Source organism: Mesorhizobium sp. M2A.F.Ca.ET.042.01.1.1, assembly GCF_003997405.1.
Lineage (GTDB): Bacteria > Pseudomonadota > Alphaproteobacteria > Rhizobiales > Rhizobiaceae > Mesorhizobium.
Genome location: NZ_RZRX01000005.1, coordinates 1 through 56,676, shown reverse-complemented (window position 1 = coordinate 56,676; position 56,676 = coordinate 1). Strand labels below are relative to the sequence as shown.

Sequence of the window (56,676 nt, the reverse complement as noted above, 5' to 3'; positions counted from 1 at the left end):
GCATCGACCGCACCGCCCGCGCGATGCGCGCGGATAATGTCGGCGGCGTCGCGGTAGAAATTGGCGAAGGCCTCGATATAGCCTTCCGGATGCGCGGCCGGCATGCGCGACACGCGCCTCGCTTCCGCCGTCGCGCCATGGCCGCCGCGCACCAGCGTGCGCGTCTCCTCGCCATAGGGCGAGAAGCGCAGTTCCTCGGGCCGCGATCCAGACCATTCGAGCCCGGCCTTCTCGCCATAGATGCGCACAGAGAGGTCGTTGTAATGGCCGGGCGAGGTCTGGCTGGCGAGGATCGTGCCGCGCGCCCCACCTGTCCAGCGCATCAGCACATGCGCGTTGTCGTCCAGCCGCCGTCCGGGCACGGCGGTGAAGAGGTCGGCCGAAACCGCCTCAGCCTCGAAACCGGAAATGAAGCTTGCCAGGTTGAAGGCATGCACGCCGATATCGGCAAGCACGGCCGATTGGCCGGCGCGCGCCGGATCGGTGCGCCATTCCGCCTGCTTCTGGCCCTCGGCGTCGATCGGCTTGGTCAGCCAGTCCTGGATATAGGCGCCGTGCACCGACACGATGCGGCCGAGCTCGCCCGCCGCCACCATTTCGCGCGCCTGGCGGACCATGGCGTAGCCGGTGTTGTTAAGCGTGACGACGAAACGGCGCTGCTTCGCTCGCGTCAGCACCACCAGCGCCTCGGCCTCGCCAAGCGTCGTCGACAGCGGCTTGTCGCAGATGATGTCTATGCCGGCTTCGAGGAAGGCGGTGGCGATCGGCGCATGCAGATGGTTGGGCGTGACGATGACCACCGCCTCGATGCCGTCCGGCCGTGCCGCTTCGGCCTTGGCCATGGCATGGTAGTCGGCATAGCTGCGCTGCGGCGCGATGCCGATCTCGGCGGCGGAGACCGCGGCGTTTTCCGGGTCGGAAGACAACGCGCCGGCGACCAGCGCGATCTGGTCGTCGAGCCGCATGGCGAGGCGATGCACGGCGCCGATGAAGGCGTTGCGGCCGCCTCCGACCATGCCGACCCGCAGGCGTTGACGCGACGTACCATCGGCGGTTGCATAGACCATGATTGCGATTATCCTCCCCAAGTTTCGATATGCCGGTCGGTGCGGATGTTGTGACCGGCGACGGCTGTTTTCGAATGATATTTCTATTTTTTGTTTTGTAAAACGATTGTGCCGCGTTAGCTTTTTACCCTCGGTCCAGGTGGCGGACCACATCCGCTGAGCAGGGATCGGATAATGCATCCGATGGTTGGGGTCACGATGAGGCATGTCCTATGAGCGGTCGCGGCAAGGCCGCCGAGGAGCGGCATAGCCTGGAGACGGCAGCGAGGAAGAGGAGCCGATCACTGGCAGCACTTGGCTACACCAAGCCGCAAACCTACGAGGAACTGCGTGCAGTGCTTTCGTCAGGCACCGTGCATTTCCCGAAACGGCTTCGCCAGGTGGCGATCTTCCTCTGGCAGCATCCGAGCGAGGTTGCGTTGGGTACGATCGCGCAGGTGGCGGACCAGGCCGGCGTGCAGCCCTCGACCCTGGTGCGCTTCGCCCAGATCTTCGGCTATTCCGGCTTTTCCGATTTCCAGCTCCTGTTCAAGGATCGCATGAAGGGCTCCTGGCCGGATGCGCAAGGCAGCCCGGATAGGGCCGAGGAGCCGAATGCCGACCTGCATTTCCTCAACGGCATGGTCGGCGCCTGCCAGGCCTCGCTCGGCCGCATCGGCAACAATTTCGATCTCGCCGCTTTCGAGACGATGGCCGATCATTTGGCGGCGGCCGAGCTGATCTATGTCATCGGCAGCAAGCGCGCCTTTCCCGTCACCACCTATCTGTCGCTGACGCTGTCGCAGCAGGGCGTGCGCAATGTGCTGGTCGACAATGTCGGCTCGACCGCGCTGGACCAGGTCGGCTGCATCACGCCGCGCGACGCGGTGCTCGCCGTCTCCTTCAGTCCCTACAATTCGATCACGCCCGATCTCGTCGCTGTCGCGCATGAGCGCAAGGCCCGCATCCTCGCCATCACCGACAGCACGTTTTCGCCGCTGGCAAAACTCTCCGACACCTGGCTGGAAGTGGTCGAGCAGGATTTTGGCGGGTTCCGTTCACTAGCCGCTTCGCTCGCGGTCGGCATAGCCTTGGTCCATGGCGTCGTCGCGCGCCGGACAAATTGACAAGAGCAATTCCAGGAAAATTGTCTGCGGTTTTCCGTCCGGAATTGCGAAAGACAAGGAGATAGAGCGGTTCACCGCTTCCACGGAACGGTGAACCGTTCTAGCACGATTGACTAACGGGAATTATCGTTCCATATTTGAAAAAATGGAAACTTTGTTCCGGGAGGAGGAATGGAGGTTCGTCTCGACGGCAAGGTGGTGCTGGTCACCGGCGCGACGCAAGGCATCGGCCGAGCGATCGCCGAGACGCTTGCGCGCTCGGGCGCTGCCGGCCTGCTGATCACCGGAAGGGATCGAGAGCGCGGCGATGCTGTCGCCGCCGAGCTCACGGCCATGGGCGCCGCCACCGTCTTCGCTGCGGCCGATCTCGGCGATCCCGAAGCCCCGGCGCGGTTGGCCGGGGCCTGCATTGAACGCTTCGGCCGCATCGACGGTCTCGTCAACGCCGCCGGCCTCACCGATCGCGCTTCCTTCACCGACGCCACGCTCGACGATTGGGCGTCGCTGTTTGCCGTCAACGCCCGCGCGCCCTTCTTCCTCATGCAGTCGGCGATCGCCGACATGAAGAAACGCGGCCAGGGCGGTGCGATCGTCAACATCCTGTCGATCAACGCGCATTGCGGCACGCCGGAGCTTGCCGTCTATTCCGCCACCAAGGGCGCACTGGCGACGCTGACCAAGAACGCCGCCAACGCCCACCGCTTCGACCGCGTCCGCGTCAACGGCATCAATGTCGGCTGGACCGACACCCCGGCCGAACGGATCATGCAGGCCGACACGCTCGGCCAGGGTCCGGGCTGGCTCGACGCCGCCAACGCAACGCAACCCTTCGGCCGGCTGTTCTCCGTCACCGACATAGCCAATCTTGCCGTCTTCCTGCTCTCCGACGCGGCCGGTCCGATGACCGGCACGCTGGTCGACCAGGAGCAATGGGTGATCGGAGCCAACCGGTGAGCGCCGAGAACCTCAGCCCCGCGCTGCTCGACCGCTTGCCATCCCAAGTCCGCAAGCCGGCTTACGATCGCGCAGCACTCAAGCCTGGCATCGCCCATCTCGGCGTCGGCGCCTTCCACCGCTGCCACCAGGCCGAATACACCGACGACCTCCTGGCCAAGGATTTCGGCCGCTGGGGATTGGTCGGCATCAACATCCGCCCTCCCCAGCTGACCGATACCCTCGGCCGGCAAGGCGGCCTTTACACGCGGCTGATCCGTCAGAACGACGAGGTCGAGGCGCGCGTCATCGGCAGCATCATGCGCGTCGTCGACAGCCAGGACAATGCCGCGCCGGCGCTGGACGTGCTCGCCTCGCCCGAGATCGAGATAGTCACCATGACGGTGACGGAGAAAGGCTATTGCCACATCCCGTCGAGCGGCGCGCTCGACCTCGACCACCCCGATATCGTCCACGATCTCGCCAGTCCGGAAACGCCGGTCAGCGTGCCCGGCATCCTGGCAAGGGCGCTGGAACTGCGCATGGCCTCGCATGGCCGGCCGGTGACGCTGCTGTCCTGTGACAACATCCCCACCAACGGCACCATTCTTGGCAATGTCGTGCGTGCGTTCGCTAAGCGGCGCGGCGGGAAGCTGGCGGACTGGATCGAAGCCAATGTCGCCTTCCCCTCGGCCATGGTCGACCGCATCGCGCCGGCGACGACCGCGGCCGATATCGATACGGTCGAGCAGCGCTATGGCTACCATGACAGCGCCTTGGTGGTCGGCGAGCGTTTCCGCCAATGGGTGATCGAGAACCGCTTCGCCGGACGCGTGCCGCGTTGGGACCTTGTCGGCGCGAGCTTCGTCGACGACGTCACGCCCTTCGAGCACCTCAAGATGCGCGTGTTGAACGGCGCCCAGACGACGCTCAGCTATCTCGGTGTTTTGGGCGGCTTCGAGCACACGTTCGAGGCGATAGCCGATCCGCTTCTGGCAGGCTTCGTCCGCCGCATGCTGACCGAGGAAACACTGCCGACGCTGATGCCGGTCCCCGGCATCGCGCCGGCGGCCTATGCCGAGCAGAGCCTGTCGCGCCTCACCAACACCGCAATCCGCCACCGCAATCACCAGATCGCCACCGACGGCTCGCAGAAGATCGTGCAGCGCCTGCTCAACCCGATCCGCGACCGCCTGGTGAAGGGCGGGAGCATCGCGCTTCTTTCGGTTCCAGTGGCCGGCTGGATGGCCTATCTGATCAAGGCATCGGCGCGCTTCGGCCGCGCCTGGCAGGTGTCCGACCCCTTCGCCGAGAGAATTGCGACAATCGCCGACCGCGTTGGTTTGGACAGCAAGGCGCTGGCCGATGCGATCCTTGCCATCGACGCCATCTTCGACCCGTCCTTGGCCGCCAACGCGACTTTCCGCGCGCATGTCGTCGCCGGCCTCGACGGCCTGCTCTCGAACGATCCGATGGGCTTTGTCAAACAAGTCTGTTCTGGGCCAACAGATGCGCGGTTGAAGCAGCCGGCTCGATCTGCATAGTTTGTATTGGGAGGCATCATGAAACTTGGACTGCTCACGGCACCATTTCCGGATACTGCTCTCGGCGAGGTCGCCGACTGGGCGCGCTCGGTCGGTTTCGAGGCGCTGGAGATCGCCTGCTGGCCGAAGACTTCCGGGGCCAGCCGCCGCTATGCCGGCACCAGCCATATCGACGTGGACATCTCGGCCGCCGAAGCCGAGGACATTGCCGCCGGGCTTGCCGGCAAGGGCCTGGCCATCTCGGGCCTCGGCTTCTATCCCAACCCGCTCCATCCCGACCGGGCGCATCGCGAGGCGGTGATCGATCACCTGAAGAAGGTGATCGTGCTGGCGAGCCGCATGGGGGTCTCGCTCGTCAACACCTTCTGCGGCGGTGACGCCTCGAAGACTGTCGACGCCAACTGGGAGGACGCGCAAAAGGTCTGGCCGGCGATCATCGCCCACGCCCGCGCGCACGGTGTGAAACTCGCCTTCGAGAACTGCCCGATGATCTTCAGCTATGACGAATGGCCGGGCGGGCACAACATCGCCTACTCGCCTTACGTCTGGCGCCGCATCCTCGAAGCCTGGGGCGGCGATGTCGGCATGAATTTCGACCCGTCGCATCTCGTCTGGCAGATGATCGACAAGGAGCGTTTCATCCGCGAGTTCGGCAAGAACATGCTGCATGTGCATGCCAAGGACCTGATGATTGATCATGATGGTTTGTACGAGCGCGGAATCCTTTCGGCTGGCATAGGCTGGCAGGTGCCGCGCATGCCGGGGCTTGGGGACATCGATTGGAGCAGGATTTTTTCGGGCCTCTACCGGGCCGGTTATGACGGGCCGGTCATCATCGAGCATGAGGACCGGCGCTTCGAGGGGACGGATGAGAAGGTCAAGCGCGGCTTCCTGCTTGCCCGCGACGTGCTGCGCCCCTTCATCAAATGACGAAAGCTCGGCGCCGGTCGCATCGACGCCCAGGAACTGAAAAATCGAACTGAACTGAAAAGATCAATGTGGAGGAGTACTGACATGAAAAGACATCTGACCGTGGCCTCGCTACTTGCCGGCGTCGCCTTGCTCGCCTCTGTGGGCGTCTCGGCCGCCGCCGGCAAATACACGATCGGCATTTCCAACACCGTGCAGGGCAATGGCTGGCGCGAGGAAATGATCTGCGCCATGAAGGCGCAGGCGCTCGCTTCCGGCGAGGTGGCGAAGCTCAACATCGCCCACCGCAACACCGACGCCGCCGGCCAGCTCGAGGACATCCGCAACCTGATCAGCGCCAAGGTCGACGCCATCGTCGTCAACCCGGCCGATCCGGCCGGCATCAAGGCGGGCCTCGAGGAAGCCACCAAGGCCGGCATCGTCGTCGTCGCCGTCGACCAGGCGGTGACCGAACCGTCCGCCTACATCATCTCCAACAACCAGGAACAGTATGCCTACTTGGGCGCCAAGTGGCTGTTCCAGCAGATGGGCGGCAAGGGCGAGGTGTTCTACATGCGCGGCGCCGCCGGCGCTTCGGCCGACTCTGATCGCGACAAAGGCTTCAAGAAGGCGCTCGCCGAATTCCCCGATGTGAAGGTCGCGCAGGAAGTCTTCACCGGCTGGCAGCAGGATCAGGCCAAGCAGCAGATCCTGTCCTTCCTCGCCACCGGCACGCCGATCAACGGCATCTGGACCTCCGGCATCGACAACGTCATCGTCGACGCGCTGGTCGAGCAGCAGGCGTCGATGGTGCCTGTGGTCGGCGCCGACAATGCCGGCTTCGTCGGCCAGTTGAGCTCGGTCAAGGGCCTGGTCGGTGCTGCGGTCACCAATCCCGGCTCGATCGGCGGCGCCGGCGTGACGCTGGCGCTGCAGATCCTCGACGGCAAGAAGCCGGCGCAGCAGACCGTGCTGGTCGAGCCGCAGCTTTGGGAAAACGCCACCGACGAAGGCAAGGCCAAGCTGAAGAGCGTCGTCGATCCCTCGCTCAGCCCCGAATGGCCGGTCTCGATCTCGATCCCGGACTGGACGACCTACACCAAGGACCAGATCGTCGCCTGCAAGGGCCCGGGCGAATAAGGGCCTTATCCGAACGCAAGCGTAAGGACGCCGGACCAAGGTCTGGCGTCCTTGCCATTTGATTTGGCACGCATAATTTGAGCCTTTAAATCGAGAACGCCTTGACCGCCAACCCTCTCCTCGACGCCATCGGCGTGGCCAAGAACTACGGCGCCGTTGCTGCGCTGCGCAACGCCTCGCTCTCGGTGCTGCCGGGCGAAGTCCATGCGCTGATGGGCGCCAACGGCGCCGGCAAGTCGACATTGGTGAAGATCCTGACTGGCGCGATCAAGGCCGATGCCGGGCGCATCCTGATCCGCGGCCAGCAGCTCGATGTCCGCTCCCCCGCCGCCGCCCGCAGCGCCGGCCTGCTGCCGGTCTATCAGGAACCGTCGCTGATTCCGGATCTCGACGTGCTCTCCAATCTCAGGCTGACCGGCACGCCGGTCGAGCCCTTCCGCGCCTGGGTGCGCGAGCTCGGCATTCCCGACCTCGACATCCGCGAGACCGCCCGCCATATCCCTCTGGCCATCCTGCGCGTGCTCGACCTGGCGCGCGCGCTGGCCGTCGACCCCGACGTGCTGCTGCTCGACGAGATGACCGCGGCGCTGCCGGCGAACCTTGCCGAGAAGGTGCTCGAGGTCGTGCGCCGCCAGGGGGACGCCGGCCGCTCTGTCATCTTCATCTCGCACCGTTTCGTCGAGATCTCCGCGCTCTGCGACCGCGCCACCGTGCTGCGCGACGGCTCCACGGTCGGCGTCGTCGACATCGAGCCGGGCGTCGAGGAAAGAATAGTCGAGATGATGCTCGGAACCCGCATCGAGAAGACGCGCGTCGCCGCGCGAGCGGCGAATGATGTGGCGGTTGCGGCCGGCGGCCGGCCGCGCTTGTCGGTGCGCAACCTGCAGCTCGGCACCAAGCTCAACGACGTCTCCTTCGATCTCGCCAATGGCGAGGTCGTCGGCGTCTTCGCGCTCGAGGGCCAGGGTCAGGACGAGCTCTTCGCAGCGCTTGCCGGCTCGATCCGCCCGACCGGCGGCACGATCGACGTCGACGGCGCGCCGGTGAAATTCTCGCATCCCAGCGACGCCATCCAGGCCGGCATCGCCTATGTGCCGGGCGACCGCACCGAGGCCTTGGCCATGCAGCGTTCGGTGCGCGAGAACATCGCGCTGCCCTTCAGCGCCGGGCTGCGCAAATGGGGGCCGATCCGCATGCGGCGCGAGGAGTTTGTGGTTTCCGGCGCCATCGGCAGGCTGCAGATCGACACCCGCGCCCAGGGCGAGGTGCAGCGCCTTTCCGGCGGCAACCAGCAGAAGGTGACCATCGCCCGCTGGATCGCGGCCAACGCCCGCACCATCCTTTGCTTCGACCCGACGCGCGGCATCGATGTCGGCACCAAGCAGGAAATCTACAAGCTGCTGCGCGAGCTTGCCGGCCAGGGCAAGTCGGTATTGTTCTACACCTCCGAAATGGAGGAGGTGCAGCGCGTCTGCGACCGCGTCATCGTCATCTTCGGCGGCCGCGTCGTCGACACTTTCCCGGTGGAAGAGGCCGACGAGCCGGCGCTGATGCGCGCCGCCTACGGCCTGCCGCGCGGCGCCAGGGCCGATGTCGGTATCCTTGCCGAGGTCAAACCCGCTTCCGATGCGGAGGCCGCATCATGAGCCGCTTCTTCCGCAACCAGGGCTGGGTCGCCGGCCTCTTTGCCCTGCTGATCTTCCTCTTCGTCGTCACCAAGCTGATCCAGCCCGGCTATGGCAGCGGCGACTTCGGTTCGCTCGCCCGGGCCGTCCTGCCTTACGCCTTCGCGGTTGCAGCCCAGACCGTCGTCGTCATCGCCGGCGGCATCGACCTTTCGGTCGCCGCCATGATGGCGCTGACCAGCGTCACCGCCGCTTCGATGATGAACGGCGCCAGCGATGAATATGCGCTCTTCGTCGTGCCCTTCGTGCTGGCCATGGGGCTGGTGCTCGGCGCGCTGAACGGTATCCTCATCGTCGTCACCCGGGTGCCCGACATCGTCGTCACCCTTGCCATGCTGTTCGTGCTGCAGGGCGCGGCGCTCCTCGTGCTCGGCGCTCCCGGAGGCGCGGCCGCCGAATGGCTGAAGGCCAGCGTCATCGGCACGGTGCCGGTACCCGGTCTGCCTGATTGGGCCGATGCTTGGGTGCCGAAGGCGCTGGTGCTGCTCGTCGTCTCTCTCTGCATCGTGTGGATTCCGCTCAGGCGCTCGCGCCTCGGCCTCTCCATCTACGCCATCGGCAGCAACGAGCTCGCCGCCTTCCGCAGTGGCGTACCGGTGGCGCGCACCAGGATCATCGCCTATGCGCTCTCCGGCCTGTTCGCCGCGCTCGGCGGCCTGTCGCTGACCATCAGCACCGGCATCGGCGCGCCCATCCCCGGGCCTTAGCTGCTCGCCAGCGTCGCCGCGGTGGTGCTGGGCGGCGTCGCGCTCGGCGGCGGCAAGGGCGGCCTGCTCGGCCCGATCATCGCCGTCTTCGTGCTGCGGCTGGTGCGCACCGACCTGACGCTTCTGGCCATCGATCCGAATGTCACCGCCATCATCGAAGGCTTGATCATGGTCGCGGTCGTGATGTTCGGCGCCTTCATCACAATGCGGAGCCGTCCGGCAGGAGCAACGCCATGACCGACATCGCGACCATGCCCCGGCCCGTTTCGTTCGGCCGCCGCCTGAAGCGCTTCATGGCGGACCGGCCGCTGATCCCTTTGATCGTCCTCTTGATCATCCTCGTGGTGATCCTGCAGATCCTGCGCCCCGGCATCGTCAACGAGCGCTGGCTCGCCAACACGGCGAAGTTCGCCATTCCGCTGGCGATCCTCGCCGGCTGCCAAACCATGACCATGCTGACCGGCGGCATCGACCTTTCCGTCGGCACGGTGGCGACGATGAGCGCCTTCATCATGGCCACCCAGATCGTCAACCAGGATCCGGCCGTGGCTTTCCTGCTGGCCATGCTGCCCGCCGTGCTGATCGGCCTCGTCAACGGCATCGGCGTCGGCGTGTTCCGGGTGCATCCGCTGATCATGACGCTCGGCACCAGCCTGATCGGCACCGGCTTCCTGCAGGTCTACCAGCGCACGGTGATCGCGTCCGGCGCGAAGATCCCGGATTTCCTCAACTGGCTGGGCACCGGCGTCACCTACGGTTTTCCCAATGCGCTTCTCCTGTTCGTGCCGGTGGCGGTGCTGATCGTCTTCATGCTGAACCGCACCGGCTTCGGCCGCCTGCTCTATGCCGTCGGCGACAATGAGCGAGCCGCGCGCCTGTCCGGCGTCCGCTACTGGCAGGCGATCACGGCGCTCTACGTCCTCTCCAGCCTGCTCGCCGGCATCACCGGGCTGCTCTATATCGGCCTGATCAAGGCGCCTTCGCTGTCGCTCGCCGAGCCGCTGGTGCTGCCTTCGGTGGCCGCCGCCGTCATCGGCGGCACCTCTATCTTCGGCGGTCGCGGCGGCTACACCGGCACCATCATCGGCGCGCTGATCCTGACCGTGCTGACGACGCTGCTCACCATCCTGCAGATGCCCGAAGGCGGTCGCCGCATCCTGTTCGGCTTCATCGTGCTGTTCGTGACGGCGGCCTATCTGCGCATCGTCGAGGACCGCTAGAGCAATCCCAGGAAAAGTGTGAGCGGTTTTCCGTCCGGAGTTGCGTAAAAACAAGAAGATAAACCATTTCACCGTTTCGGTGAGACGGTGAAATGGTTTAGCCGGCGCACGGCTCACTCCGCCGCCTGCACCTGGCGGGCGCCGATGATCGCACGTATCTCGGAGCGGCACGAGCCGCAATTGGTGCCGGCGCGCAGCGTCGAGCCGATCGCTTCGAGGCTGTCACATCCCGAAGCGACCGCCGATGCGATTTGGTTGGCGCCGACATGGAAGCACGCACACACGACGCGTCCAATAGCCGGCATGGGCACGGGCGAGCGGCCGGATAGAAGCGCATGGCGATCGGCCGTCGACAGCTTCTGGCGCGTGGCGAGCAACGACACCAGCCAATCGCGCGCCGGCAGTTGGTCCGGAGCGGCGACCAGCAAGGCCTCGGCCATGGCGCCGCCATCGTCGATGGCCGCCGCGCGATAGGCGAGCCCGCGGCGATCGGTGTATTCGAGCAACTGGTCCCGCCGTTTGACGCCCAGCAGCTTGCGCGCCAGGAGAATGCCCTGATCCGGCGGCTCGGTTCCGGTCAGTTCGTAGACCCAGCCGCCATCGACTGCATGCCGGCTCCAGTGGACGAAGCCCGTCGGCCGCAGATCGCGGCGTGTGATGAGCACGCCGGCCCAGCCGGTCTCTTCCCGCACGATCCAGACCGGAACATGCTTGAGCTCCGGCTGGCCGGAATGCGGATCGGTTACCGACGAGGACAGCAGGCCGGCGGAAGCCTTGGCCGCAAACTGTCCGCTCCAATGCATGGGCAGGAAGGCGTGACCGCGCCGCTGCGCGTTCGACACCCGCACTCTCGCCCGAACGAAGCCGAAGCGGGTTGAAAGATGGGCGAGATCACCGTCCTTGAGACGATGCGCGGCCGCATCCGCCGGATGAAGATCGACCGCCGGCTCCGGGGCGTTCGCCATCAAACGCGGCACGTTGCCGGTGCGCGTCATCGTATGCCACTGGTCGCGCAGCCGACCGGTGTTCAGGGCAAGCGGATAGTCGGCATCGACGGCGAAGGCCGTCGCCTCCTGCCGCACCGGCACGAAGCGCGCGCGGCCGTCGGGCGTCGGAAAACGACCGTCGCCGAACAATCTTGTCTTCTGCTCATGCCGGTTCGAAGCGGGCCAGTGGCGTGGCGGGAAGGTATCGTAATCCGTGTCGCTAAGGCCGGTCAGCCCGCCAAGGTCGAACAGCCGCGCGCCGCTATTCTCGAAAGCAGACAGCTCGGCGTGCTCGCGGAATATCTCTGCCGGGGTCTTGTAGGCGAAGGCATCGCCAAAGCCCATGCGGGCGGCGACCTTGCAGATGATGCGCCAGTCGGCCTTCGCCTCGCCCGGCGGCGGCACGAACGGCCGCTGGCGCGAGATACGCCGTTCCGAATTGGTGACCGTGCCGTCCTTCTCGCCCCAGGCCGCGGCCGGCAGCAGCACGTCGGCATAGCGCGTGGTGTCGGTGTGGGTCACATCCGAGACCACGACGAAATCGCATTTGGCGAGCGCTGCGCGCACGCGCGTAGCGTCCGGCATGGAGACCGCGGGATTGGTGCCCATCACCCACAGCGCCCTGATGCGGCCGTCGGCAACTGCCTGGAACATGTCGACGGCTTTCAGGCCGCCGCGCCGCGCGATGTCGGGCGCTTTCCAGAAGTGGGAGACACGATCGATGTTTGCCTCATCCGCGAAGTCCATATGCGCGGCGAGCTGGTTGGCCAGGCCACCCACCTCGCGGCCGCCCATGGCGTTGGGCTGCCCGGTGACGGAGAACGGTCCCATGCCGGGCTTGCCGATGCGGCCGGTGGCGAGGTGGCAGTTGATGATGGCGTTGACCTTGTCTGTTCCATGCGCCGACTGATTGACGCCCTGGCTGTAGACGGTGACGGTCCGCTCTGTCTCTGCGAAGAGATCGTAGAAGGCCTCGACGTCGGCGGCCGCCAATCCGCAGCCTTTCGCGACACGCACGATCGACGGCGCATCGGCGCCGGCAAGCGCGGCCGTGGCGTCGAAGCCCGACGTATGGTCACGAATGAAATCGGTATCGATCTTTCCGCTCTGGACGAGATGCGCGAGCAGCCCATTGAACAACAGCACGTCCGTGCCAGGGTCCAGCGCCAGATGCAGGTCGCACTCGTCGGCGGTCGCGGTGCGGCGAGGATCGATGACGACGATTTTCGTTCCACGCTCCCGGCGCGCTGCGAGCATGCGCTGGTAGAGCACCGGATGGCACCAGGCGGTGTTGGAGCCGGTGAGCACGACGAGATCGGCGCACTCGAAGTCCTCATAGACGCCCGGGACAATGTCCTCGCCGAAGGCGCGGCGGTGGCCGGCGACGGACGAGGCCATGCAGAGCCGCGAATTGGTGTCGATATTGGCCGAGCCGATGAAGCCTTTCATCAGCTTGTTGGCGACGTAATAGTCCTCGGTGAGCAACTGGCCGGAAACGTAGAAGGCGACCGAGCCCGGCCCATGCTCGGCAATCGCGCGTGAGAATTTTTCGGCCACGAGATCGAGCGCTTCGTCCCAACCGGCCTGCCTGCCGCCGATTTCCGGCTGGAGCAGACGGCCTTCCAGACCGAGCGTCTCGCCGAGCGCCGTCCCCTTCGAACAGAGCTTACCGAAATTGGCCGGGTGCTCGGGATCGCCGCGGACGGTCGTCGTGCCGTCCGCGGCGACCTTGGCCAGCACGCCGCAACCCACCCCGCAATAGGGGCAGGTGGTCCTCACCTCGCGCGCTTCCTCCATGCTTCAGGCCGCTTTCGACGCCAGCGTTTCGAGCGCGATGAACAGCCGCTCGTCCTCGACCCTGACGGGGATCGTTCGCACCGAGCCTTCGTCGGCGCCGAGCGCCCTGCCCGTCTCCAGCGAGATCACCCAATTGTGCAGCGGGCAGGTCACCGCGGCGCCGTGGACGATGCCTTGGCTGAGCGGCCCGCCCTTGTGCGGGCAGTGGTCGTCGATGGCGAAGACCTGGTCGTCCGCCGTGCGGAAGACAGCGATCTTGCCTTGCGGGGTTGCCACGCAGCGCGCGCCGCGCGGCGGAATGTCGGCGATGGAGCCGATTGCGATCCAGTTCATGCGGTCTTTTTCCCGTCGACTCATTCCGCCGCCTCCGCGAATCCGACCGAGGCCATCGGGCGGAACTCATGCTTGTCCTTGCCGGAGACGCGCTCCGACCATGGATCGACCTGAGCGAATTTCTGGCTGAAGACGAAGCGCTCGTAATAGGCTTTGCGCTTCTCGCCATCATCCAGGATCTGTTTTTTGATCTCGGCTGTGCCGATCCGCTTGGCCCATTTGTAGATGCGCTCGAGATAGCGGGCCTGCTCGCGATACATCTGGACAAGCGCCACGATCACCTCCAGCGCCTCGTCCTCGGTCTTCACGAGACCCAGCACTTCCGTGCCCTTGATGTCGAGGCCGGCCGCACCCGCGAAGTGGATCTCATAGCCGGAGTCGACACAGACCACGCCGACATCCTTGCAGGTCGCCTCCGCGCAGTTGCGCGGGCATCCCGATACCGCCATCTTCACCTTGGCCGGCGTCCACGAGCCCCACATGAATTTCTCGATGCGGATGCCGAGCCCGGTCGAATCCTGCGTGCCGAAGCGGCACCAGTCGGTGCCGACGCAGGTCTTCACCGTGCGCAGACCTTTGGCATAGGCATGGCCGGAGACGAAACCGGCCTTGCCGAGGTCGGCCCATACCGCCGGCAGGTCCTCCTTGCGAATGCCCAGCATGTCGATGCGCTGGCCGCCGGTCACCTTGACGGTTGGAATACGGAACTTGTCGACGACATCGGCAATGGCGCGCAATTCGTTTGCGCTGGTCACCCCGCCCCACATGCGTGGCACTACCGAATAGGTGCCGTCCTTCTGAATGTTGGCGTGGACGCGCTCATTGATGAAGCGCGACTGATAGTCGTCGGCATATTGGTCCGGCCAATCGCAGACCAGATAATAGTTGAGCGCCGGCCGACATTTGGCGCAGCCGCAGGAGGTCTTCCATTCGAGTTCCTGCATGACGGCCGGAATTGTCTTCAGGCCCTTCGCCTTGATCAGGCGCCGCACATCGTCATGGCCGAGGCTCGTGCAGCTGCACATGGGCTGCACCGCCGCAGGATTGTACGCTTCGCCCAGCGTCAGCTTCAGCAGCTGTTCGACCAGACCGGTGCACGAGCCGCAGGAGGCCGAAGCCTTCGTATGCGCGCGCACATCGTCGAGGCCGGTCAGCCCCTTGGCCGAGATCGCTCCGGTGATCTTGCCCTTGCAGACGCCGTTGCAGCCGCAGATTTCCGCATCATCCGCCAATGCCGCAACGGCCGCCAAAGGGTCCGAGGAAACGCCTCCCTGAAACGCCTGACCGAAGATCAGTGTGTCGCGCATCTCGGAGATATCGGTCGCCTTCTTCTTGAGGTCGTTGAACCAGGCGCCGTCGCCCGTCTCGCCGAACAGCACCGTGCCGATGATGCGGTTGTCCTGCAGCACGAGGCGCTTGTAGATGCCGGCGGATGCGTCGCGCAGGATGATCTCCTCACGGTCCTCGCCATCGGCGAAGTCGCCCAGCGAATAGAGGTCGATGCCGGTGACCTTGAGCTTGGTCGGCGTGTCGGAATGGACGAACCGCCTGTCCTCGCTGTCCGCCAGCGCGGCCGCAGCGACCCGCGCCATCTCGTAGAGCGGGGCGACCAGTCCGTAGACATGGCCGCCGACCTCGGCGCATTCGCCAAGCGCCATGATGGCAGGATCGGAGGTCCGCATGCGGTCATCGACGACTATGCCGCGATTGACCTCGATCCCGGCCTCCTTGGCCAAAGCGGTGCTCGGGCGGATGCCGACCGCCATAACCACCAGAGTTGCCGGGATGATCGTGCCGTCCATCAGTTCGACACCCTCGACCTTGCCGTTGCCGACAATCGCCTTGGTGTTGGCCTTGGTCATGACCTTGATGCCGCGCGCCTCGACGGCCTTCTGCAGCAGATAGCCGGCGGCCGGGTCGAGCTGGCGCTCCATCAGCGTAGGCATGACGTGGAGCACAGTGACGTCCATGCCGCGTTCCTTCAGCCCCGCAGCGGCTTCGAGGCCGAGCAGGCCGCCGCCGATGACGACCGCCTTGGCGCGCGACTGCGCCGCAAGCAGCATGGCGTTGACGTCGTCGAGGTCTCGGTAGGTGAGCACGCCGGGCAAGTCCTTGCCGGGCACCGGAATGATGAAGGGCACCGAGCCGGTGGCGATGACCAGCCGATCGTAGCTCTCGGTCACGCCGTGGTCCGAGGTGACGGTCTTGGCCTCGCGGTCGATGGCGGCGATCCGGTGGCCCTTGTAGAGGGTGATGCCGTGCTTGATGTACCAGCCGTCGCCATGGATGACGATTTCCTCGAACGCCTTCTCGCCCGACAGAACCGGCGACAGCATGATGCGGTCGTAGTTCACGCGCGGCTCGGCGTTGAAGATGGTGACGCTGTAGCGGTCGGGCGCCGCTTCCAGCAGGTGCTCCAGCATCCGGCCCGGCGCCATGCCGTTGCCGATGATGACGAGTTTCTCGGTCATGTCCGGTCTGCTCCGATCTATTCGGCGGCGTAGGAAAGGGACGATGTCTTGACGTCCGCCCGTCGCTCCATGCGGCGGATGCTGAAGTGCATCCAGACCAGGCAGGACAAGACGATCACGAAGAGCAGCATGAAGCAGCTCGACCAGACGCCCGTGAGGTCGTTCAGCGCTCCGAAGGCGATCGGCAGGATGAAGCCGCCGAGGCCGCCGATCATGCCGACCACGCCGCCGACCGCGCCGACGCTCTGCGGATAATAGGCTGGGATGTGCTTGTAGACGGCGGCCTTGCCCAGGCTCATGAAGAAGCCGAGCACGGAGGCGACGGCGATGAAGGCGAGCGGGCCGATCTCGAAGTGGAACGGGATCGGCCCGCTGATGCCGCGCACCACGTAATCTGCCGAGGGGAGAGACAGAACGAGGGTCGCGACGGCAGAGACGCTGAAGGTCCAGTAGAGCACGGTGCGGGCACCGATGCGGTCGGACAGCACGCCGCCATAGGCGCGGAAGATGCTTGCGGGGATCGAATAGGCAGCGCCGATCATGCCGGCGGTGGCGATGCCGAAGCCGTAGACGCCGATCAGGTATCGCGGCAGCCAGAGCGACAGCGCCACGAACGCGCCGAAGGCGAAGAAATAGTAGAAGGCGAAGCGCCAGACCTGCAGGTTCTTCAGCGGCGCGAATTCCTGCCAGAAGCTCCTCGCCGGCGCCGCCTTGCCGGCACGGCGTTCGCGGATGACAGGATCGTCGTTGGTGGTGAACCAGAAGACGATCGCCATGACGACCAGCGCCGCGGCCCAGATCAGCGCCACCGACTGCCAGCCCCAGGCAAGCAGCACGAGCGGCGCCAGGAACTTGGTGACCGCCGCACCGACATTGCCGACGCCGAAAATGCCGAGCGCCGTGCCTTGTTTGCCAGCAGGGAAGAAGCGCGAGACATAGGCGATGCCGACGGCAAAAGAGCCGCCTGCAAGGCCGACGCCGAGCGCTGCGACCAGCATCTGCTGATAGGTGTCGGCAAAAGCGAGCAGGAAAGTCGCGACCGCCGCCGCGAGCATGGTGAGCGTATAGACCAGGCGGCCGCCATAGCGGTCGGTCCAGACGCCGAGCACCATGCGTACGAGCGAGCCGGTGAGGATCGGCGTGCCGACAAGCAGGCCGAACTCGGTCTCGTTCAGCCCAAGCTCCTGCTTGATGCGCACGCCGATGATGGAAAAGATCGTCCACACCGCGAAGCACACGGTGAAGGCGATGGTGGACATGACGAGCGCTTGCCGGGGAGCACTGTCCTGGCTTTGCGCGGCTGGGAGGTTTACGGTCATGGTTGGCTCCGGTTTGCGGCGGCAGGCGCCGCGTGTGGTGTTGATCAGGCGTGCGGCATCGGTCAGCGCGACGGGGCTTGCGCGGTCACTTGCGGACCCTTGCCCTCGGCTTCGTGACTGGCGGGAAAAAAGAACAGCGCGGCAATGAACAGCACCGCCGTCAGCGCGCTGCTCGCCAGGACATCGCGGCGGGTGAAATCCTTGAGCGAGGGTCCGATCCGTCTGGTCATCGTCATCTCCGGTCCAAAACGAAAAAAGCTGCCGTCCAGGCCCTCTCGCGTCCGTACATCCGGGATCGCGTGGTGACCTGAGCGGCAGCTTTGCCTGTGGCGCCCGCCATTGGACGCCTGTTCTGTTGCCCACGAGGGGCTCGGTTATTTCAAAGCACGAAGCGTGCCAGTTTTACGAGAGACCAGAATTTCATTTAAAATCAGTCTTCTAGCCCAATCGGCCTGCGGCGGAGCCAAGCTGCAACGCGGTCAAACATTGATCAATGGCATGGACATGCCGCACAAATTTTGTGCATAGCACAAGACTGGCGCGCGAATGATCAGGCGCGTTTCTGGCCGGCAATGTAGGCGTCGATCCGGTCCGGATCGAAGATCTGGCCGTCGAAAAATCCGTCGGGACCAAGCACCAGGCTCGCCCCCGCCGAGCCGACTGGCGTCGCAACCTTCAGCGCGCCTTCGACCTTGGCATTGGCGCCGGGCAGCGCCACGCCGAGCGGCTTCAAGGCCGAGCGGTAGAGGTCTGGCCGATAGCAGTCGCGGGCGATGGCGAGGTTCTGCGGCGTGTGCGGCAACTGTCCCCAGCGCACCATCTGCGTGTAGAACCACAGCGCATGGCTCTTCCAGGGGAAGTTCGCCGCCTTGTCGAAGGGCAGGAAGAAGTCGTCCACGCGCCGCTCCACGCCGCCGCCAATCTGAAGGCGTCCGGTGAGCGCCGGCATCTGGATCGCCTCCGGCTGGCCAAGGAAAGCCGGCTTCGCCATCATCGCGGCCAGTTCGCCGCGGTTCGCCGGTTCCTGGCACCAGCGGGCGGCGTGATGCAACGCCCTGAGAAGTGATGCAAGCGCCTCCGGGTTCGCCTCGGCCCAGGCCTTGCGCGCGCCGATCACCTTTTCCGGGCTGTTGCGCCAGAGCAGCGCCTTGACGGTGACGATGCGGCCGGTTCCGGCCGCGACGGCGGCGCTGTTCCAGGGCTCGCCGACGCAATAGCCGTCGATGCGGCCGGCAGCCAGCGCATCGGCCATGAAGGGCGGCGGCACGATGACGATCTCGATGTTTCGGTCGGGATCGATGCCGCAGGCGGCAAGCCAGTAACGCAGTTCGTAATTGTGCCCGGAATGCGGATGCACGACGGCGAAGCGCAGTGGCTCGCGGCCGGCACCCGCCCGCTCGCGGATCAGCGCGCCGAGCGCTGCCCCGGCGCGCCCCGGATCGAGGTCGGGCGCGGCACCTTGCGCCGCCATCCCATCCCAAACCGCGTTGGACACGGTGACGCAGTTGCCGCCGAGCCCGAGCGAGAACGGCACGATGGTCTCCGAGGCAAGCGGAGTCAGCCCGAGGCTGCAGGCGAGCGGCATCGGCCCCAGCATATGGGCGACATCGAAATGGCCGATGGCGATGCGGTCCCGGATGTTGGCCCAGGACGTCTCGCGCTGCAGCTTGAGCTCGATGCCCTCGCGCGCGGCAAAGCCCATCTCGGCGGCCGTGACAAGGACCGCGCTGTCGAAGAGCGGCATGAATCCGGCGGTGATTTCGTGCGCCATGCTCATTCGCCCTCCAGCGGTCCCAGCAAGCCCGCCGCGGTCACCAGGCTCTGCGCGATCTCGGCGATCTTGCGGTTCTGATTCATGGCGGTCTTGCGCAGAAGCGTGTAGGCCGCCTCCTCGCTCAACCCCCGCGACTTCATCAATATGCCCTTGGCCCGGTCGATGACCTTGCGGTTCTCCAGTTCGCTGCGGGCCTCCTCCAATTCGCGCGCCATGCGCGAGAAGGCGTTGAAGCGGCTGATCGCCATGTCGAGGATCGGCTTGATGCGTTCCTTCTTCAGCCCGTCGACGACATAGGCGGACACGCCCGCATCGACGGCGGCCTCGATCGAGGCCTGGTCGGAGCGGTCGACGAACATGGCGATCGGCCGCTTCACCGCGCGCGACAGCTGGAACATGTTCTCCAGCATGTCGCGGTTGGGGTTTTCCAGATCGATGACGATGACGTCCGGCTCGATTTCGGCGATACGCCGGGCAATGCCGGCCACGTCATGGATCACCGTGACATGGCGATGGCCTGCGTCCCGCAACCCGGCCTCGATGATCGAGGCGCGGATGCGGTTCTCGTCGATAACAAGGATGGTCAACGAACCGGTGGACATGCGCCTATTGTGCAGCCAGACCGCAATTGTGCAATGCGGCGATCGACGGATTGGTCCATCCGATCCTCGAGGCACGGGCTGCGACGCTTTCGCGTCCCGGCCTGCGTTGCCGGTGAAGGGCGGGACCACTATAGATGTTCCATCGTGCGCGAAGATATTCACACGGCAGGCGTCCCGGTACTCTGCGTTTCATGCGAGGCGCGGCATCGTGGCATATGTGGCGCGCTCAACGCCGGGCAGCTCGTCGATCTTGCCAAATCGACGAAACGGCACAAGGCCGAGGCGGGCAAGGAACTGGTGGGCGATTCCAGGAGCGTCGAGCGTTTCTCGAACGTGCTTTCAGGCGTCGTGAAGCTGACCAAGACGCTTTCCGACGGCCGCCAGCAGATTGTCGGCCTGCAATTCGCTCCCGATTTCCTCGGCAGGCCGTTCCAGAGCGAGAGCACGCTCAGCGCCGAGGCGGCGACCGACGTCGAATTGTGCTCGTTCCCGCGCCAGGCGCTGGAGCGCATGATAAAGGAGCAGCCCGATCTTGAGCATCGCCTGCTCGAACAGAAGCTGCGCGAGCTCGACCAGGCGCGCGACTGGATGGTGGCGCTTGGCCGCAAGACGGCCTCCGAGAAGATCGCGAGCTTCCTTCTGATGATTGCGCGCAACATCGACCCCGCCGCCGGGCCGGAGCGGCGCGGTGCCGCTTTCGATCTGCCTCTGTCGCGTGCGGAGATCTCGGATTTCCTGGGTCTCACCGTCGAGACGGTAAGCCGGCAGATCACCCGGCTGCGGGGCGAGGGCGTCATCCGCGTCGAAAACAACCGCCACGTCATCGTCGACGACATCGGGCGCCTGGCAGCGCGGGCCGGAGACTGAACCCCGGTTTACCGATTGCCGAGAACCTTCGGCAGCACGTGGTCGCGCTCAAAGGCGATGTGGCGGCGCAACGATTCGAAGAAGGCGCGCAGCATGTAGCCGAACGCCTCGGGATTTTCGATCTGCCGCCCGTGGCCGTAGGCCAGCAGCGCCTCGCTGAGATCCGCCGCCGCGCTTTCATCCTCCAGGTGCTCGAGCTTCAGTCGCGCGACAGTGTCTTCCTCGCCCGTCTGCCGCGCGAAGGCAGGGAAGACGATCTCTTCCTCGAAGCGGTGGCACTCGCGCAGCAGCGGCAAGAGGTCGGCCGCCACGGCGAGGCACTGGAGCCGGTCGACGCGCGACGGCAGGTCGTCGGCGATGCCTTCGAGCATGTGGCAGAGCGCGAGCTTCTGCATATGCGCCCGCCGCATATCTGCCGGGCTGTGCAGCGGCTCCGGCTCGGCGCTCGTCATGATAGCTCCTCCGTCACGCCGGGCTCAAGGAGGGTTGCCGCTCGACGGCAACTGGATCGGGAACATCGCCAGCCCACGGTGGCGATTACCGTCGCGACGCCGAGGAAGAAAGTCGGACATGGAGCATCCTTTCTGGACATCGCCTCATAGCGCGACACGAATGCTGGAGACTTGACCTGAATCAACTCATGTCCTCCTCGCCTGTGCGAGAAGCGGGCCATGAAAACGCAGGTCGTTCCCGCACCGATTCCTGATTCCGCCGCCTCGGGGCCGGCCGCCTTCGAGGCGCTTTCCGCCGCCGAGCGATTGGCAAGGCGTGGATTGCGCGGTCTTCTCGCCTTGCAGGCGGTCCGCACCGTGCTCAGGCTCGGCTTCGCCGCGACGGCGGCGATGGCCGCCGGCCGGCTCGTGATGGGCGAGACGGTCGAGCCATGGCTCGTCGCCGGGATGATTGCGCTGCTCGCGGCCGCATGCCTCGCCGGATTCGCCGCTGAAAGGGTGCAGGCTTCCGCGGAAAACGCCGTCTCGACGCGACTGCGGGCGCTCGCGGGCGAGCGACTGGGCAAGATGCCGGCGCGGCAGTTGCAGTCGCTCTCGACGGGCGCCTTGATCGTCTCGATGCAGCGCCATCCGGAATCGATCGCCGCGCTGGTGGTGGGTCATCGCGCCGCCACGGCCATGATGGCGGCCGGGCCGCTGCTCGCTGCCATCGCGCTTTGCTTCGTCTCCTGGCAGGCCGCGCTGCTGGTCATCAGCCTGACGCCGGTCATGATCCTGTTCTTCGCGCTGGTGGGCAATGCGATCCGTCGGCGCGCCGACGCCCAGGAGCGTGCCTTCGGCCGGCTGGCGGGCCAGTTCGCCGACCGCCTCCGCACGCTGCCCACAATTCTTGCCAACCACGCGACGGCAAGCGAGGAGGCGAAACTCGGCCAGCGCCTGGAGGGCTACGCGGGCGAGACGATCGGTCTGCTGCGCATAGCCTTTGCCAATGCCGGGATCATCGACTTCTTCGCCTCGCTCTCGATTGCGATCCTCGCCATCTTCCTCGGCCTGGGCCACCTGAAGCTTGCGACGATCCCGGGCTTCTCGCATCTCGAGCTCTGGCAGAGCCTGTTCATTCTGATGATCGCGCCCGAGTATTTCGCACCATTCCGCCGCTTCTCGGAGCAGTACCATGCCAAGGCGGAAGGGTTGGCGGCTGCCACCGCGCTGGACCGGCTGCTCGGCGCCGACCCGATCGCGTCGACGACCTTGCCGGTGCTCGACCGGTTGCGCCTGACATTGCGTGCACATGGCCTCGTCGCCATCGTCGGTCCGAGCGGATCGGGCAAATCGACGCTTCTGCGCCGTCTCTCCGGGCTCGAGCCGGGCGCCATGCCGATGCCGGGAACCCGTCCGCTGGCCGCCGGGGAGATCGCCTGGGTTTCGACGGACGCCTACGTGCCAGAAGGAACGCTGGCGGAGGCCATTTCGTGGAATGGCGGCGCGCTGGACCGGAGCCGGCTGGAAAATGCCGCGCGCGCGATCGGGCTGCTCGACGGCGCCCTGCTGCCGGGCGGTCTCGATGCAAGGCTGGACAAGGGCGGCGCCAATCTTTCGGGCGGCCAGCGGCTTCGCATCGCCATCGCCCGCGCGCAACTTTCTGGACGAACCGTGCTCGCCGACGAGCCGACGGCAAAACTCGACCGCGCGACCGCCGAAGCCGTGCGGCGCATGCTGATCGGGATTTCAGGAACGCGGCTGGTCGTCGTAGCGACGCATGACCGGGACCTTGCCGCCGCCGCCGACCTGGTTGTGGACCTCACCCGTGACGATACCGTCGAGGTGGCGGCATGAGCACCGCGTTTCAGTCATCGAGCCGGAAGTCGTGGCGGCTGGCGACCGGCTTCGCCTTCACCGCGCTGGCCTGCGCCATACTGCTCGGCGGCGTGTCCGCCTGGCTGCTCGGCTCGGTGGCGATCGCTGGCCTTTCCGCCGCCGCTTTCACTTTCAACTTTCACACCCCCGCGGCTTTCATCAGGCTGTTCGCGGTCGGCCGCACCGCCGCCCGCTACGGCGAGCGGCTGACCGGCCACAAGGCCGCGCTCGCCGATCAGATATCGCGTCGCGTCGAGCTGTTCGCCGCGATGGCGGCGGCGCCGGCGGTGCGCCGGGCCGGATGGCAGCTGGGCGACGATTCGCGCCTTGCCGACTATCTGGACGATGTCGAGGACCTCGACTTCGCCAGGCTGCGCGCCGGCCTGCCGGCTCTGACGCTTGCCTGCGGTCTTGCCGTCCTGATTGCCGGCTCAGCAGTGCTGGCGCCTTTGTCCCTCCTGCCCATCATAGTCTTGCTGCTTGCCATCCTGTTCGCGGGGAACCGGGTGGCCAGAGCTGGCGCCATGGCATGGCGTGAGACCAGGTCGCTGCGCCGCGGGGGCGCGAGCCGGCTTGGCGCGGCCATGGCGTCAGCCGTACCCCTGAAGGCGGAGGGCGCCTGGAACCGCGAATGCACCGAGGCCCTCGCCGCGCTCTCTCGCGCCGACAGCGCGCAGCTTTCCCTTCGCCGGTTGCAGGCCATGCTGGACATGGTCGCGGCGGCCCTCGGTCCGGTTGCCGGCGTCAGCGTGATGGCGGCTGCGTGGTATGCGGGCAGACAAGGCACGGAGCTTCTCGCGCCGATGCTGCTCGCCTTCTCCTGGCTGGCGCTGGGCGAAACCATGAATGGCGCATCGCGCATGCTGGTTGCCGTGCTTCGCCGCGACGCGGCTCGCGCCGAGATCGGTCAATGGACACGCGGCACCGCGGCCGGCAGGCGCGAATTCGCCCTGGATGACATCAAGCCCGGCCTGCTGCTTCATGGCGGCCTGCAACGCCGTGCGCCCGACGGCCGGTCGATCGGAACGCCCATCTCTCTGCTCCTCGCGCGAGGCCAGCCGACACTGCTCGTCGGCGCAAGCGGCTCGGGCAAGACGAGCCTGCTCAAGCAGATCGCCGGCTGGATCGGCGACGATGCCTTCGCCACCGACGACCGCATCCTGTCGGCAGGCGAGCGGCGGGCGCTCGTGTCCCTCGTCCTGCACGACGCGGTCGTGCTGGAGGACACCGTCCGCGCCAATCTCTTTGCCGGCGATGCTCCGGATGCCGTGCTGTGGCGGGCCCTGGAAGCCGTCGAGATGGACGGTCGCATCCGCGACGCGGGCGGGCTGGACAGCTGGGTCAGGCAGGACAGGTTCTCGCTCGGCGAAGCGCAGCGCATCAACCTCGCTCGCGCCTGGCTGTCATCCCGACCCGTTATGCTGCTGGACGAGCCGACCGAGCATCTCGACGAGGCGCAGGGCGAGCGTATCCTCGAGCGGCTGCTCGCCCGCTTCAGCGATAGGATCGTCGTCGTCTCCACCCATCGCGCGCCGCCGCTTCGCGATGTCCGCACGATCGAGTTGCAGCCGTGATCACGCCGCCGAGCTGTCCTGCTCCGCGGCATTGGGATCGCCCGGCGCCGTCGCCCAGGCGAGCTCAACCAGCGTCACGGTGCGTCGCCCTGTGCCGTCGACCTGACAGACGATGAGGCCCTGCTCCTCGATATAGTCGAGCAGCCGCCGCGCGCGGCGCAGCGAATGTGAGCCGTAGGCGCGCGCGATCGCCGCGTCGCTCGGGCATGGCCAGCCTTCCTTGGCGGCGCGGGCGATCATCATGAACACGCCCTGCATGTCCTCGGGCAAAAGCGAGGCGCGCACGGAGACGTCCCGCCACGCATCGTCCTCTGCCATGTCGGAGCCGACGCCGGCTCGCGCCCTGGTCAGCATGCGGCGGAATTCCGGAAGATCGGGCACGACCGAGGCAAGCCCTTCGATGCGGCAGCGGACCACGAACTCCTGGTAGAGCACGCCGATGACTCGGAAGCCCGCATCGGGCTCGGCCAGGATGGCACGCAGGATGCGATCCATCCGCTCACGCCGCTCGGCGAGGTCCTCGGCGCTGGGCTGCGGCTCCGCCGGCTCGGGGCGCATGTCCAGCGGCGCGGCCTTGGCCGCCATCAGCTGGTCGAGGAGGTCCGGCGAAGGCCGGCGTTGCGGCCTGACCGTCTCCGGCGGCGGCGCGGCAAGTATGATCGAGCGTGCATCCTCAAGGGCCGCTTCGGGCAGCGGCATCAGCCGCGGCGTGCCGTTGCGCGGGCTGGTCTCGGTCTGGCCGATGCGCACGCCGAGCGGCCGGCGCGACAGCGCCGGTCCGAGCGCCATGAAATGCCCGCGCTCCAGGTCGCGGAAAGCTTCGGCCTGACGCCGCTCCATGCCGAGCAGGTCGGCCGCGCGCGCCATGTCGATGTCGAGGAAAGTGCGGCCCATCAGGAAGTTGGAGGCTTCCGCCGCGACGTTCTTGGCGAGCTTCGCCAGCCGCTGCGTGGCGATGATGCCGGCCAGCCCGCGCTTGCGGCCGCGGCACATCAGATTGGTCATCGCGCCGAGGGAAAGCTTGCGCGCCTCGTCCGAAACCTCGCCGGCGGCGGCGGGCGCGAAGAGCTGCGCCTCGTCGACGACCACCAGCATCGGGTACCAGTGGTCGCGCGCGACCTCGAACAGCCCGCCGAGGAAAGCCGCTGCGCGCCGCATCTGGTTCTCGGCGTCGAGCCCCTCGAGATTGAGCACCGTCGAGACGCGGTGGATGCGCGCCCGCTCGCCCGCCGCCTGCAGGCCGCGCTCGGTATGCTCCTCGGCGTCGATCACCAGATGCCCAAAACGTTCGCCAAGCGACACGAAGTCGCCTTCGGGGTCAATGATGGTCTGCTGCACCCAGGGCGCGCTCTGTTCGAGCAGCCGGCGCAGCAGATGCGACTTGCCGGAGCCCGAATTGCCCTGCACCAGCAGCCGGGTTGCCAGCAGTTCCTCAAGGTCGAGGGCCGCCGGCGCGCCTGCGCTCGTCTGCCCCATCTCGATTGCAACCGTCATATTTCGACTCAGAACGCCTCCATCCGCGCCACGGGCTTATCAACCGAAGCCGGGCGCGTCGAGCATGGCCGCGCACCGCTTGGCGGTGTTCCACATCTAAGGGCGAGCGTCGGCTCGTCCCATGCGCGAGCGTCAGCTCGTCCCTGCAGGGCGGATGGCGGCAGGCTGTCGCCATCGGCACTGGTCGGACCACCATTTCGCTGGCGCAATCCAGCCATTGGCGTATCATCTTTGCAGGGAGGGTTCATGGCAGGAGGAGGCCAATGAACGTCGCTGCGGAAGTGCCCGTCATGGACCCGACGGTGCAAGACCTTGTTTCGTCTGCCCTTTCGAAATTTCGCGCCGGCGACACCGTGTCCACACGCGCCATGCTCGAGGCCATACGCCATGCCGATCCATCCTGCGAGGACAGCGATGACCATCTGGTCGAGCTGATCGTGATGGCCGCCGTTGGTAAGACCATGGGGGTTGTATTCGACCACCGCTCGCCTGACGAGCGGTTGCCGCGGCTCGCGTAGCGAGCCCGGTGACTGCCCCTAACGTCGTCATCCACGGGCCTCGCCCTAGAACGACGAACCAACGGGCGCGGCCAGTTTCCACAATGAGCGATTTGCGAACGCAGGCGCCGTCCGCCAGGCCCTAACTGCCCAATGGATGCGGCATGTAGCCGACGAAGCCCGCGATCTTCCAGCGGCCACCAACCTTGCGGCAGAAATAGAGCGTCTGCCATTTCAGCCGGTCGACGCCGCCATCGGCCTTGGCGACGGAACCGTCGAACTTCTTGTGCAGCACCGCGCGATCGCCATCAACATCGATGTCGCGCATGTTGGTGACACGAAACAGCGCCTCGCGCAGCGGCTCGGCGAATTTCGTGCCCGCGGTTTCCTTGGCCTGGCGCAGCCATTCGTCGCGATAGACATCCAGCCTCGGGAACTGCAGCCGCCAGGCGTCGGCATTGGCGAGGAAATGCGCGTGCATGCCGAAGAAGCTCTCGGCGATGAAATCGTCCTCGACCATCGACCAGTCTTGGCCGAGGAAGGCATCGATATCGCGCCGCACCAGCATTTCCCACAGCGAGTGGCGGTCGGCATCGCCTTCCGGAAACGGGTTCTTGTCGAAGGTCATGCTGGATCTCCCCTCATCTGCGCGCAGCCGGACGGAAGCGGCGCGAGCGCAAAGATGCTCAGGCTTCTGTAATAAAGCAACATGGATTTCGAAAAAATGTTGCTTTCCGACATTGGCTCTATGAGGATCGTGCCGACAGGCGTAGACGGCTATGCGGCCGGTTCCGTTGATCGCCAAGAGGAGGCTCACTTGCCCAAGCAGTGTTTTGGAAAATCGCATGTTCCGCTCTCGCCCGCCGTGCGCGCCGGCGATTTCGTCTATGTCTCCGGCCAGGTGCCGGTGGGCAGCGACGGGCTGGTGGTAAAGGGCGGCATCGCCGAGCAGACCGAGCAGGTGCTGCAGAACGTCAAGGCGGCGCTGGCGCTGGCCGGCTGCGGCATGGACGATGTGGTGAAGACCACTGTCTGGCTGGAGGACGCGCGCGATTTCGGCACCTTCAACACCGTCTATGCAAAACATTTCTCCAAGGATCCGCCGGCGCGCACCACGGTCGAGTCGCGCCTGATGATCGACATCAAGATCGAGGTCGAGGCCGTCGCCTACCGGCCGGTCTGATCGCTAAAAGCAATTCCAGGAAAAGTGTGTAGCGGTTTTCCGTCCGGAATTGCGTGAAACAAACAGCAGGGAGGGTACCGATGCAGTTCGATCTCCTGATCAAGGGCGGGCGCGTCATCGACCCCGCATCGGGCCTGGACGCGCAGCGCGACGTCGCCATCGCCGATGGCCGCGTCGCCGCGATCGAGGCCGCCCTCGATGCCGAACATGCCGCGCAGGTGGTCGATGCCAGGGACTGCATCGTCACGCCCGGCCTCGTCGACCTGCACAGCCATGTCTATTGGGGCGGCACCTCGCTCGGTGTCGATGCCGACCGGCTGGCCGCCAAGAGCGGCACCACCACCTTCGTCGACGCCGGCAGCGCCGGCGCCGGCAATTTCCTCGGCTTCCGCCGCCATGTCATCGAGCGCTCGAAGGTCCGCATCCTCGCTTACGTCAACATCTCCTTCGCCGGCATATTCGGCTTCGCCAAGACCGTGTCGGTCGGCGAGTGCAGCGACCTCAGGCTCTGCGAGCCGCGCGAGACGGTGGCTGCGGTGCGCGAGCACGCCGATGTCGTCGTCGGCGTGAAAGTCCGCTCTGGCAAGCATGCCGCCGGTACCAGCGGCGTCGCCCCGGTCGATCTCGCGCTCGAAGCCGCTGACAAGGTCGGCCTGCCGCTGATGGCGCATATCGACGAACCGCCGCCGGGCCGTTCGGAAGTGCTGCCCAGGCTGCGCCGCGGCGACATTCTCACCCACTGCTTCCGCCCATTCCCCAACGCCCCGGTCTTCGCCTCGGGCGCGGTGCGGCCAGACATGCGCCTGGCGCGCGAGCGCGGCGTCATCTTCGACATCGGCCACGGCATGGGCTCCTTCGACTTCGAGGTGGCGAAGGCGATGCTCGCCGAGGGTCTCGCGCCCGACGTAATATCGAGCGACGTCCACCTCTACTGCGTCGACGGCCCGGCCTTCGACATGCTGGTCTGCATGTCGAAGCTGATGGCGCTCGGCATGCCGCTGGTCGAGGTGCTGCGCGCCGCGACCGTAAACCCCGCGCAGGCGATCGCCCGGTCCGAGCTCGGCGCGCTGAAGGTCGGCGGCATCGGCGATGTCGCGGTGCTGCGGCTCCAGCCCGGCCGCTTCACCTTCGTCGACGCGGTCGGAGCGTCAATGGTCGCGGACCAGCGGCTGGTTTCCAGCGGCATCGCCATCGGCGGCAAGTGGTGGCCGAACGACACGCCCGACCACAACGAGACCGAACGCTTCGAAGCGCATGCGCATCACACGCATGTGGATGTGGCGGCCAGGCATTTTGGCCGGGGCTGATCTCCCCCCTCGAGGGGGAGATGTCGCCGAAGGCGACAGAGGGGGGCGCCGCGCGTGAAGCGCCAACCCTCGTCTGCCGCTAAAAGTCGAGCCCAGTCGGACCGACCCCCTCTGGCCTGCCGGCCATCTCCCCCTCGAGGGGGGAGATCGAACGTCACCGTTGTGCGTTACTCGGCTCGCCATAAACGGGCGTCGCAATCCCTTCCATCCGCGCCTTCAGCTGCAGCGCCACATATTTCGAATAGAAGCGCGACAGCGCCAGATTGCCGCCATGGAACCACAGCGCCTCCTGCGCCGTCGGCTTCCACATGTTGCGCAACTCGCCCTGCCAGGGACCGGGGTCGCCCTTCACGCCGGAGCCAAGGCCCCAGCACGGGCCGACCTTGTCGGCGACCTCGCGTGAGACGATTGCGGCAACCGTCTCGTTCATCGACTGGTAGCCGGTGCAGCAGACGATCGCGTCGACATCCAATTCGCTGCCGTCCTCGAACAAGATGCCGGCCGGCGTCAGCGACTTGATGCCTACGCCGCTCTTCACCTTGATCTCGCCGTTCAGGATCAGCTCGCAGGCGCCGACATCGATGTAATAGCCCGAGCCGGTACGATAGGCCTTCATCAACAGCCCGGTCTCGTCCTCGCCGAAATCGATGGCGAAGCCGCTGTCGCTGAGGCGCTTGTAGAAATCCGCGTCGCGCGCCCTGATCACGTCATAGAGCGCGCGCTGGCCCTTGGGCACCAAAGCGAAGGGCGTCGAGGCGACGATCATGTCGGCCTTGTCGGTGGTGATGCCGCGCGCCAGCGCCTTTTCGGAAAAGATCTCGAAGCCGACATCCATAAGCGTGTCGGACTTCACCACGGTCGTCGGCGAGCGCTGCACCATGGTGACCTTGGCGCCGGCTTCCCAGAGGTCGACGCTGACGTCGTGGCCGGAGCTTGCAGCACCTATCACCGCGACGCGTTTGCCGCGGAATTTCTCGCCGGTGGAATACTGGCTGGAATGCAGGAGCTCGCCCTTGAAGCTGTCGGCGCCGGGCAATTCGATTTGCTGCGGCGGCCCGTAGGCGCCGGTGGCGAAGACGATGTGTTTCGGCTTCAGCGTGACGCGTTGGCCGACGCGGTCGACCACCACGATCCAGACCTTTTCGGCCTCGTCGAAGGCGGCGCTGATGCATTTGGTGGCCACCCAATAATTCAGCTCCATGACGCGCGTATACATTTCCAGCCAGTCGCCCATCTTGTCCTTGGGCGTGAAGACCGGCCAGTTTTCCGGGAACGGAATGTAAGGCAGATGGTCGTACCAGACCGGGTCGTGCAGCACGAGCGAGCGGTAGCGGTTGCGCCAGGAATCGCCGGCGCGCGCATTCTTCTCGACGATGAGGGTCGGAACGCCGAGCTGCCGCAGCCGGGCGCCCAGCATGATGCCGCCCTGCCCGCCGCCGATCACCAGGCAGTAGGGCTGCTCATGCACGCCGAGATCGCGCGCCTCGCGCGCCCGTGCTTCCGCCCAGGTCTCGCGCTTGGGGTCGGCCTTGTGGCGGATGCCGAGCGGCCGCGCAGGACCCTTTTGCTCCTCAAAACCCTTGAGCTCGCTCATCGCCGTGAACAGCGTACGGCAGCGGCCGTCCTTGAGCCGCAGGATCCCCTCGCCCCGCGCCACCCCAGTCTCGAACGTGAACCAGGCCTCGACGATGCCGTCGTCGAGGCTCGCCTCGCCGGTCAGGTGCCAGTGCGACGGCTGCGCCAGCGACAGCGTTGCCTTCAGCATCTCGCGGATCGCGGCCTGCCCCTCCATGGTCTTGATGTTCCATGTGAAGGTCAAAAGATCGCGCCAGTAGCAATCTTCCGCAAAGAGGTTCGTCGCCGCCTCGATATCGCCCGCCTCCAGCGCCCGGCCGAATGAGCCGAGCCAGGTCGCCGCCTGTTGCGATGGTGCGATGTCGAGCATTTTTCGTCGTTCCCTTTTCAGTTGGAGTTCCCTGGCCGCGCCGACCTTCCCTTCTCCCGTTGTGGGAGAAGGTGGATCGGCGCGCAGCGCCGAGACGGATGAGGGGTGTTCCAGCGGAGTGAGACGCTGGTGGCATCTGGAACACCCCTCATCCGACCTCGCTTCGCGAGGCCACCTTCTCCCACAAGGGGAGAAGGGTAGTCGCTAATCCCCGAGCGGCTCCATCTCCTTGCCCGTCCGATGGATCTGCGCATTGTATTTGATCCTGCGCACCGTCTCGCGCGCCGGGCCGTCGATCTTGTAGGCTGTCGCCACCGCCAGCAGATCGATGGCCGCCAGGAATGCGTAGCGCGACGCGGTCGGCTTCAGCGTGTCGGGATATTCCGGAACGGCCATCGTCAGCCGCACGTCGCAGACGCGGGTCAGCTCGGTGTCCGGCGCCGTCACGCAGATCGCGTTGGCGCGGTAGTGCTTGGCGAGCTCCACCGCCTCGATCACCTCGCGCGTGCGCCCTGTGGCCGAGATCGCGATCACCAGATCGCCCGGCTTCAGCGTCGAGGCGGTCATGCGCATCAAATAGGGATCGCTTTGCGCATTGATGGTGATCCCATAGCGGAAGAGGCGGTATTGCGTCTCCTGCGCCAGCGCCGACGAGCTGCCGCCGAGGCCGAACACCGTCACCTGCCGCGCCTTGGCGATCAGTTCCGCCGCCTTCTGCAGCTGTCCCGGATCGATCTGCCGCTCCGCCTCCTGCAGCGCGCGCCGCGCTTCGCCGAAGACGGCGTTCCAGAACGGCATGCCGCTGTCGCTGTTCGCGGGCTGGGGCTTGGTGGCGAGATAGAGCGCGCCGACGACAAGGCTCTGCGCCAGCTTCAGCTTGAAATCGCGCACGCCCTCGCAGCCGATGGCGCGGCAGAACCGTGTCACCGTCGGCTCGCTGACCCGGGCACGTTGGGCAAGCGCGGCATTGGACGCGTCGACCGCATATTTGACATCGTCGAGCACGACATCGGCGACGCGGCGCTCGGCCGGCCGCAGCTCCGCATAGCTGTCCTTCACCTGCGAGATGATATCGGGAAAGCGCCTGACATGGTCGTGCCGGTCGCCGTCTTCGTCCGCAATTCGCAATGCCTGGCTGTCAGCTTCGGTCATTCGCCAGTCCTCCCCAGCCCGCTTCTGGATCCGTCATCTTCGCGATTATCCGCCCGCTGGCCATAGGCAATCAACCGAGCTGAGTATGTAGGAAAGTAACACACACCGCAAGGGATGATAACACCCATTTAAATCAACATATTAACTGATATCTGATTGAACCTGATTGCTTCTGTCGTCTGTCGCCGCTTGACAGTAAAGTAGGATAGTTACAGACTGATTTCGCGGACAGATGGGGCCTTGGGCAACGCATCGCGCAGTCTCCGAGGGGGAGCATGAGTACGGCAAGCGCAAGAACGCCGAAGCTCGGCGTGCAGGCAGCGACCAAGGTCTATCAGACAGGTTCCGGCGATCTTCTGGCGCTGGACCGCTGCAGCCTCGATGTTCAACCCAATGAGATCGTTTCGATCGTCGGCCCCTCCGGCTGCGGCAAGACCACGCTGTTGTGGTCTATGTCGGGCCTGCACCGGCTGACCGGCGGCGCGATCCTGCTCGACGGCAAGGAGGTCACTGGACCGCGCCCCGAGATCGGCATTGTCTTCCAGGAAGCGAACCTCCTGCCCTGGCGCAATCTCGACGCCAACATAAACTTCCCCTTCGAGATCAAGGGCGAGAAGCCCGACCGCGCCTGGATCGCCCATCTCTTGCACCGCGTCGGGCTGGATGGCTTCGGCGGCAAATTCCCGCGCGAGCTTTCCGGCGGCATGCAGCAGCGCGCCGCGATCGTGCGCGCGCTGGCATTGAAGCCTTCCGTGCTTTTGATGGACGAGCCCTTCGGCGCGCTCGACAGTTTCACCCGCGAGGAGATGAACCGCCTCGTCGAGGAGATCTGGCTCGACACCAAGACCACCATCGTCTTCATCACCCATAGCATCGAGGAAGCGATCTTCCTCTCCGACCGCGTCGTGGTGCTGACGACCCGGCCTGGCCGCGTCGCCAAGATCTACGACGTGCCGTTCGCGCGCCCGCGTTCGCTGGAGATCATGGCGACGAAGGAGGTTTTCGACCTCACCAACCGCATCAAGATGGACATCGTCGGCGAACGTCGGCCGCAAGCGCAGCAGCAGCCGGAGCACAAGAGCGCTGAAATCGTGAGGATCAGGCAGTGAGCGGAGGCGACGCCATTCCGGAATTCTCGAAGGCGAAGTCAGGCGGTGACGGGCAGGAGGTCAGCCTCACCAACCTTTCCGCCTTCGCCAGCGGCCCCGGCATCAAGTCCGGAGCCGAGGTGGCGGCGATCCTCGCCGTGGCGGTGGTCATCATCGGCGGCATCGAGCTCGCGCTTCGCATCTTTCACGTGCCGCAATACATCATGCCGCCGCCGAGCTCGATCGCCTATGCCTTGTTCGACGAGTTCCCGCTGATCGCCCCGCATCTCGGCTACACGCTGGTCGAGCTTGTCTCCGGCTTCGCCATCGGCGCCATCGTCGGCCTGGTGATGGCGGCGGTGATCACGCAGTTCCCCTTCGCCGAGAAGATCGTCGCGCCTTACATCCTGATCCTCGTCACCACACCGATGCTGGCGCTGGTGCCGCTTTTGATCCTGCGCTTCGGCTTCGGCTACACGCCGCGCATCATCGCGGTCGCCCTGGCTGCCGGCCCGATGGTGATGATCAACGCCGCGACCGGATTCCGCCGCGTCGACAGCGCCAAGATCGCCTTAGCCCGCTCCTATGGCGCCAGAACCCTGCAGATCTTCTGGAAGATCCGCGCGCCGATGGCGCTGCCGATGATCCTGGTCGGGCTGATGATCGGCGCCATCTTCGGCCTGCTCACCGCCGTCGGCGCCGAGATGGTCGGCGGCGGTTTCGGCCTCGGCAACCGGCTCACCTCCTATTCGTCGATGATCCAGATGCCGCAATTCTTCGCGGTGGTGCTGATCCTGTCGACGCTCGGCATCCTGATCTACGTGCTGTTCTTCCTGATCGGCAAGAAATGGGCGAGCTGGGAGACCTAAGCGCGAAAGGACGGGGTCGCCCGGGAGGCGGGCGAAGGCAAGGCAAGCGATCAATAAGGGCAATCAACAAAAGGGGAATGCCATGACCAACGACAATCCGATCCATTCCAGTGCTCCGACCGGCATCAGCCGCCGCTATTTCCTGCAGGTGACAGCGGCCGGCGTCGTGACCGCCACCGCGCTCGGCGCATCCGGCCTGAGGGCCAGGGCGGCGGCCTATGAGAAATTCACCTGGATCTCGCCGCGCGGCACGCTCGAAGTGCTGGACGACTATCCTTACTGGTCGGCGAAGAAAGCCGGCTATTTCGGCGACCTCAACACCGACATGCAGCCCGGCCCTTCGGATGGCACCGCGACGGTGAAATTCGTCGATGTCGGCCAGGCCGACATGGGCTTCCCCTCGCCCGGCGTCTTCTCCTTCGCCATTCAGAACGGCATGAAGTTGAAGTCCGTCTTCCACATGGGCGCGCGCGATACTTTCAGCCTCGCCTTCCGCAAGGGCCAGGGCACCAACAACCTCAAGGACCTCGAGGGCAAGACAATTCTGCTCGGCTCCGCCGCCTGGCAGGCGATCGTCGATCCGCTGCTGGCGGCTCAGGGCGTCGACATCAAGAAGGTGAAATATGTCGAGGCCGGCTGGCCGACCTGGGGCACCGCGCTTGCCGGCGGCCAGGGCGATGCGGCGCTTTCCTGGGAAGGCTTGCGCGCCGAATGGATCGCCAAGGGCCTCGATTTCGAATATTGGCTGGGCGTCAAGAATTCCAAGCTGCCGGCCAACACCTTCGTCGTGCGCGCCGCCGACCTCGAGGATGCCGACAAGAAGGCCTTCCTGGAAAAATACCTGCGCGGCTGGGCGATGGGTCTCGAGTTCGGCTACCAGAACCCGCGCGCGGCGGTCGAGGCCGTGTTCGAGCAGTTCCCGACCTTGGCCAAGAACCTCGGTCCCGAGCTCGGCACCACCTCGATCCTGCAGCAGATCAACGTCTTCCGCGGCGACATGGACAAGCGCGGCGGCTGGGGTTCGCACGACATGGCGAGCTGGCAGGGCTTCTTCGACGAGATCCTCAAGATCGGCCAGATCAGCGCGCCGGTGAAGGCCGAGGACGTCTGCACCAACGATCTGATCCCGGCCGCCAACGATTTCGACAAGGCCAAGGTCAAGGCCGATGCCGAGGGCGTGAAACTGTCGGAAGGCTTTGCCGCGCTCGACGTCGACAAGATCAAGGCGCACCTGTTCGATTCCGCCGTCAAGTAACGCGACTGCCATGACCATCGGGCGGCGGGAGGCGCCGTCCGCCATTCCGTTCAAAGAGCATTGGGGAGGCTTCGATGGCCGACAAGGTGAAAATACTGGTGGTTGGTCTGGGCAATATGGGCGCATCGCATGCCAGCGCCTATCACCGCTCCGAAGGTTTCGAGATCGTCGGCATCATGAGCCGCTCGATCAAAAGCAACAAGAAGATCCCCAAGGAACTCGCCGGCTACCCGCTCTATGAGGATTTCGACCTGGCGCTGAAGGAGACGAAACCGGACGCGGTCTCGATCAACAGCTGGCCGAACACGCATGCCGAATACGCGTTGAAGGCGATCGCCGCCAATTGCCATGTCTTCATGGAAAAGCCCCTGGCCACCAACATCGAGGACGCAGAGAAGGTGGTGGCCGCGGCGCGGGCGAAGAACCGCAAGCTGGTGCTGGGCTATATCCTGCGCGTCCACCCGTCCTGGATCAAATTCATCGAGGTCGGCAAGACGCTCGGCAAGCCGCTGGTGATGCGCCTGAACCTCAACCAGCAGAGCAGCGGCACTGCGTGGCACTGGCACAAGAACCTGATCGATTCGCTGATCCCGATCGTCGACTGCGGCGTCCACTATGTCGACGTCATGTGCCAACTGACCGGCGCCAAGCCGGTGCGCGTGCACGGCATCGGCGCAAAACTCTGGGCCGAGGCCGACAAGCAGAATTACGGCCATTTGCACGTCACCTTCGATGACGGCTCGGTCGGCTGGTATGAGGCCGGCTGGGGCCCGATGATGAGCGAGACGGCCTATTTCGTGAAGGACGTGGTTGGCCCGAAGGGCGCCGTCTCGATCGTCGCCGGCCAGTCGGGCAGCAGCGCCAAGGATGCCGAGGAAGTGTCCGATTCCGCCGACATCGACCGCCATACCAAGACCGACGCGCTGAAGATCCACTATGCGCAGGTCGACGGCGACAAGAATTTTGCCAAGCCCGACGAGATCGTCAGCATGGAGGACGAGCCCGGGCACCAGGAACTCTGCGACCGCGAGCAGGCCTTCTTCCTGCGCGCCATCCGCGAGGACCTCGATCTGACCGAGCAGATGGACGCGGCCGTCAACAGCCTGCGCATCGTACTGGCGGCGGAGCAGAGCATCGCGGAGAAGCGGACCGTCGAGCTGGCCTGAACCTTCTCTGTCACCAGTCGCGCCACTCCCCTCATCCGGCCGCTTCGCGGCCACCTTCTCCCCGGCGGGGAGAAGAGATTGGCGCCGGCGCTGACAATCTCCTCTCCCCGCCGGGGAGAGGTCAGCCGAGCGAAGCGAGGCTGGGTGAGGGTGAGTCCAGCGATCGGCAATCATAGGGAGGAACACATGACCGCGATTTCGGAGAGCTTGATTGCGACCTACACCAACTCCGACGCGCTGGCGCTCGCCGGCCTGGTAAAGCGCGGCGAGGTTTCGCCGGCTGAGCTCGTCGAAGCGGCGATCACCATGATCGAGCGCCTCAACCCGTCGCTCAATGCCGTCATCCACCGTCTCTACGACATGGCGCGCAGCCAAGCTGCGACAGTGGACAAGAACGCGCCTTTCGCCGGCGTGCCTTATCTCCTCAAGGAGCTCGCTTCGTCCTGGAAAGGCGCGCCTCTCACCAACTCGTGCCGCTACCTGAAGGACTTCGTCGCCGATTCCGACAGCGAGGTGGTGTGCCGCATCAAGGCCGCCGGGCTCGTCCTCGTCGGCAAATCCAACGCGCCGGAGAACGGCTGGTCGATCACCACCGAGCCAAAACTCTACGGCGCGACGAAGAACCCGTGGAAGCAAGGGATCACGCCGGGCGGCTCCAGCGGCGGTGCTGCCGCCGCGATCGCTTCGCGCATGGTGCCGATCGCCGAGGCCAGCGACGGCGCAGGCTCGATCCGCGTGCCGGCTTCCTGTTGCGGCATTGTCGGCCTGAAGCCTTCGCGCGGCCGCGTCAGCCTCGCGCCCTACGGCGACTATTGGTATGGCGGCGCCTATTTCCTCTGCTGCTCGCGCACCGTACGCGACACCGCTGCCTATCTCGACGCGGTGGCCGGCGCCCTGCCCGGCGACGCCTACACCCCACCGGTTCCGACGGACAGCTGGCTCAACCTCTCCGCACGGGCGCTGAAGAAGCTGCGCATCGGCTTTACCGTCACGCCGCCGAACGGCGCCGCGATGGATCCTGAAGTCAAGCAGACGGTGCTTTCCACGGTCGCCGCGCTCGAACGTCTCGGCCACGATGTCGAGGAGCACGACATGCCGCTCGACGCCGATGCTGCCTGGAAAACCTACACCGACATGACCAACGTGCAGACGGCCGCCACCTTCGGCTTCCTCGAAACGCTGGTCGGCCGCCCCGTCACGCCGAACGATGTCGAGCCGGTGACCTGGGCGGTCATCGAGCGCGGCCGCGCGACCAGCGGCATCAAACATGTTTCCGATGTCGAGCAACTGAGGCTGATCGGCCGCGATATCGTCGGCGACCTAAACCCCTATGACATCTTCATCACCCCGACGCTGACGCAGCTGCCGCGCCCGCTCGGCTACTACGACATGTCGGAGACCGAGCTCGACCGCTACAACGCCAAATGGGGCGACGCGGTCTTCAACTTCCCCTTCAACATCTCCGGCCTGCCGGCGATCTCGCTGCCGCTCGGGCAATCGGCCGCTGGCGTGCCGATCGGCGTCCAGCTCGTCGGCCGTTACGGCGACGAGGCGACGGTGCTGGCGCTGTCCACACAGTTGGAAGGCGAGATGCCGTGGAAGGACCGACGGCCGGCGCTGTAGGAGCGAGAAGCTCGATTGGGTCAGCGCGCCAATGGATGGCCTCGCGAAGTGCCCACGTGAAATGCCAATTGCGAAGGTCAGCACCGCCCTGTGGTGGCATTTGATCGTGACGCATCCTTCGCTAAGCTGCGGAACTCTCTTCGATCAAGCCGAGCTGCCTGGCGCACCGCATAAGTCTACCAACCTGTCCACGCCGGATCGAGTGGTGCCCATTCTCGTAAAGCTCAACGATCCAATCTTCGTCATCTTCACTCAGATCCAATCGCGCTTCATAGCAATGTCGCAGCAAGCGGCTGATGCTAAAACCACGGTGTTTAGCCACCAGGACCAAGCTGTCTCGCACCTCAAGCAGTTTCTCGACCTGTCGAGTGGTCAACTCATCGTCAACATAGCCAATTATGCTTTCGACGAATCCCGTCTCCCACTCGGTCAATGCCTCACGCTCGGATGCAAGCAATAATCTCGCAATAGATCGCGCTGCGGCGATGTCTTTGCGGATACGCTCAATCTCACTCCAAGATGCCATATGCCATCTCCGACTATCAGGTCGCAGGCAACAAGGACAAACTGTGGATAATTGCGGGGACAATATTTAAGTGAGTCGCCGCCTCAGGGAAAGAGCACCTGCGGACAGCTCACCTTGGCAACAGGTTCACGGCCGAATTAGCCAGGCCAAATTCCTATAAAATTCCTATATCTTTCCCATCCGCCCCGTCTCGAACCTTTATGGCGATCGGGTCCATATCTCCCTTCGAAGAAACGCTTTGATCGCCGTCGCCGCCAAGGTGACGAGCGTCCGTGTGCAGTTTTGAGCCCGCCACCGCGAGCCCGCAAACACAAAGTGGAAACAAAGGAAGACCAGCCATGGATCTTATAGTTCTCGGGATCGGAATTTTGTTCTTCGCCCTGTCCTTAGCCTACGTCAAAGCCTGCGACAGAATCTGAGCGGAAGGGCCGGATCATGCTTCTCGATTACATTCTTGGCGGCGCGGTGACCTTGTTCCTGCTCGCCTACCTCACCTACGCCCTCATCCGCCCCGAGCGTTTCTGAACGTTCCGGCGCCAGGCACGGAAAGCCATCCCAATGACAATCTACGGCTGGATACAAATCCTTCTCTATTGCGGCATCCTCGTCGCGCTCGTTAAGCCGGTCGGCTCCTATATGCACCGCGTCTTCAACGGCGACCGCACCTTGCTCTCGCCCGTGCTCGTCCCGATCGAGCGCGGCCTCTACCGTTTTTCGGGGACAAGCGAGAAGGAAGAACAGCATTGGGCCGTTTATGCGACGGCTATGCTGCTCTTCAACCTTGTGGGCCTTCTCGTTCTCTATGCGCTGCAGCGAGTGCAGGGCGTGCTGCCCTACAACCCCGCAGGCATGACCGCGGTCGACCCGCAGCTCGCCTTCAACACCGCCGCGAGCTTCATCACCAACACCAACTGGCAGAATTACGGCGGCGAAAGCACGATGTCTTACCTCGTGCAGATGGCGGGCCTCACCGTCCAGAATTTCGTCTCGGCTGCCACCGGCATTGCGATTGCGATCGCGCTGATCCGCGGCTTCGCTCGTGCTTCGGGCAAGTCGATCGGCAATTTCTGGGTCGATCTGACCCGCTGCACGCTCTACGTGCTCCTGCCGATGTGTATCGTGCTGACGCTGGTCTATGTCTGGCTCGGCATTCCGCAGACGCTTGGGCCTTATGTCGACGCCACCACGCTGGAAGGCGCCAGGCAGACCATCGCGCTCGGACCGGTCGCCTCGCAGGTCGCCATCAAGATGCTCGGAACCAATGGCGGCGGCTTCTTCAACGCCAATGCCGCGCATCCGTTCGAGAACCCGGACGCGATCTCGAACATGATCCAGATGCTGACCATCTTCGTGCTCGGCGCCGGCCTCACCAACGTCTTCGGCCGCATGGTCGGCAATCAGCGCCAGGGCTGGGCGATCCTCGCTTCGATGGGTGCGCTGTTCATAATCGGCGTCATCGTCTGCTATTGGGCCGAGGCCGCCGGCAACCCTCTGGTCCATGCGCTCGGCATCGACGGCGGCAACATGGAAGGCAAGGAGACCCGCTTCGGCATCGCCGCCTCGGCACTGTTCGCGGTCATCACCACGGCTGCCTCCTGCGGCGCCGTCAACGCCATGCATGATAGCTTCACCGCGCTTGGCGGCATGATCCCGCTCATCAACATGCAGCTCGGCGAAGTCATCGTCGGCGGCGTCGGCGCCGGTTTCTACGGCATCCTGATGTTCGTCGTCATCGCGGTTTTCGTTGCCGGCCTGATGGTCGGCCGCACGCCGGAATATCTCGGCAAGAAGATCGAGGCCAGGGAGGTCAAGATGGCAATGCTGGCCATCCTGTGCTTGCCGCTGGCCATGCTGATCTTCACGGCCATCGCCGTGGTCCTGCCCAGCGCTGTGGCCTCGATGGCCAATGGCGGGCCGCACGGCTTCTCCGAGGTGCTCTATGCCTATACCTCGGCGGCCGCCAACAACGGCTCGGCCTTCGGCGGCCTCACCGGCAACACGCCTTGGTACAACCTGACCATGGCCATCGGCATGCTGATGGGCCGTTTCCTGGTCATCATCCCGGCTCTGGCCATTGCCGGCTCGCTGGCGGCGAAGAAGACCGTGCCCGCTTCGGCCGGCACCTTCCCGACCGACGGCACGCTGTTCGTTGGCCTGCTGGTCGTCGTCATCATCATCGTCGGCGGCCTCACCTTCTTCCCGTCGCTCGCCGTCGGTCCCATCGTCGAGCATCTGGCGATGATCCATGGACAGACCTTCTGAGATGACCATGCCCGGGTTCAACCGCATACGTCGGCACGACGGTCACCGGACCGGTGACGGAGCGCCCGACAACGGAAGGGACGAGAAGCCTCGTCCTTTCCCGACCCTTTCAACCTTTCTCGGCATGGCGGCCGTGCTGTTCGTGCTGTGGCTGCTGGCCACCGGTCTTCCGCACCTCTTCCCGAAGACCGAACACCCGGCGCCATCCAACATAACCGATACTGGAGCCTCGAAATGAGCCAGTCCAAATCCGCGAGCATTGTCGATGCCCGCATCCTTGTGCCCGCCATCGGCGGCGCCTTCCGCAAGCTGAACCCGCGCACGCTGATCAAGAATCCGGTGATGTTCGTCGTCGCCATTGTCTCGTTGCTCACGACCATCCTTTTCATCCGCGATCTCATCGCCGGGGGCGGCGATCTCGGCTTCACCCTGCAGATCATCATCTGGCTGTGGTTCACCGTGCTGTTCGCGAATTTCGCCGAGGCAGTCGCCGAAGGCCGCGGCAAGGCGCAGGCCGACTCGCTGCGCAAGGCGCGCACCGAGACCCAGGCCAAGCTCCTCGCCAACGGCGACCGCACGAAATTCAAGCTGGTGCCGGGCACCAGCTTGAAGGTCGGCGATGTCGTGCTGGTCGAGGCCGGCGACATCATCCCGTCCGACGGCGAGGTGATCGAAGGCGTGGCCTCCGTCAACGAGGCGGCGATCACCGGCGAATCCGCGCCCGTCATCCGCGAATCCGGCGGCGACCGCTCGGCCGTCACCGGCGGCACCCAGGTGCTGTCCGACTGGATCCGCGTGCGCATCTCCGCCGCGTCCGGCCAGACCTTCCTCGACCGCATGATCTCGCTGGTCGAGGGCGCCGAGCGCCAGAAGACGCCGAACGAGATCGCACTCAACATCCTGCTCGTCGGAATGACGCTGATCTTCGTGCTGGCCACCGCTACCATCCCGAGCTTCGCCTCCTATTCGGGCGGCTATATCCCGGTGACGATCTTGGTTGCTCTGTTCGTGACGCTGATCCCGACCACGATCGGCGCGCTGCTGTCGGCCATCGGCATCGCCGGCATGGACCGCCTGGTGCGCTTCAATGTGCTTGCCATGTCCGGCCGCGCCGTCGAGGCCGCCGGCGACGTCGACACGCTGCTGCTCGACAAGACCGGCACCATCACGCTCGGCAACCGCCAGGCGACCGAGTTCCGTCCGGTCAAGGGCGTCACCGAACAGGAGCTGGCCGATGCCGCCCAGCTCGCCTCGCTCGCCGACGAGACGCCGGAAGGCCGCTCGATCGTCGTGCTGGCCAAGGAGAAATACGGCATCCGCGCCCGCGACATGGCGACCCTGCACGCAGCCTTCGTGCCCTTCACCGCGCAGACCCGCATGAGCGGCGTCGACATCGACGGTTCGTCGGTGCGCAAGGGTGCCGTCGATGCGGTGCTCAATCACGTCAACCAAGCGACCGTCGCCGCCCACGGCACGCGCCCGACAAGCGACGCCATCCGCGATCTCCAGGCCGTTGCCGACGAGATCGCCAAGGCCGGCGGCACGCCGCTGGCGGTCGAGCGCGACGGCCGCCTGCTCGGCGTCGTCCACCTCAAGGACATCGTCAAGGGCGGCATAGCCGAGCGTTTCGCCGAGCTGCGCAAGATGGGCATCCGCACGGTGATGATCACCGGCGACAACCCGCTGACCGCGGCAGCCATCGCCGCTGAAGCCGGCGTCGACGACTTCCTTGCCCAGGCGACGCCTGAGAACAAGCTGTCGCTGATCCGCGAGGAGCAGGCCAAGGGCAAGCTGGTCGCGATGTGCGGCGACGGCACCAATGACGCGCCGGCGCTCGCCCAGGCCGATGTCGGCGTCGCCATGAACACCGGCACGGTCGCCGCGCGCGAAGCCGGCAACATGGTCGACCTCGACAGCGACCCGACCAAGCTGATCGAGATCGTCGAGATCGGCAAGGCGCTGTTGATGACGCGCGGCTCGCTGACGACCTTCTCGATCGCCAACGACGTGGCCAAGTACTTCGCCATCATCCCGGCGATGTTCGCGGTCTTCTATGTCGCGCCCGGTCAGCCCACTGGTCCGCTGCAGGCGCTCAACATCATGCATCTGGCGACGCCGCAGAGCGCCATCCTGTCGGCCATCATCTTCAACGCGCTGATCATCATCGCCCTGATCCCGCTGTCGCTGAAGGGCGTGAAATATCGTGCCATCGGCGCCGGCTCGCTGCTCACCCGCAACCTGCTCGTCTACGGCCTCGGCGGCATCATCGTGCCCTTTGTCGGCATCAAGGCGATCGACCTGATCGTCACGGCCCTCGGCCTCGCATAAGGACTTATCCCGATGTTCAAGCAACTCAGACCCGCTATCGTCATGATCGTCTTCTTTACGGTGTTGACCGGCCTGATCTATCCGATCGGCATGACCGGCATTGCCCAGGCGCTGTTTCCGAACCAGGCCAATGGCAGCCTGATCGAGAGGGACGGCAAGGTCATCGGCTCCAGCCTGATCGGCCAGGCCTTTGCCAATGACCGCTATTTCCACGGCCGGCCGTCGGCCGCCGGCGACGGCTACAATGCGACGGCCTCCAGCGGCTCGAATCTCGGTCCGACAAACGCGAAATTGATCGAGCGCATCAAGGGCGACGCCGAGAAGCTGAAGGCCGAGAACCCGAACGCGCCGGTGCCGATGGACCTCGTCACGACCTCCGGCAGCGGCCTCGATCCCGACATCAGCCCCGAGGCGGCCTATTTCCAGGTGCCGCGCGTCGCCAAGGCCCGCGGCGTTGACGAGGCCAAGGTCCAGGCGCTCGTCGACGGCCATGTCGAAGCGCGCGAGCTTGGCATCTTGGGCGAGCCGGTGGTCAATGTGCTGGCGCTGAACCTGGCGCTGGACGAGCTGAAGTGATCCACGCGCCGGGGATCGACACGGTCCCCGGCGCAATCCATGATTGGACTGATGCCCGACGACAGGACCGACTCCGAGAACCGCCCCTCCCCCGACGCGCTGCTGGAGCATGCCGAGCGCGAGGGCCGTGGCCGGCTGCGCATATTTCTCGGCGCGGCACCCGGCGTCGGCAAGACCTACGAGATGCTGATGGCGGGCCGCGCCCGCCGCGCCGACGGCGTCGATGTCGTCATCGGCATCGTCGAGACCCACGGCCGCAAGGAAACCCAGGCGCTGGTCGACGGCTATGAGGTGATCCCGCGCCGCCTGGTCGACTATCGCGGCCAGACCTTGGACGAGATGGACATCGACGCCATCCTGAAGCGGCGCCCTGCTTTGGTCCTTGTCGACGAGCTTGCCCACACCAACGCGCCAGGCAGCCGGCATCCCAAGCGCTATCTCGACGTCCAGGAGATCCTGGCGCAAGGCATCGACGTCTACACCACGCTGAACATCCAGCATGTCGAGAGCCTGAACGACGTCGTCGCCCAGATCACCCGCGTCAGGGTGCGCGAGACGGTTCCCGACTCCATCATCGACGAGGCGGACGACATCGAGGTCATCGATCTCACCCCCAACGACCTCATCAAGCGGCTGCATGACGGCAAGGTCTATTTCCCCAACACCGCGCAGCGCGCCATCGAGAACTATTTCTCACCGGGCAATCTGACGGCGCTGCGCGAGCTGGCGCTGCGCCGCACCGCCCAGCGCGTCGACGAACAGCTGCTCAATCACATGCAGTCGCACGCCATTCCCGGCCCCTGGGCGGCCGGCGAGCGCGTGCTCGTCTGCGTCGACTCGCAACCTGGCGGCGCGGCCCGCATCCGCTATGCGCGCCGGCTCGCCGACCGGCTGCGCGCGCCCTGGACGGCGCTTCACATCGACACGCCGCGTTTGGCCGGCATGTCCGAGGAAGACAAGGACCGGCTGGCCAGGAACCTGCGCCTTGCCGAGCAGCTCGGCGCCGAGATCACCACCATCCCCGGCCAGAACGTCGCCCAGGACATCGTGCGCCATGCGACGACGAACAATTTTACCCATATCGTCATCGGCCGGCCTACCCGTTCGCGCTGGCGCGAGCTGATCGAGGGTTCGCTCACCTATGATCTGATCCGCAATGCCGGCGACATCAGCGTCCACGTCATTTCCGGCGCCGAGCGCGATACCGACACGCCCTCGACGCGGCTCAAAGCCGCGCCCGAGCAGAAGCCTTTCCAGATCTGGCCCTATCTGATCTCGACCGTCTATGTCGCCGGCGCGCTGGCCGTCAGCTCGATCCTCGACCAGTTCCTCGACGTCCGCAATCTTGCCAGCGTCCTGCTGCTGGCGGTGCTGACGTCGGCGGTCACCTTCGGGCTCTGGCCGGCGCTCTATGCCTGTTTCGTGAGCGCGCTTGCCTTCAACTTCTTCTTCCTCGAGCCGCGCTACACGTTGACGATCCGGGACCCGGAAAGCATCGTAGCCTTCGCCGTCTTCCTCGTCGTCGCCGTGATTGCCAGCAATCTGACGGCGCGCGTGCAGCGCCAGGCGGTCGCCGCGCGCTCGCGGGCGCGCGCCACCGAGGATATCTATTCCTTTTCCAAGAAGCTCGCCGGCGCCGGCACGCTCGACGATGTGCTGTGGGCCACCGCCTTCCAGATCGCCTCGATGCTGAAGGTCCGGGTCGTGCTGCTTCTGCCGGAAAACGGCACCATCACCGTCAAGGCCGGCTATCCGCCGGACGATACCCTGGCCGAGGCCGATATCGCGGCCGCGCGCTGGGCCTGGGAGCACAACCGCGCCGCCGGCCGCGGCGCCGACACCTTGCCCGGGGCAAAACGCCTCTATCTCCCCTTGCGGACGGGGCGGACCGCGATTGGCGTGGTCGGCCTCGACAACGACAAGCAGGGACCGCTGCTGACGCCCGAGCAGCAACGCCTGCTCGACGCCTTGGTCGACCAGGCAGCGGTGGCCATCGAGCGCGTCCAGCTCGTTGCCGATGTCGACCGCGCCCGGCTTGCGGCTGAAGCGGACCGGTTGCGCTCGGCGCTGCTCACCTCGATCTCGCACGACCTGAAGACGCCGCTCGCCGCGATCATGGGCGCGGCCGGCACGCTGAAGGAATTCGCGCCGGCGCTGCCGGAAAACGATCGCGCGGAGCTTCTGTCGACGGTCGTCAGCGAATCGGAGCGGCTGAACCGGTTCATCGCCAATCTGCTCGACATGACCAGGATCGAATCGGGCGCGATGGAGCCGAATTACGCGCTCCATTATGTCGGCGATGTCGTCGGCTCGGCGCTGAACCGGGCGCAGAAGATCACCGCCGAGCACACAATAGAGACCGACATTCCGGCCGACCTGCCGATGCTGCGGCTCGATCCCGTGCTGTTCGAGCAGGCGCTGTTCAACCTGCTCGACAATGCCGCCAAATACGCCGCGCCCGGCTCGATCATCCGGCTGCAGGCCTGGGTCGACAATGGCGCCATCATCCTGCAGGTGATGGATGAGGGGCCGGGCATCCCGCCGGGCGACCTGGAGCGGATATTCGATACCTTCTACCGCGTGCGCAAACGCGACCAGGTGCGTGCCGGCACGGGTCTCGGCCTGTCGATCAGCCGCGGTTTCATCGAGGCGATGGGCGGCACGATCGCGGCGGCCAACCGCACCGACCGTCCAGGCGCGATCTTCACCATCCGCATGCCGGTGCCGGCTGAGTTGCCGGCGCTCGACGCGCCGCTTACGGATGATGCGGCATGACAAATCAGACCGTGTCCATATTGGTCGTCGACGACGAGCCGCCGATCCGCAAATTGCTGCGCGTTGGCTTGGGCAGCCAGGGCTATACGGTCTCCGAGGCGCCGAACGCCAAGGCGGCGATCGAGCTCCTGCGGACCGAACGGCCGGACCTGATCCTGCTCGATCTCGGCCTGCCCGGCATGACCGGCCTGGAGCTGCTCGGCAAATGGCGTGGCGAGGGTCTCGACATTCCGGTCGTGATCCTGTCCAGCCGCACCGACGAGGCCGGCATCGTCTCGGCGCTCGAGCTCGGTGCCGACGACTACGTAACCAAGCCCTTCGGCATGAACGAGCTGGTCGCGCGCATCCGCGTGGCGCTGCGCCACAAGTTCCAGCAGCAGGGCGAGAAGCCGGTGTTCCACACCGGCGATCTTTCGGTCGACCTGGTGAAGCGCATCGTCAAGGTCGAGGGCAAGGAGGTGAAGCTGTCGCCCAAGGAATACGACATCCTGCGCATGCTGGTGCAATATGCCGGCAAGGTGCTGACGCACCAGTTCCTGATGAAGCAGATCTGGAACGACTCGACCGACGTGCAATATCTGAGGGTCTATGTCCGCCAGTTGCGGCAGAAGATCGAGAAGACCCCGGACCAGCCGCGCTACATCATCACCGAGACGGGCGTCGGATATCGTTTGCGCGAGGTGGACGGAAACGAATAAGGCGACCGGCTTTCGCCATCGCCTCAAAATGAATACCGTCGTTGTGGATCAATCCGCCGACAGATCCGCCGTCCGCGCCAGCGCGCTTCCAAAACCGTTGAGCGAGATGGTGAAGGAGATCGGCCGCATGGTGTCCGCCGCCGTAGCATTGATCTTCAGCGTGGTTGCGTTCTGCAGCAGCGGCGTGGTGTCGGTATCGAACGTCACCGGCACCAGGCAACCCACCGCCTGGCAGGTGTTGAACTGCAGCGTGCCGTCGAGCTTCTTGTCGTCGATTTCGAGCGCGACGCCGTTGGCGAGCGCAAGTCCGAAGGGCAGCGCCAGCGTGCCGCTGGCGTCCTGGCCGGTCTTGGTTGTCAATTCGATCGCCAGCAGCCGCTGGCCGCTCTGCTTGTTGAACTGCTGATGCGACAGGCTGCAGACCTTGTTGGTACTGGTGACCTGGCAGTTCACCGTCCAGTCGCCATGCGTTTCCGAAAGCGCCGACGCGCCACCCGGCAGTTGCGGCTTGGCCGCCGCGCCGGCGGGCTGGGCGGCCACCTTGTCGCCCTTGTTCTGCGCGGCGAATGCCGGCGGACCGACGATGCCCGCGACGGCCAGCATAGCTATGGCAAACTTATACCTGATTTTCATCGAATCCCTCTTTGCCAACCGGCCAGTCGCGTGGACGGGCGGAGCCGCTGTTAGAGCCGCCAGCCGCCGCCGCCGTCAAGTGCAAGGCTGAGGCACGGGCCGGATTTCTTTGGCATGACAATCGATCAGCTGACCATGGCGCCGCGGGTCGAACACCCTATATTAGATCGAGGTTCTGTTTTTGATGCGGACAAGGAAGCCATGTCGTCCCGCGGCCTATTGACCTTTCTGATTTCAGCTGTCCTGGCGGCCTCCGGCTTGCTGAGCATGGCTTCCGGCATATCGGCCCAGGTCGTCATCCCGACGAATCGCAACGCGTTGGTGCAGCAGAACCAGCTGCAACAGTTGCAGAACCAATTGCAGCGGCAGCAATACCAGCAGCAGCAGCAGATCTATCGTGAGCTCGACCGGCCCACCGCGCGCCAGCCTCAGCCCAACGTGCCGGTATATGATCAGACATGTCGAATGGAAGCGGTCGGCAACACGATTTCGCGGGTTTGCCGCTGACATTTTGTTTTTTTCAGGTTATTAGCCGACTTACTTACCGGCAAAATACCGGATTGCGAGGGCGGTGGTTTTAGAGCAATTCCAGGAAAGTGTGACACGGTTTTCCGTCAGGAATTGCGTAAAAACAGAAAGATAGAGCGGTTCGCCGTTTCCACGAAACGGTGAGACGCTCTAGGGTTTGCAGGGGGCCAGGTTTTTGCCGCGCCGATAGCGTATGGCAGGGAAGCTGCTCCTACCGGAATTTGGGATGGCAACAACCAAGAAGAAAGCAGTTCGCAAAGCCAAGAAAGGGCAACGGATCCGCCAGGTGGCGGCCATTCCGTTCCGGTTGCGGGAAGACGGTGGCCTCGAAGTGTTGCTCGTCACCTCACGCACCACGCGGCGCTTCATCGTGCCCAAGGGCTGGCCGATGAAAGGCAAGAGCGGACGCAGGGCGGCAACGATCGAAGCCCGGGAAGAGGCCGGTGTTCTCGGCAAGTCGCTGAAGCGGCCTGCCGGTACCTATTCCTATTGGAAACGCATGACCGACGGCTTCATTCGGGTGGACGTTTCGGTCTATCTCCTCCAGGTCACGGAGGAACTTGCCGATTGGCGGGAAGCCGCGAACCGGCAACGCGCATGGCTGCCGCCGGCAGACGCTGCCCTGCTCATCGACGAGCCTGAGCTTTCGACGCTGCTCCGGGATCTGACCATTCCGGCGGCCGATCCGTCCTAAGCGGACACCTGTTCAGTATCGTTCGGCCCATGGCGGCATGCCGGTGTGAATCCACCGCTGGGACCGTCCCCATTCGCAGCTTGACTCACACATATCCCGATGGTTATACGAAGATCAATAGCCACCGGGTTATTGATTAGAAATGACGACCGCCCATGACATGCTGTTCAGGACGCTTGCCGATCCGACACGGCGCGCCATCTTCGAACGTCTCTGCCGCCAGGGCGAGCAGACGGTCGGAGCCCTCACCGCGCAGGCAGGCGTGTCGCAGCCGGCGGTGTCGAAGCATCTGGGCGTGCTCAAGGAAGCGGGGCTGGTGCGCGACCGCCATGAAGGGCGCCAGACCCATTACAGCGCGCAGATCAAGGCGCTTGCGCCATTGATGGATTGGACGCGCGACATGGCGGGGTTTTGGGAAAGCCGGTTCGACGATCTCGAAGACCTGCTCAAAAGGATGGATCAATGAACGAAGCCGCAACGCGCTCCGTCATCGTCGAGCGCGAGATACCTTTTGCGCCGGAAAAGATCTGGCGCGCGCTCACCCAGCCGCATCTCATCGAGGAGTGGCTGATGAAGAACGACTTCAAGCCGGTCGTGGACCATCGCTTCAATCTGAGCGCCGAATGGGGTGGCGTCGACTGCCAGGTGCGGACGGTCGAACCGAACCGGACGCTGTCCTACAGCTGGGACACCAAGGACCTCGAGAGCGTGGTCACCTGGACGCTGACCCCGACGGGCACGGGCACGCATCTGCGCATGGAGCAGGTCGGCTTCCGCACCGATCAGGAGCCGTATTACCGCGGCGCCACCGTCGGCTGGAAAAGATACCTGGCGACCTTGGAGGAGGTCCTTTCGCGGCTCGACTGAAGGTCGCCGCCAACAGCAGGACTGCTCGGAACAACACACTGATTGGCGGGGCGGCACACCGCAGGCGTAAGCCATGGAGATATCGAAATGAAGATCAAGTTGACCAGTATCTATGTCGGCGACCAGGAGAAGGCCCTCGCCTTCTACACCGGTGTTCTGGGCTTCACCAGGAAGGCGGATTTCACCCACGGTCCGTTTCGCTGGCTAACTGTCGTCTCGCCGGACGATCCGGACGGCACTGAGCTGCAGTTGGCGCTGAACGACAATCCGGCGGCAAAGACCTATCAGCAGGCCATCTTCAAGCAGGGCCAGCCGGCGCTGATGCTGTTCAGCGACGACATCAAGGCCGACCATGAGCGCATCAAGGCCAAGGGCGGCACCTTCGCCATGGCGCCGACGGCGGTGACCGGCGCGACCATCGCGCAGCTCAACGACACCTGCGGCAACCTCGTCCAGCTTTCGCAGCTGGCGCGCTGGTAGGCGCCTCGATCCATCTCGTCATTTGCAAGGGAGGTTAGATTGAACTGGAGCAAGTGGATCAGGCAGCTTCACCGCTGGCTGTCGATCATCTTCACCGTCACCGTCATTGCCAATTTCGCCGCCATGGCCATGGGCCCGCCGCCCGCCTGGATCGTCTATTCGCCGTTGATCCCGCTTTTCCTGCTTTTGTTCAGCGGACTCTACATGTTCGTGCTGCCCTATGCCGCCAGATGGCGCGGCGAGCCGGCGGGCGAGCGAACAGGATCGGCCTGATGGTGAAAGCAAAATCGAAGGCCGACGCATCTCCGGACAAGAAGCCGGTCCTGCTCTCGGGCGGCAATCCGCAGATCGCCAAGGGCCATGGCGACGCTCCGGTGCAGGCCTATATCGCGGCGATGCCAGGCTGGAAGAGGGAGGTCGGGCGCCGGCTCGACCAGCTTATCGTGCAAGCCATTCCCAACGTGCAAAAGGCCGTCAAATGGAACTCTCCATTCTACGGCATGGAAGGTGATGGCTGGTTTCTCGGCATCCATTGCTTCGCCAGATACATCAAGGTGGCGTTCTTCCGCGGCCTGTCGCTGGACCCCGTGCCTCCGGTCGAATCCAAGAGCGGGGACACGCGCTATTTGCATATCCACGAGGACGATCGGCTCGACGAGGAGCGGTTCGTTTCCTGGGTGAAACAGGCGAGCCGGCTGCCCGGCGAACGGATGTAAGCGCAAGGAAGCATCAAGCGCCGCCTCCCGAGGGACCACGGCGGCGATGTCATATCCGGCATTGAGGAGAAACCAGACATGCAAGAAGACGGCGAGCAGGACGGTAAGTCTGCATCCGAGCTGATCGATAGAAGGATCGAGGAATTGGGCGACTGGCGCGGCGAGATGCTTGCCCGGCTCCGCGCCCTGATCCGCCAGGCCGCGCCGGAAGCCGTCGAGACATGGAAATGGCGCGGCGTGCCGGTTTGGGAGGATGCCGGCATCATCTGCACCGGCGAGACCTACAAGGCCGTTGTCAAGCTGACCTTCGCCAGAGGCGCGGCGCTGCCCGACCCCAAGAAGCTCTTCAACTCCAGCCTCGAAGGCAACACGAGGCGCGCCATCGATTTCAAGCAAGACGACACGATCGACGCCGATGCGCTGAAGGCGCTCGTACGCGAAGCCGTGACCCTCAACAGATCGAAGACCAAGCACTGAGAGAGGACTGCGGTATAACGCTATCGGGTTGATGTTGCCGGCTTTTCTTCCGCGCCCCGGCAACGCGGACCGATACTATGCGCCAAAATATCGCCACTACGCAGCGTAAGCGTCCTTATGTAGGTTAGCAATATTTCATGAAACAAATACTGGGCGAATTCATCGGCCGTTAAGCCAGGCGCGCTATCTGGATCGATGTCGCCGGCAACCGGGCGACATGCGGGGAAAAATATCGTCTCAACCGACGGATGAGCCAGTCGGACAGACACCGGGGGAGCAGAACGAGCTCCATGGGAATGGGATGAAGTTCTCGTCGACCGATGCCGGTCCGCGTCTGATAGGGCTGGTCTGGCCCTTCGTCGCGGTGGTCCTGGTCCAGGCGCTGGTCGCAACCCTCAGCCTCCACACATTATCGGCGGTCCGCGCCTATGTCGGCGGCGAAAGCCAATGGTCGAAAGGCCAGAAGCACGCCATCTACTTCCTGAACCTCTATGCCGATACCGGCCAGCAGGAATATTTCAACGAATATCGTCAAGCCATCGCCGTGCCGCTCGCCGATCGCGCCGCGCGGCTGGCGCTCGAACAGGCCGAGCCCGACACGAATGCGGCCCGGCTTGGCTTTCTCGGCGGCAACAATCACCCCGACGATGTTGACGGCCTGATCTGGCTGTTCCGGAATTTCCGCGGCGTCAGCTATCTCGACACCGCGATCCGCCACTGGACGGATGCCGACGAGATGATCCTCGCCATCGAGGGACTTGCCGACGAGATGAATCGAAGGCTGGAAAAAGGGCCGGCAACGCTAGCCGAGATCAGCCTCTGGAAGGCGAAAATCCACCAGCTCGACCGCCGGATCGGGCCATTGGCCAAGGCCTTTTCCGACAGCCTCGGCGAGGGATCGCGCTTCATCAAGATGGCGCTGACGGCGGCCAATCTCGCCACCGCCGCCCTGCTTATCCTGCTCGTCGTCTGGCGCACGCGCAAGCTGATGATACAGCGCCAGGCGTTTCAGAGCGCCCTCAACGCCGAGCGCGAGCGTGCCCAGATCACGCTGGCCTCGATCGGCCAGGCCGTCATCAGCACCGATGCCGAGGGGCGGCTTGACTATATGAATGCCGGGGCGGAGCGGCTGCTTGCCTGCTCGCTGACCGCAGCCAGGGGCAGGCCCATCGCCTCGTTGTTCCGGCTTGTCGACAAGGACAGCGGCGTCGAGGAGACCGATCTGATCGCGCGCCTGCTGGCAGGCGAGCCACGCCGCTCCAATGTGCGCCCACAGCTCCTGGAGCGTCCCGACAGCTCGGTCGTGCCGGTGGCGCTGAATGGCGCGCCGCTGATCGTCTCAGGCCAGATCCTCGGCTGTGTCCTGGCCCTGCACGACATGACGCGCGAGCAGGATTATATCGAGCGCCTGTCGTGGCAGGCATCGCATGATGCGCTGACCGGTCTCGTCAACCGCCGCGACTTCGAGAACCGGCTGGCGGGCGCGATCTCCGAAGCGCCGGAAAGGTCGCGCAGGCATGCGCTGATGTATCTCGACCTCGACCAGTTCAAGCTGGTCAACGACACATGCGGCCATGCCGCCGGCGACCAGCTGCTGCGCCAGATCTCGGTGCTGCTCGCCAACGAGCTGCCGCCCGGCGACATCCTGGCCAGGCTGGGCGGCGACGAGTTCGGCGTGCTGCTCTTCGATTGCGATGCCGACTGTGCCGCCGCAACCGCCGAACGGCTGCGCGCCACGGTCCAGGACCTGCATTTCTCCTGGGACGGGCGTCCCTTCAACATCAGCGTCAGCATCGGCATGGTCGAAGTCGCCAATGTCGGCATGACGCTGGAGGAGGTGCTGCGCGCAGCCGATGTCGCCTGCTACATGGCGAAGGAAAAGGGCCGCAACCGCATCCATTTCCACAGCGAGGGCGACACCGCGCTGCGCGAGCGCTTCGGCGAGATGGCCTGGGTGCAGCGCCTGCATGCCGCGCTGGACCAGGACCGCTTCAGGCTGCATGCGCAAGAGATCGCGCCCCTGCGTGACGATATCCGGGAGCAGGGCGCGCATATCGAAATCCTGCTCAGGCTGACCGATGAGGACGGCAGCTTCGTCACGCCGCAGAGCTTCATCCCGGCGGCGGAGCGCTACGGATTGATGCCGGCGATCGACCGCTGGGTGGTGCGCAACACCTTCGCCACCTTGGCAGCCAGGCGCGCCGACCCGCACGCGACGCCGATATCCACCTGCGCGATCAATCTCTCCGGCGCCACCTTTGGCGACGAGACGTTCCTCGGCTTCATGCGCGAGCAGTTCGCCGCGCACGCGATCCTCCCCGAAACGATCTGCCTGGAGATCACCGAGACCAGCGCCATTGCCAATCTTTCCGAAGCCATGCGCTTCATCGCCGATCTGCGCGGGCTTGGCTGCCGCTTCGCGCTCGACGATTTCGGCTCCGGCATGTCGTCCTTCGCCTATCTGAAGCATTTGCCGGTCGACTACCTCAAGATCGACGGCAGCTTCGTCAAGGACATGCTCGACGACCGCATCGACCGCGCGATGGTCGAGATGATCCATCACATCGGCAAGGTGACGGGAAAACGCACCATCGCCGAATTCGTCGAAAGCGAAGGCATCATCGACGCCTTGAAAGCGATCGGCGTCGACTATGCGCAGGGCTATGCGATCGCGCGGCCCCAGCCATTCGACGCAACCACGGTGCTGCGCGGCAATCGCAGCGAGCGCGATGCAATGACGGATGGATGGGAGACTTTGGCGCGGACGCTGCGCCGCAAAGCGGGCTAATCTAGGCGACAATTCCTCCGGCCCGCCGTTCCAGCAGGATCGTCGGCTTCTCGTGATAGGTGGTCCGCAGAATCTCTCCATAACCGTTCTTTTCGGCGACCTTCAGCGAAGCGCCGTTTTCCGGATCGATGATGCAGACGGTTCTCGCTTGTCCCAACGCCTCGTCGCTCCAGGCGACGATCCGCCCGACAACCTCGCTCGCAAGCCCCCGGCCATGCGCCTCCGAAGCCAGGGCCCACCCGGCTTCCGGCACGCCTTCGATCGAAGGTTCGATCTCGCGCTTCAAGTCATGGAAGCCGGCCTCGCCGATGAAGCGCCCCGTCGCCTTGTCCTCGATCGCCCAGAAGCCGTAGCCGATCAGCGACCACAGGCCGGCATGGCGCAGGAAGCGCATCCAGCTTTCCTCGCGCGTGCGCGGCTTGCCGCCGATGAAACGGGTCACCGCAGGTTCCGCCCATATGGCGGCATACGTCTCGAAATCGCCCAGACGATGGGGCCGCAGGATAGTCCGCGCCGTCTCGAGGATCGGCACGCCAGCTTCCGTCTTGATGCTCATGGCACTCCTCTCGTTGAGACGGCAGCGCTTAGTGTGTTTCACCGTTTCGCGAGACGGTGAAACACACTAACTCTTTGTTTTCACGCAATTCCGGACGGAAAACCGCTCACACTTTTCCTGGAATTGCTCTAGCAAACCGGCGTCCCCCGGCAAGGGCCAGGATTGGCCAGCGTCATCCTCCAGCGCAACGATTTCGCTGTCTGGGAATCCTGACCGATGATGCTACTGTTCGGACACAGCATCCAGCCGCGGCGCGGCCGCCAGGCGCAGGGAAGAACATGGACACTACTGACCTTGTATTGGCCATTCTCCATCACCTGCTGGTGTTCTCGCTGGCCGGCATCATCGGCGCCGAGTTCGTGCTGGTGCGCGGCGATCTGGGCGCGGCGACGCTGAAGCGCCTTGCCGGCATCGACCGCCATTACGGCATCATCGCCGCGCTGATCGTCATCGTCGGCGTCTGCCGGGTGTTCTTCGGCCTGAAGGGTTGGGAGTTCTACGTTTACAATTGGGTGTTCTGGGCAAAGATGGCAGCCTTCGCCATCGTCGGCCTGCTGTCGATCGTGCCGACCATGCGCTTCCTCGCCTGGAATAGGCAGGCGAACGGCAATCCGTCTTTCGCCGTGCCGGCGGCAGAACTCGCCTCGGTGAAGAACTATGTCCGCGCCGAAGGCTTCATCTTCCTGCTCATTCCTGTCTTTGCCGCGGCCATGGCGCGCGGCTACGGCTATTAGAGCACGGCCCTAGGCCTCGGCCGGAAACGTCCCATCCAGCGGCGCGATCGGCACCAGTGGGGCGGGTATGTCGGTGGTCTTTTCCTTCGACTTGCAGATATCGGCGATGATGCAGACCGGGCAATCGGGCTTGCGCGCCTTGCAGACATAGCGGCCATGCAGGATCAGCCAGTGATGCGCGTGGCGCATATATTCGGCCGGGATGACCTTGAGCAGCCCCTGCTCGACCTGTTCCGGCGTCTTGCCGGGCGCCAGCCCGATCCGGTTGCCGATGCGGAAGATATGCGTGTCCACCGCCATCGTGTGCTGGCCGAAGGCGACGTTGAGCACGACATTGGCGGTCTTGCGCCCGACGCCCGGCAGCTTCACCAGCTCGTCGCGATCCTGCGGCACCTGGCCCGCATAGTTTTCGATCAGCGCCTTCGACAGCGCGATCACGTTCTTCGCTTTGTTCCGCCACAGGCCGATGGTGCGGATGTAGTCGCCGACCTTGGCCTCGCCCAGCGCCAGCATCCTGGCTGGCGTGTCGGCAGCCGCGAACAATGCCTTGGTCGCCTTGTTGACGCCTGCGTCAGTCGCCTGCGCCGACAACACCACCGCGACCAGCAGGGTGAAGGCGTTGACATAGTCGAGCTCGCCTTTCGGCTCCGGCCGCTGCACGGAAAAGCGCCTGAAGATCTCATGCACCTCGGCGGCACTGTAGAGCGACCGGGAAGCGGCTTTTCGTGGCCGTGCATCAGTCGCCCTGCCGCCGCCGGCAGCGGCGGGTTGAGGCTTTTTGACAGCGATGGATTTTTTGGACTTGGGAGGCGCCATGTCCCTTCCTATAATATTCCGTCATGAGCGACACAAACGCGTCATTCGAAGCCGACCAGCCATTTTTCCAGGCCTTGCTGACGCCGCACCGCTCGCTCGGCCGCACCGGTTTCCTGATCCTGATGGGGGCGCTTGTCTTCGGCTGGGCGGTCACCGGCGCCTTTTTCCTGGCGCATGGCGCCTGGCCGGTGTTCGGCTTCTTCGGCCTCGATGTGATCGCCGTCTATATCGCTTTCCGCGCCAACTATCGCGCCGCGCGCGCCCGCGAGGAAATCACCGTGTCGCGCACCAGCCTCGACA

At 64.9% G+C, this 56,676-nt stretch carries 55 protein-coding genes (1 of these 55 only partly in view); 39 read left to right on the top strand and 16 right to left on the bottom strand.

What is annotated here, in order from left to right; all coding sequences use genetic code 11:
* Positions 1 to 1,067, bottom strand: the 5' portion of a protein-coding gene (locus EOA23_RS01740; RefSeq protein ID WP_127302673.1) for a Gfo/Idh/MocA family oxidoreductase. Its footprint begins 118 nt before the window's first position; only the first 1,067 of its 1,185 coding nucleotides appear in the window; its start codon is at positions 1,065 to 1,067; the stop codon falls past the left edge of the window.
* A 212-nt stretch (positions 1,068 to 1,279) separates the two neighbouring features.
* Here EOA23_RS01740 and EOA23_RS01735 point away from each other — a divergent pair, with 212 nt between their 5' ends.
* The 9 genes from EOA23_RS01735 to EOA23_RS01700 all read left to right on the top strand — a co-directional run bounded on the left by EOA23_RS01735 (position 1,280) and on the right by EOA23_RS01700 (position 10,311).
* On the top strand, positions 1,280 to 2,173 hold the full coding sequence (locus EOA23_RS01735) for a MurR/RpiR family transcriptional regulator (RefSeq protein WP_127302672.1): 894 nt from the start codon (positions 1,280 to 1,282) through the stop codon (positions 2,171 to 2,173).
* A gap of 171 nt (positions 2,174 to 2,344) precedes the next feature.
* On the top strand, positions 2,345 to 3,127 hold the full coding sequence (locus EOA23_RS01730; RefSeq protein WP_127302671.1) for an SDR family oxidoreductase: 783 nt from the start codon (positions 2,345 to 2,347) through the stop codon (positions 3,125 to 3,127).
* A complete protein-coding gene (locus EOA23_RS01725) occupies positions 3,124 to 4,650 on the top strand; it encodes a mannitol dehydrogenase family protein (protein ID WP_245473955.1) in 1,527 nt (508 codons plus the stop codon). The genes EOA23_RS01730 and EOA23_RS01725 overlap by 4 nt, the downstream gene beginning before the upstream one ends.
* An 18-nt stretch (positions 4,651 to 4,668) precedes the next feature.
* Positions 4,669 to 5,580: a sugar phosphate isomerase/epimerase gene (locus EOA23_RS01720; protein WP_127302669.1), complete on the top strand. Its 912-nt coding sequence runs from the start codon at positions 4,669 to 4,671 to the stop codon at positions 5,578 to 5,580.
* An 84-nt stretch (positions 5,581 to 5,664) separates the two neighbouring features.
* Positions 5,665 to 6,699, top strand: a complete 1,035-nt coding sequence (locus tag EOA23_RS01715) for an ABC transporter substrate-binding protein (RefSeq protein ID WP_127302668.1) — start codon at positions 5,665 to 5,667, stop codon at positions 6,697 to 6,699.
* Positions 6,700 to 6,800: 101 nt separating this feature from the next.
* Positions 6,801 to 8,345, top strand: a complete 1,545-nt coding sequence (locus EOA23_RS01710) for a sugar ABC transporter ATP-binding protein (RefSeq protein ID WP_127302667.1) — start codon at positions 6,801 to 6,803, stop codon at positions 8,343 to 8,345.
* Entirely contained in the window at positions 8,342 to 9,091 is a 750-nt protein-coding gene (locus EOA23_RS01705) for an ABC transporter permease (protein WP_245473954.1), read from the top strand. The genes EOA23_RS01710 and EOA23_RS01705 overlap by 4 nt, the downstream gene beginning before the upstream one ends.
* A 24-nt stretch (positions 9,092 to 9,115) precedes the next feature.
* Positions 9,116 to 9,328, top strand: coding sequence for a hypothetical protein (locus EOA23_RS36270; RefSeq protein ID WP_245473953.1), 213 nt, complete (start codon positions 9,116 to 9,118; stop codon positions 9,326 to 9,328).
* Positions 9,325 to 10,311, top strand: coding sequence for an ABC transporter permease (locus tag EOA23_RS01700; RefSeq protein ID WP_127302666.1), 987 nt, complete (start codon positions 9,325 to 9,327; stop codon positions 10,309 to 10,311). Before EOA23_RS36270 ends, EOA23_RS01700 begins: the two co-directional genes overlap by 4 nt.
* Positions 10,312 to 10,424: 113 nt before the next feature.
* Here the strand turns inward: EOA23_RS01700 and EOA23_RS01695 are convergent, their stop codons facing one another.
* From EOA23_RS01695 to EOA23_RS01670, 7 genes are all read right to left on the bottom strand, one after another.
* Positions 10,425 to 13,094: a nitrate reductase gene (locus EOA23_RS01695; RefSeq protein WP_127302665.1), complete on the bottom strand. Its 2,670-nt coding sequence runs from the start codon at positions 13,092 to 13,094 to the stop codon at positions 10,425 to 10,427.
* Positions 13,095 to 13,097: 3 nt separating this feature from the next.
* On the bottom strand, positions 13,098 to 13,427 hold the full coding sequence (nirD, locus tag EOA23_RS01690) for a nitrite reductase small subunit NirD (RefSeq protein ID WP_127302664.1): 330 nt from the start codon (positions 13,425 to 13,427) through the stop codon (positions 13,098 to 13,100).
* A 20-nt stretch (positions 13,428 to 13,447) separates the two neighbouring features.
* Positions 13,448 to 15,898, bottom strand: coding sequence for a nitrite reductase large subunit NirB (nirB, locus tag EOA23_RS01685; protein ID WP_127302663.1), 2,451 nt, complete (start codon positions 15,896 to 15,898; stop codon positions 13,448 to 13,450).
* 17 nt (positions 15,899 to 15,915) lie between these two features.
* Positions 15,916 to 17,217, bottom strand: coding sequence for a nitrate/nitrite transporter (locus EOA23_RS01680; protein WP_127302662.1), 1,302 nt, complete (start codon positions 17,215 to 17,217; stop codon positions 15,916 to 15,918).
* A gap of 62 nt (positions 17,218 to 17,279) precedes the next feature.
* Positions 17,280 to 17,447, bottom strand: coding sequence for a hypothetical protein (locus EOA23_RS35515; protein ID WP_189341465.1), 168 nt, complete (start codon positions 17,445 to 17,447; stop codon positions 17,280 to 17,282).
* 320 nt (positions 17,448 to 17,767) lie between these two features.
* A complete protein-coding gene (locus tag EOA23_RS01675; RefSeq protein ID WP_127302661.1) occupies positions 17,768 to 18,994 on the bottom strand; it encodes a CmpA/NrtA family ABC transporter substrate-binding protein in 1,227 nt (408 codons plus the stop codon).
* Positions 18,991 to 19,593, bottom strand: a complete 603-nt coding sequence (locus tag EOA23_RS01670; protein ID WP_042638220.1) for an ANTAR domain-containing response regulator — start codon at positions 19,591 to 19,593, stop codon at positions 18,991 to 18,993. Before EOA23_RS01670 ends, EOA23_RS01675 begins: the two co-directional genes overlap by 4 nt.
* 144 nt (positions 19,594 to 19,737) lie before the next feature.
* Here EOA23_RS01670 and EOA23_RS01665 point away from each other — a divergent pair, with 144 nt between their 5' ends.
* A complete protein-coding gene (locus tag EOA23_RS01665; RefSeq protein ID WP_348628539.1) occupies positions 19,738 to 20,460 on the top strand; it encodes a Crp/Fnr family transcriptional regulator in 723 nt (240 codons plus the stop codon).
* A gap of 8 nt (positions 20,461 to 20,468) precedes the next feature.
* On the opposite strand, the gene EOA23_RS01660 is transcribed toward EOA23_RS01665, so the two are convergent.
* Positions 20,469 to 20,912: a hemerythrin domain-containing protein gene (locus tag EOA23_RS01660; RefSeq protein ID WP_245473951.1), complete on the bottom strand. Its 444-nt coding sequence runs from the start codon at positions 20,910 to 20,912 to the stop codon at positions 20,469 to 20,471.
* Between the two features lie 219 nt (positions 20,913 to 21,131).
* On the opposite strand from EOA23_RS01660, the gene EOA23_RS01655 reads away from it, so the two are divergent.
* Positions 21,132 to 22,748: an ATP-binding cassette domain-containing protein gene (locus EOA23_RS01655; protein WP_127302659.1), complete on the top strand. Its 1,617-nt coding sequence runs from the start codon at positions 21,132 to 21,134 to the stop codon at positions 22,746 to 22,748.
* Positions 22,745 to 24,343, top strand: a complete 1,599-nt coding sequence (locus EOA23_RS01650; RefSeq protein ID WP_127302658.1) for an ATP-binding cassette domain-containing protein — start codon at positions 22,745 to 22,747, stop codon at positions 24,341 to 24,343. Before EOA23_RS01655 ends, EOA23_RS01650 begins: the two co-directional genes overlap by 4 nt.
* Here EOA23_RS01650 and EOA23_RS01645 read toward each other — a convergent pair whose 3' ends face one another.
* Positions 24,344 to 25,837 (bottom strand): ATP-binding protein, encoded by a 1,494-nt coding sequence (locus tag EOA23_RS01645; protein WP_127302657.1) that lies wholly within the window; start codon positions 25,835 to 25,837, stop codon positions 24,344 to 24,346.
* Positions 25,838 to 26,100: 263 nt separating this feature from the next.
* Between EOA23_RS01645 and EOA23_RS01640 the strand changes: the two genes are divergently transcribed.
* Positions 26,101 to 26,355, top strand: coding sequence for a hypothetical protein (locus tag EOA23_RS01640; RefSeq protein ID WP_126064410.1), 255 nt, complete (start codon positions 26,101 to 26,103; stop codon positions 26,353 to 26,355).
* Positions 26,356 to 26,476: 121 nt separating this feature from the next.
* Here EOA23_RS01640 and EOA23_RS01635 read toward each other — a convergent pair whose 3' ends face one another.
* Positions 26,477 to 26,962: a hypothetical protein gene (locus tag EOA23_RS01635; RefSeq protein ID WP_126064409.1), complete on the bottom strand. Its 486-nt coding sequence runs from the start codon at positions 26,960 to 26,962 to the stop codon at positions 26,477 to 26,479.
* A gap of 189 nt (positions 26,963 to 27,151) precedes the next feature.
* Here EOA23_RS01635 and EOA23_RS01630 point away from each other — a divergent pair, with 189 nt between their 5' ends.
* Both EOA23_RS01630 and EOA23_RS01625 read left to right on the top strand, forming a co-directional pair.
* Complete coding sequence (locus EOA23_RS01630; protein ID WP_126064408.1) at positions 27,152 to 27,517, top strand: RidA family protein; 366 nt, start codon at positions 27,152 to 27,154, stop codon at positions 27,515 to 27,517.
* 80 nt (positions 27,518 to 27,597) lie between these two features.
* Positions 27,598 to 28,824 (top strand): amidohydrolase/deacetylase family metallohydrolase, encoded by a 1,227-nt coding sequence (locus EOA23_RS01625; protein ID WP_127302656.1) that lies wholly within the window; start codon positions 27,598 to 27,600, stop codon positions 28,822 to 28,824.
* A 154-nt stretch (positions 28,825 to 28,978) separates the two neighbouring features.
* Here the strand turns inward: EOA23_RS01625 and EOA23_RS01620 are convergent, their stop codons facing one another.
* Entirely contained in the window at positions 28,979 to 30,769 is a 1,791-nt protein-coding gene (locus tag EOA23_RS01620; protein ID WP_127302655.1) for an NAD(P)/FAD-dependent oxidoreductase, read from the bottom strand.
* Between the two features lie 204 nt (positions 30,770 to 30,973).
* Positions 30,974 to 31,921: a MurR/RpiR family transcriptional regulator gene (locus EOA23_RS01615; RefSeq protein ID WP_126064405.1), complete on the bottom strand. Its 948-nt coding sequence runs from the start codon at positions 31,919 to 31,921 to the stop codon at positions 30,974 to 30,976.
* Between the two features lie 275 nt (positions 31,922 to 32,196).
* On the opposite strand from EOA23_RS01615, the gene EOA23_RS01610 reads away from it, so the two are divergent.
* The 13 genes from EOA23_RS01610 to EOA23_RS01550 all read left to right on the top strand — a co-directional run bounded on the left by EOA23_RS01610 (position 32,197) and on the right by EOA23_RS01550 (position 47,087).
* Positions 32,197 to 33,030, top strand: coding sequence for an ABC transporter ATP-binding protein (locus tag EOA23_RS01610; protein WP_127302654.1), 834 nt, complete (start codon positions 32,197 to 32,199; stop codon positions 33,028 to 33,030).
* Positions 33,027 to 33,878, top strand: coding sequence for an ABC transporter permease (locus EOA23_RS01605; protein ID WP_127302653.1), 852 nt, complete (start codon positions 33,027 to 33,029; stop codon positions 33,876 to 33,878). Before EOA23_RS01610 ends, EOA23_RS01605 begins: the two co-directional genes overlap by 4 nt.
* An 82-nt stretch (positions 33,879 to 33,960) precedes the next feature.
* Positions 33,961 to 35,133 (top strand): ABC transporter substrate-binding protein, encoded by a 1,173-nt coding sequence (locus tag EOA23_RS01600; RefSeq protein WP_127302652.1) that lies wholly within the window; start codon positions 33,961 to 33,963, stop codon positions 35,131 to 35,133.
* Positions 35,134 to 35,207: 74 nt separating this feature from the next.
* A complete protein-coding gene (locus tag EOA23_RS01595) occupies positions 35,208 to 36,299 on the top strand; it encodes a Gfo/Idh/MocA family oxidoreductase (protein WP_127302651.1) in 1,092 nt (363 codons plus the stop codon).
* A 186-nt stretch (positions 36,300 to 36,485) separates the two neighbouring features.
* Positions 36,486 to 37,922, top strand: coding sequence for an amidase (locus EOA23_RS01590; protein WP_127302650.1), 1,437 nt, complete (start codon positions 36,486 to 36,488; stop codon positions 37,920 to 37,922).
* Positions 37,923 to 37,953: 31 nt separating this feature from the next.
* Complete coding sequence (locus tag EOA23_RS01585; protein WP_126064399.1) at positions 37,954 to 38,382, top strand: hypothetical protein; 429 nt, start codon at positions 37,954 to 37,956, stop codon at positions 38,380 to 38,382.
* A 501-nt stretch (positions 38,383 to 38,883) separates the two neighbouring features.
* On the top strand, positions 38,884 to 38,973 hold the full coding sequence (locus tag EOA23_RS01580; protein WP_040990279.1) for a K(+)-transporting ATPase subunit F: 90 nt from the start codon (positions 38,884 to 38,886) through the stop codon (positions 38,971 to 38,973).
* 33 nt (positions 38,974 to 39,006) lie between these two features.
* Positions 39,007 to 40,710: a potassium-transporting ATPase subunit KdpA gene (gene kdpA, locus EOA23_RS01575; RefSeq protein ID WP_127302649.1), complete on the top strand. Its 1,704-nt coding sequence runs from the start codon at positions 39,007 to 39,009 to the stop codon at positions 40,708 to 40,710.
* 7 nt (positions 40,711 to 40,717) lie between these two features.
* Positions 40,718 to 40,948, top strand: a complete 231-nt coding sequence (locus tag EOA23_RS01570; RefSeq protein ID WP_127302648.1) for a hypothetical protein — start codon at positions 40,718 to 40,720, stop codon at positions 40,946 to 40,948.
* Entirely contained in the window at positions 40,945 to 43,038 is a 2,094-nt protein-coding gene (gene kdpB, locus EOA23_RS01565) for a potassium-transporting ATPase subunit KdpB (protein WP_127302647.1), read from the top strand. The genes EOA23_RS01570 and kdpB overlap by 4 nt, the downstream gene beginning before the upstream one ends.
* Positions 43,039 to 43,050: 12 nt before the next feature.
* Positions 43,051 to 43,614, top strand: coding sequence for a potassium-transporting ATPase subunit KdpC (kdpC, locus tag EOA23_RS01560; RefSeq protein WP_127302646.1), 564 nt, complete (start codon positions 43,051 to 43,053; stop codon positions 43,612 to 43,614).
* A 51-nt stretch (positions 43,615 to 43,665) separates the two neighbouring features.
* Entirely contained in the window at positions 43,666 to 46,389 is a 2,724-nt protein-coding gene (locus tag EOA23_RS01555) for a sensor histidine kinase KdpD (RefSeq protein WP_127302645.1), read from the top strand.
* A complete protein-coding gene (locus tag EOA23_RS01550) occupies positions 46,386 to 47,087 on the top strand; it encodes a response regulator transcription factor (protein ID WP_127302644.1) in 702 nt (233 codons plus the stop codon). Before EOA23_RS01555 ends, EOA23_RS01550 begins: the two co-directional genes overlap by 4 nt.
* Before the next feature lie 48 nt (positions 47,088 to 47,135).
* Here EOA23_RS01550 and EOA23_RS01545 read toward each other — a convergent pair whose 3' ends face one another.
* On the bottom strand, positions 47,136 to 47,720 hold the full coding sequence (locus EOA23_RS01545) for an invasion associated locus B family protein (RefSeq protein ID WP_127302643.1): 585 nt from the start codon (positions 47,718 to 47,720) through the stop codon (positions 47,136 to 47,138).
* Between the two features lie 114 nt (positions 47,721 to 47,834).
* Between EOA23_RS01545 and EOA23_RS36265 the strand changes: the two genes are divergently transcribed.
* The 9 genes from EOA23_RS36265 (at position 47,835) to EOA23_RS01500 (ending at position 54,270) form a co-directional block, all read left to right on the top strand.
* Positions 47,835 to 48,227 carry a hypothetical protein gene (locus EOA23_RS36265; protein WP_245473949.1) on the top strand — a complete coding sequence of 131 codons (393 nt, stop codon included), beginning with the start codon at positions 47,835 to 47,837 and terminating at the stop codon, positions 48,225 to 48,227.
* A 247-nt stretch (positions 48,228 to 48,474) separates the two neighbouring features.
* Positions 48,475 to 48,942: an NUDIX hydrolase gene (locus tag EOA23_RS01535; protein ID WP_127302642.1), complete on the top strand. Its 468-nt coding sequence runs from the start codon at positions 48,475 to 48,477 to the stop codon at positions 48,940 to 48,942.
* 142 nt (positions 48,943 to 49,084) lie between these two features.
* Entirely contained in the window at positions 49,085 to 49,408 is a 324-nt protein-coding gene (locus EOA23_RS01530) for a metalloregulator ArsR/SmtB family transcription factor (RefSeq protein WP_126064393.1), read from the top strand.
* Positions 49,405 to 49,809: an SRPBCC domain-containing protein gene (locus EOA23_RS01525; RefSeq protein ID WP_127302641.1), complete on the top strand. Its 405-nt coding sequence runs from the start codon at positions 49,405 to 49,407 to the stop codon at positions 49,807 to 49,809. Before EOA23_RS01530 ends, EOA23_RS01525 begins: the two co-directional genes overlap by 4 nt.
* Positions 49,810 to 49,896: 87 nt before the next feature.
* Positions 49,897 to 50,289 (top strand): VOC family protein, encoded by a 393-nt coding sequence (locus EOA23_RS01520; RefSeq protein ID WP_127302640.1) that lies wholly within the window; start codon positions 49,897 to 49,899, stop codon positions 50,287 to 50,289.
* A gap of 39 nt (positions 50,290 to 50,328) precedes the next feature.
* Positions 50,329 to 50,562, top strand: coding sequence for a hypothetical protein (locus EOA23_RS01515; RefSeq protein WP_095769283.1), 234 nt, complete (start codon positions 50,329 to 50,331; stop codon positions 50,560 to 50,562).
* Complete coding sequence (locus EOA23_RS01510) at positions 50,562 to 51,005, top strand: DUF1801 domain-containing protein (RefSeq protein WP_210212463.1); 444 nt, start codon at positions 50,562 to 50,564, stop codon at positions 51,003 to 51,005. Before EOA23_RS01515 ends, EOA23_RS01510 begins: the two co-directional genes overlap by 1 nt.
* Positions 51,006 to 51,083: 78 nt before the next feature.
* Positions 51,084 to 51,482 (top strand): DUF1801 domain-containing protein, encoded by a 399-nt coding sequence (locus tag EOA23_RS01505; protein ID WP_127302638.1) that lies wholly within the window; start codon positions 51,084 to 51,086, stop codon positions 51,480 to 51,482.
* A gap of 301 nt (positions 51,483 to 51,783) precedes the next feature.
* A complete protein-coding gene (locus EOA23_RS01500; RefSeq protein WP_127302637.1) occupies positions 51,784 to 54,270 on the top strand; it encodes an EAL domain-containing protein in 2,487 nt (828 codons plus the stop codon).
* Position 54,271: 1 nt separating this feature from the next.
* Here EOA23_RS01500 and EOA23_RS01495 read toward each other — a convergent pair whose 3' ends face one another.
* Positions 54,272 to 54,826: a GNAT family N-acetyltransferase gene (locus EOA23_RS01495; RefSeq protein WP_127302636.1), complete on the bottom strand. Its 555-nt coding sequence runs from the start codon at positions 54,824 to 54,826 to the stop codon at positions 54,272 to 54,274.
* Between the two features lie 278 nt (positions 54,827 to 55,104).
* Here EOA23_RS01495 and EOA23_RS01490 point away from each other — a divergent pair, with 278 nt between their 5' ends.
* Positions 55,105 to 55,560 (top strand): DUF2214 family protein, encoded by a 456-nt coding sequence (locus EOA23_RS01490; protein ID WP_127302635.1) that lies wholly within the window; start codon positions 55,105 to 55,107, stop codon positions 55,558 to 55,560.
* A 9-nt stretch (positions 55,561 to 55,569) separates the two neighbouring features.
* Here EOA23_RS01490 and nth read toward each other — a convergent pair whose 3' ends face one another.
* Positions 55,570 to 56,376: an endonuclease III gene (gene nth, locus EOA23_RS01485; RefSeq protein WP_127302634.1), complete on the bottom strand. Its 807-nt coding sequence runs from the start codon at positions 56,374 to 56,376 to the stop codon at positions 55,570 to 55,572.
* Between the two features lie 23 nt (positions 56,377 to 56,399).
* Between nth and EOA23_RS01480 the strand changes: the two genes are divergently transcribed.
* Positions 56,400 to 56,676 (top strand): DUF2244 domain-containing protein (locus EOA23_RS01480; protein ID WP_127302633.1); only part of this gene is annotated, 277 nt, incomplete at its 3' end.

Coding starts and splice junctions, on each gene's coding strand:
- EOA23_RS01735 (WP_127302672.1), top strand. CDS start 1,280: ATGAGCGGTCGCGGCAAGGCCGCCGAGGAGCGGCATAGCCTGGAGACG.
- EOA23_RS01730 (WP_127302671.1), top strand. CDS start 2,345: ATGGAGGTTCGTCTCGACGGCAAGGTGGTGCTGGTCACCGGCGCGACG.
- EOA23_RS01720 (WP_127302669.1), top strand. CDS start 4,669: ATGAAACTTGGACTGCTCACGGCACCATTTCCGGATACTGCTCTCGGC.
- EOA23_RS01715 (WP_127302668.1), top strand. CDS start 5,665: ATGAAAAGACATCTGACCGTGGCCTCGCTACTTGCCGGCGTCGCCTTG.
- EOA23_RS01705 (WP_245473954.1), top strand. CDS start 8,342: ATGAGCCGCTTCTTCCGCAACCAGGGCTGGGTCGCCGGCCTCTTTGCC.
- EOA23_RS01700 (WP_127302666.1), top strand. CDS start 9,325: ATGACCGACATCGCGACCATGCCCCGGCCCGTTTCGTTCGGCCGCCGC.
- EOA23_RS01695 (WP_127302665.1), bottom strand. CDS start 13,094: ATGGAGGAAGCGCGCGAGGTGAGGACCACCTGCCCCTATTGCGGGGTG.
- nirD (WP_127302664.1), bottom strand. CDS start 13,427: ATGAACTGGATCGCAATCGGCTCCATCGCCGACATTCCGCCGCGCGGC.
- nirB (WP_127302663.1), bottom strand. CDS start 15,898: ATGACCGAGAAACTCGTCATCATCGGCAACGGCATGGCGCCGGGCCGG.
- EOA23_RS01680 (WP_127302662.1), bottom strand. CDS start 17,217: ATGACCGTAAACCTCCCAGCCGCGCAAAGCCAGGACAGTGCTCCCCGG.
- EOA23_RS35515 (WP_189341465.1), bottom strand. CDS start 17,447: ATGACCAGACGGATCGGACCCTCGCTCAAGGATTTCACCCGCCGCGAT.
- EOA23_RS01675 (WP_127302661.1), bottom strand. CDS start 18,994: ATGAGCATGGCGCACGAAATCACCGCCGGATTCATGCCGCTCTTCGAC.
- EOA23_RS01670 (WP_042638220.1), bottom strand. CDS start 19,593: ATGTCCACCGGTTCGTTGACCATCCTTGTTATCGACGAGAACCGCATC.
- EOA23_RS01660 (WP_245473951.1), bottom strand. CDS start 20,912: ATGACGAGCGCCGAGCCGGAGCCGCTGCACAGCCCGGCAGATATGCGG.
- EOA23_RS01655 (WP_127302659.1), top strand. CDS start 21,132: ATGAAAACGCAGGTCGTTCCCGCACCGATTCCTGATTCCGCCGCCTCG.
- EOA23_RS01650 (WP_127302658.1), top strand. CDS start 22,745: ATGAGCACCGCGTTTCAGTCATCGAGCCGGAAGTCGTGGCGGCTGGCG.
- EOA23_RS01645 (WP_127302657.1), bottom strand. CDS start 25,837: ATGACGGTTGCAATCGAGATGGGGCAGACGAGCGCAGGCGCGCCGGCG.
- EOA23_RS01640 (WP_126064410.1), top strand. CDS start 26,101: ATGAACGTCGCTGCGGAAGTGCCCGTCATGGACCCGACGGTGCAAGAC.
- EOA23_RS01635 (WP_126064409.1), bottom strand. CDS start 26,962: ATGACCTTCGACAAGAACCCGTTTCCGGAAGGCGATGCCGACCGCCAC.
- EOA23_RS01625 (WP_127302656.1), top strand. CDS start 27,598: ATGCAGTTCGATCTCCTGATCAAGGGCGGGCGCGTCATCGACCCCGCA.
- EOA23_RS01620 (WP_127302655.1), bottom strand. CDS start 30,769: ATGCTCGACATCGCACCATCGCAACAGGCGGCGACCTGGCTCGGCTCA.
- EOA23_RS01615 (WP_126064405.1), bottom strand. CDS start 31,921: ATGACCGAAGCTGACAGCCAGGCATTGCGAATTGCGGACGAAGACGGC.
- EOA23_RS01610 (WP_127302654.1), top strand. CDS start 32,197: ATGAGTACGGCAAGCGCAAGAACGCCGAAGCTCGGCGTGCAGGCAGCG.
- EOA23_RS01600 (WP_127302652.1), top strand. CDS start 33,961: ATGACCAACGACAATCCGATCCATTCCAGTGCTCCGACCGGCATCAGC.
- EOA23_RS01595 (WP_127302651.1), top strand. CDS start 35,208: ATGGCCGACAAGGTGAAAATACTGGTGGTTGGTCTGGGCAATATGGGC.
- EOA23_RS01590 (WP_127302650.1), top strand. CDS start 36,486: ATGACCGCGATTTCGGAGAGCTTGATTGCGACCTACACCAACTCCGAC.
- EOA23_RS01585 (WP_126064399.1), top strand. CDS start 37,954: ATGGATGGCCTCGCGAAGTGCCCACGTGAAATGCCAATTGCGAAGGTC.
- EOA23_RS01580 (WP_040990279.1), top strand. CDS start 38,884: ATGCTTCTCGATTACATTCTTGGCGGCGCGGTGACCTTGTTCCTGCTC.
- kdpA (WP_127302649.1), top strand. CDS start 39,007: ATGACAATCTACGGCTGGATACAAATCCTTCTCTATTGCGGCATCCTC.
- EOA23_RS01570 (WP_127302648.1), top strand. CDS start 40,718: ATGCCCGGGTTCAACCGCATACGTCGGCACGACGGTCACCGGACCGGT.
- kdpB (WP_127302647.1), top strand. CDS start 40,945: ATGAGCCAGTCCAAATCCGCGAGCATTGTCGATGCCCGCATCCTTGTG.
- kdpC (WP_127302646.1), top strand. CDS start 43,051: ATGTTCAAGCAACTCAGACCCGCTATCGTCATGATCGTCTTCTTTACG.
- EOA23_RS01555 (WP_127302645.1), top strand. CDS start 43,666: ATGCCCGACGACAGGACCGACTCCGAGAACCGCCCCTCCCCCGACGCG.
- EOA23_RS01550 (WP_127302644.1), top strand. CDS start 46,386: ATGACAAATCAGACCGTGTCCATATTGGTCGTCGACGACGAGCCGCCG.
- EOA23_RS01545 (WP_127302643.1), bottom strand. CDS start 47,720: ATGAAAATCAGGTATAAGTTTGCCATAGCTATGCTGGCCGTCGCGGGC.
- EOA23_RS36265 (WP_245473949.1), top strand. CDS start 47,835: ATGACAATCGATCAGCTGACCATGGCGCCGCGGGTCGAACACCCTATA.
- EOA23_RS01535 (WP_127302642.1), top strand. CDS start 48,475: ATGGCAACAACCAAGAAGAAAGCAGTTCGCAAAGCCAAGAAAGGGCAA.
- EOA23_RS01530 (WP_126064393.1), top strand. CDS start 49,085: ATGACGACCGCCCATGACATGCTGTTCAGGACGCTTGCCGATCCGACA.
- EOA23_RS01525 (WP_127302641.1), top strand. CDS start 49,405: ATGAACGAAGCCGCAACGCGCTCCGTCATCGTCGAGCGCGAGATACCT.
- EOA23_RS01520 (WP_127302640.1), top strand. CDS start 49,897: ATGAAGATCAAGTTGACCAGTATCTATGTCGGCGACCAGGAGAAGGCC.
- EOA23_RS01510 (WP_210212463.1), top strand. CDS start 50,562: ATGGTGAAAGCAAAATCGAAGGCCGACGCATCTCCGGACAAGAAGCCG.
- EOA23_RS01505 (WP_127302638.1), top strand. CDS start 51,084: ATGCAAGAAGACGGCGAGCAGGACGGTAAGTCTGCATCCGAGCTGATC.
- EOA23_RS01500 (WP_127302637.1), top strand. CDS start 51,784: ATGAAGTTCTCGTCGACCGATGCCGGTCCGCGTCTGATAGGGCTGGTC.
- EOA23_RS01495 (WP_127302636.1), bottom strand. CDS start 54,826: ATGAGCATCAAGACGGAAGCTGGCGTGCCGATCCTCGAGACGGCGCGG.
- EOA23_RS01490 (WP_127302635.1), top strand. CDS start 55,105: ATGGACACTACTGACCTTGTATTGGCCATTCTCCATCACCTGCTGGTG.
- nth (WP_127302634.1), bottom strand. CDS start 56,376: ATGGCGCCTCCCAAGTCCAAAAAATCCATCGCTGTCAAAAAGCCTCAA.